Raw genomic sequence first — 55,160 nt, forward strand, 5'->3', positions numbered from 1 at the left:
ATGTCATTGAAGCTCTTTTTTCTCGCTTTGAGAAAGATAGAGATGCGGGTGTAAAAAGTGAATTACCTACTACAGCCTTGTTAGGTGAGATGCAAAATATAACTATACATGCAGGTTCTATTTCTAGATTTTTGTGGCCCTCGCCTACAAAAGATAAAGAAATGTCAGAATCACATAAGATTAGGGGTGAAACCCTCCGTAAAGTCCTTGATGTTAATGACAATAGCCCACTAAAGAATCGAGGGTTGAGAAATGCTATAGAACACTTTGATGAAAGATTAGATAAATATCTTTCATCAGAAATAACAGGAAATATATTTCCTGAGTATGTAGGGCCTCGACCTGAAGATGATGGGGTTCCACGTCATATTTTTAGAGCATACTTCATTGATGATTATACCTTTGTATTATTGAATGAGGAATTCGACTTATTTCCACTTATAGACGAAGTATACAGGGTTGCAAAAATCCTTGAAGGATTCAAAAGTAAAGGTGGTGTGTTTCGATTATAATTTATGATAAAGGCACACAGTAAGATTTATGATGGTGTCTTTTAGATATTAAATAGCAAAGCTTAGCCTTTATTGATAATCTGAAATCCATCCACTAAACAGCTCACTAATCTTGTAAAGGAGAACGTATGTCTCAATCACCTGATGAACTTCTTAAGAAGTTAGAGAAGGAAATTTCTGGCGTATTTTCCAATAATGGGTTTCCGAAAGATTCATTAAAGCAACTACTTGAAAACAGGAGCGTTATTGGAAGTGATGGTACAAAAATCACGCTTACAAGTGATAATAAAATGTCTATTGTTTACCCTGAAAAGAAGAATGAGGACGAGAAAGAGTCTTTCCCAAAAGTGCCTACTAGCGCGGAACTTAAAAGTAGAATTCAAGAAAAAAAAAGGCAGTTGGCTGGAAAAGATGAAGATTCCGGTACTTCGTACACTCCTCCTGGCTCTAAGGGATCTTGATAATCAGGCTCTAGCCTTACCTGTCTATGCTGAACGAGCCGCCTGGCTCGTTTTTTTCATTCTATTTATCTAATAACTATTTTCTTGCTATGCTACGCTCACCTTGTTACGGAGAAAGCATGGCTAAAGCCCATTGCAGTAAAACATTCACTATAGACGGTAGCCGGGTAACGCTGGCCGCTGGCGTCAAGTCTGGTCGTCCCGTAGTGGTGTTAGGCGTGCGATTGGCCACCAGCCACACGTCATCTGATCCGCTCGATTTCGTCACCATTGACTACCCAATGCGATCAACTGACAGCGCAGAGGCGTTTGTGTCTGGCGCAGATGAAGCCACAGCAAAGCGCGGGAAAACTGACGTGCTGGAAAAGTTTGGGGACGTTATAGAGAAAGTAACACATGCATTTGACAGCGATCGCGCAGCCCTGGCGCCGCGCCGAATTAACCCTTTTGAGGCCAATAAATGAAGTATCACATTAACGAAAATCTCAGTATTACAGTAAACGAAAAAGGCCAGGCCACAAAAAGCGATGTGGCCTGCCTGCTGGCCGTTATAACCGGCCTACGCCACGACGCTGAAGGCAGCGCTGGCGCGGCAAATGTCTTTGTTGGTGAAGATGAAACGCGCTATTGGGTGGCCAGGCCTGTTGCGCCAGGCGCTGAGCCTGATTTCTCCGATTATGCATCAATGATGCAGCTGGCACCGCACAACAACCCGGCTTTTTGCCAGGCTCTGGCGCGTAAATTAGGCCTGTTTATCAGCCCTGTACTCATGGACCAGGGGCATCTTGTGGGTGCATGGAAAGTCGAGCACATGGCTCATTACGGCGTCACCAATTTTAAGGAAAACGGCTGGCAGCACGGCACGCATGAGCCGGTACAGGAAACCTCTGCCAATCTGTTTGAAGCGATTTGCCGCGCCGCCATGCGTGTTGCCGGTGTTGGTCGTCGGGCCTATCTCTTTACCCCTGACCCGGACAGCACAGATTCCCAGCTGGTCTTTCTCAGTGACTGGGTACGGGACTGGATAATTCAGAGCACCACTGATGGCGATCGTCTAAAGCCCATTCCCGCCCTGGACGCTTATGCGATTTGCGGTATTGACGAAGACAATGCGATGCGCATTCTTCGCGAACAAACCGAAGAAGCAAAACAGGATGTTGATGCTGAGTCACTGGCGTCAGCTACGGGCATCCCGGCCACTGCTGAGTAAATCGGGCACGGGCTAACAGAGGGGGGAACACTTACCCCCTATTTTACTAATTACTGAATTATTGTTTACACATAACATTATGAATGGACGAACCCCAACAGCTGACGAACGCCGGTTCATGGATAAAATGGGTAAATTACCCTGTATTGCCTGCCTGTTGAATGGCCAGCACACTACTGAGATCAGCCTGCATCACATCGATGGCCGCACTAAGCCCGGCGCGCACTTTAAGATCCTTCCCTTATGCGTTTATCACCACCAGCACTCGGCACCGCACGAAATCCGGTTACGGTATCCGTGGCTTGTACCTGTCCATGCCTGCGGCAAGGTCGGCGGCCGCGCCGTGTTTGAGCAGCATAACAATACGCAGTCTTTTTTGCTGGAACTGTGCCATGCGCTAATCGAGAAAATGGACGCGGGTATGACGCTGACTGAGAATGTCTGATGGCGAGATTTTATTCCGCGCTACTTACTGGCTGGTATTTTTATGACAGGAACCGTTTCACGGCCCTTTTATTAGCGTTATTGGCTCAAATTGCCTTCATCGGCATGTAGCAATGGCGGGAGAAGTTATGACCGAGATAGTCCTGACCGTTGGTGTCTATAACGACAATTCCTATGTAACCAATGGCGTTGATAGTAGCGATCTTAAAAGCCATATTCAGTACAACCTCAATAATCGCCCAGGTCGTGCCTTTTTTGTGGATGGGAAATGTCACAATGAGGGGTATTTAGGTAAGCAGCGCTGCGATGAATGGGAGAAGTGGATAGCCGATAATTTACAGACTCCCGCGACTTGTACGGCCCCTTACATCTGAGCGCTGCTAAGATAAGCTGGCCCGCATCACGCGGGCTAAATCATAAAGCTATAGCTTTCCAGTACTGAAACCGTCATCGGCAAACCAAGCTTTAACAAGTATGCTAAAAATTCCTCTGCACTGATAGCCGGATTTTTAAGTGCCATTCGCTGTTGTTGCACAGCTTTTAATACCAAAGCAAGGTTTAAATCAATCAGGTCCATTATGAATTCATCTGGATGGATTGCTTCGATATTTAGTTTATCCAGGCTTTCACCAGGAAAATCCTTCAAATTAAAAGTCACAATGACTTCTGCATTACTTTTTATTGCAGCTGCGACTACATGCCTGTCATCCTCGTCAGGCAACGATAACCCCGGAATCAACGGTTCAAAGCCACTTACAAGGGCGTCAGGAAGCGCTTTGTCCATTAGCGCTTCTATACGCCTAACCTTTTCCGGGGAAATTTCTGGCACATTCTTAACTAAGTTTCTTTGCCATTCATCATGGATGGTAGCAGTCCATTTTGGCTGGTATAAACCACTTAATCCAAGCCGAACAAGGAGGTCGCGCAGCAAGTTCGGATAGATAACACATGCATCAAGTACAACCGGATAAGGCGAATGGTTCATCAGTAAAGACCAAGTTCTTGGCTTAGATCTGCCAGCTCTTGCATTGCATCATTGCTTTCGCTTTCACGTTCAGCTTTATAGTGCATCAAATCTGCAAATAGCACGCGGCGATGGCGGCCAGTTTTATGAAATGGCAGCTTCCCTTCTTCTAAAAGTTTCACCATATGAGGACGTGATACATTCAGAATATTGGCGGCTTCCTGTGTAGTCAATTCAGCATGTACCGGTACAACCTGCACCGCGTTACCCACGGCTAATTCACCCAGGATTTTCATTAACAGCGTCAGTGATGACGTTGGTAATTCAATCTGATGTGTTTGGTCGTTGGCATCCTGAATCGATATTTTCTGTGTTTCAAATTTCGTAGAGAGAAATGTTGCCAGTTCTCTTTGACCACGCAAGGCAACCTCAATTTCCTTCTGAGCCGGTAGGCTTACATTTTCCAGAATTGAGTTAGTCATAGTTTTCCAATTTCCAAGTTCGTGAGTTTCAGATTTTAAGTTTCAGTTTTCAGATTATGATAATCAGTATCAGATTTTAAGTTTCAGTTTTCAGACTTAGAATTCAATTTGATTTACAGTTTTAAGCACTTAAGTTTGAGTTTTTCAGCATTCAATTTCGGTTGCCATTACCGTTGACGATACCGTCAACACAGCAATAGTAATCGAAACAAACGAAAAGCGCAACATTCGAAACAAACGAAACAGCAACGCGCTTCCCTTCCGTAGTCTTGGTCTTCGCACTAATCATACTAAGTATGATTAAGTTACTGATATAAAGTAAATTTGACAAAATTATGTTTATTTATCTAATATGGTGATGTTGAGGCGGTTTTGGTTGGGGTGTTGCTTTCGACAAGCAACAAATTGACTTCATGTTCAATTTTCAGCACGACGTCCGGGATCACCACAGCGAAGAAAGAAACCGCCTACACGGCGGTTTTTTTCTTTCTGAGGTATACCAATGGTTCAACGAATTCTTATCGCCACACTGTCACAGAGTAAGCCCATGCTGGTGGAATGCGTCTTCAGTGAAGGCGTACTGGTTATGGCCGATCCAGTCACGTATCCACCGTCTCGGGACACCCTTATAACCGAAATGCTCCCCCGCCTCATTAAACGCCGCGCAAGCGGGTTTAAGGTGCTGGTAGATGAAGTATCAGGTGAGTTTTCCAAAATGTCGGGCGCCAGCCAGGTGCGGCTTAATGATGCGCATACTGATGGTCGTCCGGTTATCTCTGTTGCGCTCGACCGCTATCAGGAAATGCGCCGTACCAAAAGCATCATTACGCCACAGACCGGTACAGGATTTGAAATCCCCCAAAGCCTGATCGACACCTCAAGCAACAATAAAGGCGAGACGGTTTATAACATCAACTGGCCTGAAGTGACCGCCAGCCACGTTCTGACGATCCTGAGCGTCTACGCAACGCTGCATAACCGTCCAGGTACGGCTGACTATATCGCCAAACTGACAGCGGCCTTTTCTATGAAAACACCAGCAACGCCTTCGGCAGACTGGCTGATCGAACATCAAAACGCCAAAGAGAAACCACCCGCAACGCTCACGGGCGAGTCGCGGCCAGACGGGTCGATTGTGTTATGAGCACCTATAGCAGACTCGACGACCGGTATATCGATGACGATGTGATCCGCTCGTTTATGCATAACGAGGTTGTTGCCAAGTCCACCAGCCAGGACATCGATCTGAAATCGCACGACATCACGCCCGATGAAGAATTCCGCCCCGACCTCGTGGCTTATCGCATCTGGGGTACGGAGGAATTGCGATGGGCCGTGCGAATTATCGCGGGTACTGAGGCGGAATGGGACCCGTTACCTGTCGGCGCCATTATTTACGCGCCGCCACTCGCCTGGTTACGCGATCGCATCCGGCACTTCGCCAGCGACGGTCAGGTATCTGACACCGTTGATACTGACTGAGGGGCGATAAATGGCTGACTTTCAGAAAGACCAGAGCGGGCGCTATATCACAACCGGGCTGTCTCCCAGGCAGTTTGACCGTGTATTTGACGCCATCCACCAGGACCGTCAGAAACGCAGAAGGCGAAAAGCCCGTCAGCTGACGCCCGCCGTCCTCAAAAATAAGAGCCTGGATGAAATCCTGAAGCTGGGGAAGAAGCAGGTCGGGACATTTTTCACTAAAGACGATCTCAAAGGGTTTGAGCAGAACCGCAAAACAGTCAGGAAACAGTTTACCGGCACGCAACCGGGTATTACACACGCGCAGCTGGTGGCCCACTCCAGAAGCATTGACGTTAAACGTGCCAACAACAAAGTGGACGACGGTTCCGGCATCTCTAACGCCGCGTTCAAAGGAATACGGCAAAACATAGCCCTTATTGACGTTACCGCGTCACAGCGATCCGTTCATAACAATCATCGCGTCGAAATTCGGTTTGAAGAATGGGACCAGGCAATGGATGACGCGGCCGGTAATAACGTTGCCGCCCAGCAGCGCCTGGTTAAAAACATGGTTAAAGGCCGCGTATCGGTTAACTGTGATTGCGGCCGATACCAGTACTGGTATCGCTACATCGCCACAGCGGGCAATTTCACGATCGCCCCGCCGAAAGAATTCGTTTATCCAAAGCTAAAAAACCCCCAGCTGGAGGGCGTTGCATGTAAGCACATTATTCATGCGCTTACCCGTATGCAGGGCGCGGGCTGGCAAAGCCGCGTACTGATGACGCTGCGAAAAAATGCCCAGGGAGAGCACTACGGAGACGATCCCAAAAAAACCACGGAATATTTCTCCGACGAAGAGATTAAACGCCTCAACCGCAACAGAAAAAGCCAGATAGACCAGCGAGCCGCCCGCGCCGAATTTGACCGCTATCAGTCGCGTCTCGATGCGCTGGCCGGAAAGCTGAAGGCGGTGGACAAACAACAGCTGGCCACAACCCGCAAACAGCTCATTAAGGCGCGCACCGTTACACAACGCGAACAGGCCCGCCGTGAAGCCGCACAGAAAAAACTTAGCCAGGCGCGCGCTGAACGCGACGCATTAAAGCAGCAGCTGGCGGACACGCTAAAAATGCAAAAGCAAGTATTCATAGACGCGCAGGTTATGGCCGGTAAAACCCCGGAAGAAGCCCGCCGCGCCTATGCCGATCACGTTAAAAATAAATTAGGTAAATGATATGGGCCGTTTTGACAGCTTTTTCACTGATGACGAGTCGGAATTACCAGAAAATGCACCGATTGAAGTTAGTACCGCAATGGATGATGTCCAGAGCGTAACAGGTGCGCCAGATAAAGCCGCAGCCGCCTTTACTCTTCTGGGTGAGGCTGGCGAACCGGAAAGCGAACAAAGTGCGCCAGAGGGCGATACAGCGAGCACTGACGTTGACCCGACCCGCGCTGCTCTGCCCGCGCAAATTGCCGACCGACCGCAAACGGTAATGAGAGCGCGCTTCTCCGGGCACGCTCTTTTTAACGATCTGGTGCGTCGGGACTGGCAGCGCGCCATTGCCGCCGATCCACTGGCCTATGATGGCCTGCTGTATGTGCCAACCGATGCGAGCGCCGCCGAAACCGCCCCCGATGCCGGTAGCGATGAAGAACCGGCCTTTACTGAAATAAACGCCAACCAGAAAACCCTCAGCTACAGCGATCCCGTGCTGGTGGCCATACTCGACTGCCCGGATGAACGATCGGAGTTTTCCGCAGCAGACAGCGACGGAGAAACCGATGGCGGCGTTGATGACGTGATGATATTGCGCATTGCGCCGCCACTGGCTGTACTCGACGCCGCCAGTGATGATGACGAACACCCTGTATCACGCGCCTTTGTGCCCGTTGGCTCGATCCTCGAATGGAATGAAGCCCTTGCTGACGGTAGCGAGTCACGCAGCTGGTGGTATGTGCATCGTATTTTCACCTATGGAACCGCCTCTGTTGGCTCGTTGTATTACTGCATCCCGGCGCGCAACTTCGATACGGTGATGGGTGACGGGAATGATTAAGCCAAACCAGAGCATTATTGCGAGCCTGAAAGAAGTACAGCTTGAGCCGACCGGCGAATATGAAGTGAGTGGCTTCCACGAGGTGGATGCAGAGGTGGCCAGTTATATAAGCCGTATCTTCGACAATGCGCGTATTAATACGGTAAACGCTGAGAACAAAGCATTTGACCGCTTTACTGAGAGCGCACCCGCGAGGCGCGTCGTTGTCGGGAAATTCGACTCCCTCATAGAGTTATTGCAAATGCTCCGCCGTGCCCGTGGCCGTCTGACCTCCCCAAAAATCAGCACGGATGAATTGCCGGTTATCAACGTCAGCCGGTCGTTCGACGTTGTGTATTCCACCAGCGATCAGAAGCGGGATTCCGCTGCCGGGCGAAAACTGGACATTATCAGTGACGCACACACCGGCACGCCGTTTGCCGCCCTGGATCGATCGCAGGCCGCGTTAACCTATACCGTTGCCGCATTGGCTTTCGAAAAAGAGACGCTGGCGCTAATGCTCAATGCCATCTCGATGCATCTCAGGTTTGCAGTACATCAGTCATTTCGCGTTAACGTGAGCGTGGCCAGAACCCCTGTCGATCTCGATTGCACGTTTACCGACTCCCGCGACCTGATTTGGTCTGATATGTCCGCACCTGTTTCGACTGATCGCCTGTATGCCGCCTCAATAACGCTGACCGTTAACACCGATATTGTCCGCGCGCTTGCAGTACGGTCAGTACAGCACCGCACGCAGATTGTGTCCGCCGCGACTAAGGGGTAAGGGTAATGGCGAAGAATGACACCGGCAGGCAGCAAATGAGCCAGCTGTTTCTCCAGTCGGCCTACGTAATCGTCGACAAAAACCAGATCGAGATCCCGCGCTCTATGATTACTACCGCGTCATACATGGAAGTAATGAACATGAAATCGCCGGTTTTACAGCTGAAAATTCGCGACGTAACGAACCATGTTACGAATGAGATCGGTATAAAGCCCGGATCGCGCGTGGCAGTGACAATGGGCGGCGGCGTCAGTCAAAATGGTGAGGTATGGGCTGAAACGATGGCTGTCGTATCAATGCCATATAGCGGCGACGTGCTGACGATGAACCTTGTCCCGGAAGCGCTTCAGACGCTGTGCCAGCCCGCGCCAAAACCCGCCTTTTTCGTGGAACAGCAACCTCTCACCATTTTGCGGGCGCTGTTGCCTCCCGGTATTCGTCTGGTGCCTGATGCTTTCCCCCGGATGATGACTTATCACCTCAACATGATGCAAAAGCCCACCAGCCTGATAACGGGGATGGCGACCGATAATGGCGCGCGTGCATGGCTGGCGCGCGGCAGCCTGAATTTACGCGTGCTGACGGCGCTAAACAGCCAGAAGCCCGCGTTCATCTATGAGATGAACAACCCGCAGGCCGAACGCACGCTAACCAGAATGAGCGCCATCAATCAGGACGCTACCTTTCTCGACAAAGTGCGCTTCCGCTTTACAGGCTACAGCGAAACAGAGGGCTTTATCTCCGTTGGTAATCCGGCCTATCCCGTGAAGCAGGTATCACATGCCGATCGCGCTTCATTGCGTAACCAGCTTTATACGCTGATCCCGAAACTGGATGCTGAATGTGAAGGCAATGAGGCACTGACGCCTGGCATGATGCTGTCGGTGGTTATCCATCGCTATAACTCAGAAAGCGGGCTTGATGAAAGTCTCCCTAAAAATATGATCGTAATGAGCGTGACACATCACGAAGACCGGCGCGCCTACGTCTGCCGTATGATTTTAGGAGTTGTTGAAAGTGCATAAAATTGACGGCAAACGCCGGGCTGTGGTGATCGCTACGGTCGCCGAAGGCAATAAAATGAAGGCACAGATACGCGTCCTGGGCGAATGGGAAGGCATAGGCGATGACGCGCTCCCGTGGGCCGAATATTTGCTGCCGGTTGACCGCGCCTTTGTGCCAACGAAACCCGGCGATCTTGTATGGGTAGAATTCCCTTATAACGGAGACAGCCGCCGACCCATGATCGTAGGCGCCGCGCAGGATTGGGCTGGTGGCGTGCCAAACGTGGCGCCGGAAGCTTCTGGCGTGGGAGAACAATACAGTCCACCAGCTAAAGAAGGCGCGCCGCCCGCGCCCGCGCTGACGCCCACGGCGGATATGGTCTTAAACCGCGACGGGGTATTGATCATACGTACTGCCGGTGGCGCTTACTCAATGACGCGCACAGCTGATGGCACGACAATCGGCTTTAACGAAGCGGGCGACGTGAACATTTTGAGCGAAGGACAAACCTACGTTAACGCGACCGGCAATGTAACCCTGCTCACCGGGGGCGATGTCAGCATTGAAGCAACGGGGAAAATATCCTTCAAAGCAGCTGAAATCGAGCTTGCCGCTGGCTCAATCAACATGACTCAGGCATAACAATCGCAAAATATAGATATTAATTGCCTTTATATCTATATTTAGCTTGTTAATATAGATATAAACATCTATATTATGTTCATCCAATGAGGATATGTTCTTTAAAAATGTGAGGTCAAGGAATGCCGGAACTGATGTGGCGCAAAGCGGCGCGTAAGCAGCTTCTCGCAATCAGAGACAAAAGCGACAGAGAGGCAATAAATGCAGCGGTGAACGAGCTAAAAAAGTTTCCGCTTCAGCCACCAAATCTGGACGTAAAGCCTCTGACAGCAGGAGAAGCTGATTACCGACTAAGATGGGGAAATTATCGTGTGTTATTCGACTATGTTAAAAACGAAGAACCAAAGATAATCGCCATCCAGCAGGTTGCCAGACGCACCAGCAAGACTTATTAAACGAAGGCCGGTTTACCGGCCTAACCTCACATCCCTCATTCTTACCGGTCTATTTATATGAGAAAAGATATGATTGAGTTCATCACTGACAGCGCCGGAAAACGCAAAGCGGCGATCGTACCCATTGAACTGTTTGAGAAACTGACTGAAAACGCCGATCTGGCTGAGCTATGGGAACCAGTACCGTATAACGCCGGGAAAAACGACGACGCTCTTATCCCCGGTGAAGTGGTCGAAATCACTATTCAGAAAGGCGTTACGCTTCATGCTGCGTGGCGCCTTTTTCGCGGCTTAACGCAAAAGCAGGTAGCTGAAGCGCTGAACATCACACAAGCCTCAGTATCCGCGATGGAAAAAAGCGAAAAGCCACGTAATTTGAATCTGCAAAAGCTCGCAGAACTGTACGACTGCCAGCCTGAGCAATTGACTGATGACTAACTGAAAGGCCGGGAAACCGGCTTTTACTTTGCATGGTCGGTAGGCGACTGATTTACCGACTCACTTAATCCCATGTTCAGACGGTGCAAACCTGAAGGTACGCTTCCCGAACGGGCTGACTTTTATCTGAGTGAAGCCTTCACGGTCTAGCAGTCTTGCCATCACGGCTGACGCTGGCAGGCATGAGGCTTCCAGATTGTGTCCAGGCGCCACCCTTTTCAATTCTTGCAGCATGAATTTTCCCATTCCCTGACCACGGCTGCTTTCTTCAACACCAAACATTCTTATCTCGATATGAGACGCCAACCCGCTTGCATCATTTCTACCTGTCAAAAGCGCAAAACCAATAGTCTTACCTGAGCGTTTGTCATCAAATATGAACAGGAAATCGGCGATCATCACATCCCTTTCATGGGCATTTGTTACCTGCAATAATTCTTTCTCAAATTCCCTTAAAAAGTTGTCACCCTCGAAGTAAAAACACCCGTTGGCCAACCCTTTCTGCACCTCGGAAAGGACAAATTTAACGTCACTTTTCTTGCCCAACCTGCTGTTTATTGAGGTCTTTTTCCAACCAAACATAATTCCGCCCTCCTTATGGTTTAAAGAGCATAAGCATAACTAATCGCCATGTTTGATAAAAGCCAACACATTAGGAATGGTTAATAAAATTCCCCACCAGGCAGTAGCAATTTGATCCTCTATCCCGCCGTCCATCAACAAAAAGCTTTGGTTTCAGTCTATCTAATATATGATTAGTTGAATAGACATAACCCGGAGATCACTCTTTGTTCACGCTCTTCAAAAACGCCTGCGTTTACACCTTAAAGCGCCCCGAAGCGATCGACATGGCCAGGCTCAATGAATTACTCACTGCTTACCCTTTCTCGCCCTGCGCCGCTAACGATATGTCACGCACTGGCTGGCGGCCAATCACAAGGGACAGCGACCGCTTTTACCATGCTGCTGGTAAAAACATTCTGCTGGTGGCTCAAAACCAAAAGAAAATGCTGCCGTCACCGGTAGTGCGGGAAATCCTTAATGCGCGCGTAGAAAAACTTGAGCAGGAGCAATCACGCCGCCTTAAGTCGCCGGAAAAAGCCACTCTCAAAGAGGAAGTGCTGCATTCACTATTGCCGCGTGCATTTACACGAGACAGTTTTACTCAAATCTGGATCGACCTTGAGCGCGGGCGCATCGTGGTTGATACCCTCAGCCCGCGTAATGCAGAAACCGCGCTGGCACTGCTGCGTAAATCTTTAGGAAGCCTGCCGGTTGTTCCGATCATGGCCGCCAGTCCACCCGCGATGGAACTGACAGCCTGGCTTAAGATGCAGCGTGCGCCCGCACCATTCATGCTGGGCGACATCACTACGGCCAAAGTTGAAAGTGTTTTGGAAGCGGGCGCCACAACAACTTTTAAAAAAGAGCCTGTATGCAGTGAAACGCTTGAGACATCTCTGTCAGATGGCCGTATCGCTTCCTCGATCGCCGTGCAGCATGAAAGGAGGTTCAGAACAGATGTAACCCTGAGCGACGACCTGGTGTTTAAGCGCATCGGTTATAGCGATGTATTCGTTGAAGCCAACAATGATATTACGGTTGATGATGATGAAAATGAGGCACAGGCGCTGGCGCGGCAAGACGCCGATTTTATTCTGATGTGCGACACCCTCGGCTCTGTCATCGCTGATACGCTGGCGGCGTTCGGCGGAGAAAGTGAGAGCTGATGCTAACTTATGGCTCTGTTTGCAGCGGCGTCGAGGTGGCAACGCTTGCCTGGGAATCTATGTGCTGGCGTGCGTGCTGGTTTTCTGAGATTAAAAATTCCCTTCCGCCGTTCTGACCCATCACTGGTCAGATGTGCCCAATCTGGGCGATATGACTACGCTACCGGCTCGGGTTCTGGCGGGAGAAGTGCCCGTGCCAGATTTGCTGGTTGGTGGCACGCCGTGCCAGGCCTTTTTCGATCATGGGGATGCAAAGCACATATGAATGCACTAAAAGCAAACTAATCCGATGACATTTAGGTTATGACAAAGATAACCATGACATATAGATAATGACATTTGGGGATTTCAGAGGGAATTTACCCTATGACATTTGGGTATACCTTGATGTCACAGGAGGTTTGACCCGGCCCCCATTGACCAGTACATACCCCGAGGTCAAAAATGCAGCAGAATTGACGCAGTGCAATCAGGTGTTAAGTGCTTTGATCGGCAGCTATGCAATTGGAACGGGCATCAGAAAGGTACGGAATTGTCTAAATTGGTAGGGGTATTTCAATGGGCTTCATCCAGCATTATAAAGTGCCGTACAATGGAGCCAGTATGATCTGCTAATCGCAGTTTTTGTTCTAAAAGGGGATCGCTCAGCGTTTCCCAGTTTTCATACTTATAGTCTGAATGCTCAGATGATGAGTCATTTCCCGAATGAAAACTAAGTAAGCTACCTGTGTCAGTTCTTCTGGCGTACATGCGCGGGCTGTATATGAAACACTGTCAGCAAGTTGGTTGAATAGCGATTCAATCGCCGTATCAGTAATAAGATTAGCGCCGTTAAAATACCGTTTACTGAGCGCGCACAACAGATCGTCGTGGCAGGTAGCATTACCATTGACCGGCATGATCCTTTTATCAGCTTCAATAATTTCTTCGGTCAGATATATGATCATTTCAAGCGCATAGGAACTCAACTGCCCGCCCGTGCCTATTTTCTTTAAAACATCGTCGTAACCTGCCGCAGTCGTAACTGATATACCGGCGGTTGCCCATAAAAACTGGGTCTGATGTGCTGAAACAGAAAATTCGAATTCATTCATAATGTGCATCCAAAAATGGGATCGGTAGATCGTTTGAGTTGGGCAAACGGGAGTATAGCCAAGTTATCTGGCCAGGCGTAAGGTCAGTGCAGACAGGCACTGAAGAGGTAAATGTCACTGGCAGGAATGACCGGTGCTGTAGTGACTGCACCGGTCATTCAGACGAACTTTATGTTTTAACCCACCCAGGTTCGGCCACCGGAGTCCAGCCAGGAAAATAACCGAACTGGATATTCACTGCGCCGGGGGATTCTGGTGAAAGAAGCTGAGCAATGAACCATCACGCACCGGTACTGCTTATAGATGGCCTTCGTCAACTGGGTTCCATCGCCCGGCGGCGACGATATTGAATTGCTTAGGCTGGGCCTGCATGTGCAGGAAACAGAGAAAGCATACGGCTGCCATGCCGGATATTTATCAGGCATCCGGGGTGAACAGTTTTTTAATGAATGTGGTCGCCGTTCTGATGCCTGCGACGGTAATGGTATGCGATACGTTTTCTTCAAGGGTGAGTTCAACCTTGACCCCTGCTGCACATAGTGCCTCAGCCGCTTTTTGACTTTCAGTCCAGCCGATAACCGGATCGGATTTACCATGAATCAGTAATGCCGTAGATCCTGCAATGGGCTGTAATGGTTGCGGGGATGCTAGTCGTCCCGAGAAAGCCACAACGCCCGCAAGCGAATAGTCTCCCCGAACTAACGCATCCATAGTCATTATCGCCCCCTGGGAAAAACCTGCCAGCACAACGCGATCCTTTAAAGGATTAATGCCCAGCTCCCTGAACAGGTCAGTTAACGTTGCATCAAACGCTTCACGGGCCGCTGCTATACGCGCCGGACGGCTCTCTTCAGTAATACCACTCACACTGAACCACTGAAAGCCTGGGCCCATATCAAAGGCAGACGGGCCATCCGGTAAAGCGATGAAGGCATGTGGCATCGCCTGTTGCCAGTGTTCCGCCACCGCTTGCAAATCACTACCCCGGCTGCCTACACCGTGTAACAGGACAATCAGATCCCTGTTCATCATTTTTCCTCTAATACGTAAGCACGCATATCAGGCCCTTCGGGCACGATACCGGCAGGGTTCAGGGCGCGGATTGAATAGTACCCCTGTTTGATATGGTCAATATTCACCGTGCTGCTGATACCGGGTATCGTCAGGACCCGACGGGTATAACGGTCAAGATGAGCGTATTCCCTGAGCTGGCGAAGATTGCACTTGAACAGTCCATAATAAGCCGCGTCAAAACGAATGAGCGTGACAAACAGGCGAATATCAGCTTCGGTAAATGCATCACCACATAAAAAATCACGTCCGTCAGCAAGCCGGAGTTCCAGCTTATCCAGCATACCGAACACATCCCTTACGGCTTCAGCGTAACTGACCTGCGTGGTGGCAAATCCCGCACGGTAGACGCCGTTATTCAGTAAGGGATAAATTTCGGCGTTCAGGCTGTCAATTTCGCTCTGAAGCGAAGCGGGACAGAGGTCAATGTTCGTCCGGGCGAGATCGCCAAACCCGCTGTTAAACATACGTACTATATCGGCAGACTCATTGTTGACGATCGTGTGGGTTTTCTTGTCCCATAACACCGGAACCGTTGCCCGCCCGGTAAACGTGTCATCTGCCCGGGTGTAAAGCTGATGTATCCATTCAGCATTATTCAGCGTATCCCGGTCAGCACCCGGATAGTCGCCAAAATGCCAGCCTTCATCCAGCAGCCAGGGTTCGACAACCGATACGCTGACCACGTCTTCCAGCCCCTTCAGTTTACGGGCAATCAGCGTGCGGGAAGCCCAGGGACAAATCAGCGCCACGTAAAGGTGGTACCGCCCGGGCTCTGCGATGAAGCCGGCGTCACCGGTGATACCTGCAGCGCCGTCTGGCGTTACCCAGTGACGAAAACTTGAGGTCTGACGTACAAAGCCGCCTTTTTCGTCGGTAGCCTGCACCGGGTGCCATTCTGCCGTCCATTTTCCGTTAACCAGCATGGTGCCTTCCTCAACCTTTAAATGAAGTGGGTTTTAACGCGTATTTACCATCACCGGTTAAGGCGAGCACAATCAGGCCAACAATCCAGAACGCAGGAAATTCCCAGCCGCCGTTCGGGTTAGTGAAGAAAAAGCCCGCCGGGCCATGCACCGTGGTGATAGCCCCCAGTAGAACAGGGATCAGCACTACGGCAACCACGCGGGTATACACGCCAAGGATCAGCGCAATGGCACCGACAAGTTCAACGGTCATTGTCAGATAGGCAAGGCTGCCGGGCAGTCCCAGGGAAGCAAAAAATTTCGCGGTGCCCGCTGGCGTAAAAACAAAAAACTTCAGGCCGAAATGCGCCAGAAACAGAATGCCTAAAGCAAGGCGCATGATAAGTGCTGCATAAGGTGTGGTGCGGTGATCGAACATTGTATATTCCTCTCATTAGTTGATGAGAGAAAGGTACTATGTTTCTGATGTGATGATTATCCTGCCAGAAAGAGCATGTTTGTTTCCAAAATGGAAATTATAGCCAGTTTTCTTCCCACTTCGGCTGACCGGCAAATGACTCCGCCAGAAAATCGATGAATGCCCGGGAACGCTGTGCAAGATATTTTGCCGGCGGATAAATAGCATAAAGGCCGAGCGGCGGGGCCTCATAACGGGAAAGTACCGGTACAACCAACCCACTTTTCAGTGCTTCACCAGCCACAAAAGCAGGTAGTCGCGCAATACCAAATCCTTCAAGAGCTGCACGCAGGCAAACTTCCGCGTTGGAGAACTTCATTCGCCCCCGCACTGGCTGTACATGCAGCGCCCGTGTTTCGTCGAGGAATGGCCAGACAAAGGGATCGCGGAAGTTGGTGTCCACGATGCAGTCATGTTGAGAAAGCTGATCCCAGTGTGACGGGCTGCCTTTCTGCTGCAGGTAAGCTTTTGACGCGACCATCACGATGCGTATATTGCAGAGCTTACGTGCTATCAGGTTGCTGTCAGTGAGATTGCCGATACGCAGCGTTAAATCGAATCCCTCATTAACCACATTTACCAGGCGGTCAGCAAAGCTTACATCCAGCTCAATATCAGGATAACGGCGGGCAAAAGCAATCAGATGCCCGGTAAGCTGGGTGGAACCGAAGGTGACCGGGGCCGAGATCCTTAATAAGCCAGAGGGGGTTTTAGAGGCGTTAAGAACGTCATCATTCAGCGCATCATATTCTGCCAGCAAGGGGCGAATACGTTCGTAATAGGCCAGACCAACTTCCGTGGGGTTTAAGGACCGGGTACTGCGGATGAACAGGCTGACGGCCAGTTCATGTTCAAGACGGGTGATCAGTTTGGATGCCTGGCCGTGGCTGGTCGACAGCCTCTGTGCCGCGGCGGTAAAACTGCCTGTTTCCATCACGGCAATAAACATGCGATCGCAGTCGAGTCTTTCCATCTTCCTGTCCACTGAGTGTCAAATTTCTGTCAGCTACCATAGCAAATTAACAGGCAGGCCTTCAAAAAAGAGCCTAACAAATACAGTCTTTATAAAACCTGCCCAGTGCGCCTGTTTTTCTCATTACTTACTTAATTTAAGGTAGTCATATAAATTAATCTGCATTTAATGTTATCTGACAGGCATTATGCATGGCTGGCAAATCACCACTGCGTCCCCCCGAAGAACGCCTGCAAGCCCGGGTCGCTGAATGCCTTTTATCCGGTACATGCCGCGGTGTGGCGGATTAAACGGGCACGTAATTGAACGTAGCAAAGGACACACTACGGCGAATGTTTCATGCAGGCGTGCGTATATTCAGGGACATTCGTAATGCTGACGCGTCTACCGGCGAGCAATGTTTCTCCTGCCCACTCATGCCACTCTCTATTTTAATTCCACATTTCACCTGTTTTTTTTAACAAAATTCTCAGGCGTGATATGTGCCTTTCTGTTGAGCCGTGTGCGCTGCCAGCACGTCCATTAGTGCAGGAGACAGACAGTCATAGGTTTCCAGACCAAGCTTGTTCAGGCTGCTTCTCACCTCATCCATCTGTGATACCGGAGTACCACTCTCAATAACTGAAGAAACAAAGGCTGCGAATGCGGGGGCCGACCAACCTGACTGTTCAGAAAGCTCAGTATGTACGAAATCCAGACCGTGGAAAGCATGGCCTTTATTTTCGATACGACCATACATGTGCACACCACATTCTTTACAGGCGTGACGCTGAATAGTGGCGCTTTCATCAACAATATTGAGTTTTTCCGCATTAGCAACAACACTCACTTTTTCGCGGGGAACTACCGCGATTATCGCGAAAGTTGCACCTTCAGGTTTCCAACATTTGCTGCAACCACAGGCATGATTGTGCATTGTTTGAGCCTGAACGATAACTTCAACTGGATGGCGGGCACAATGACACTTCAATGTTCCGCCCGAAAAGTTTTCGCCCGCTGGTTTGAAACCATTATTTTATTGCAGGGTGCAGGTTGATATTAGCCATGGCAGTTTCCTTATTGATAATATAAAAACGTGCTGCTGAATATAAGCCAGCACGCTTCAGCTCTGGGATAAAAGCGATTAGTAATGAATGACGGTACGGATTGATTTGCCCTCATGCATCAGATCAAAGGCGTCGTTAATCTTTTCCAGCTCCATGGTGTGTGTCACGAAAGGCTCAAGTTCGATGTCGCCTTTCATCGCGTCTTCGACCATGCCAGGCAGCTGAGTTCTACCTTTAACGCCACCAAATGCGGAACCTTTCCACTGACGGCCTGTGACCAGCTGGAATGGACGCGTTGAAATCTCTTTACCTGCGCCTGCCACGCCGATAATCACGGACTGGCCCCAGCCGCGATGAGAGCTTTCCAGCGCAGCCCGCATTACATTGACGTTACCGATACATTCAAAAGAATGGTCAACACCCCATCCGGTCATTTCAATAATCACTTCCTGAATAGGCTTGTCGAAGTTGTTTGGATTCAGGCATTCAGTGGCACCGAATTTCCTGGCCAACTCGAATTTGGCCGGGTTGGTATCAATGGCAATAATGCGACCGGCTTTAGCCTGACGAGCACCCTGCAAGGCAGCCAGGCCGATACCACCTAAACCAAAGATGGCAACTGAATCGCCTTCCTGAACTTTTGCGGTGTTGTGAACCGCGCCGATACCAGTTGTGACACCACAACCAAGCAGGCATACGTGTTGGTGGTTGGCTTCCGGATTAATCTTCGCCAAAGAGACTTCTGCAACAACGGTATATTCACTAAAGGTTGAACAGCCCATGTAGTGGAAAATTGGCTGACCGTTATAGGAAAAACGTGTGGTGCCATCAGGCATCAGACCTTTACCCTGTGTAGCGCGAACGGCGACACAGAGGTTGGTTTTTCCTGATTTACAGAACAAACACTCTCCACATTCAGCAGTGTAAAGAGGGATAACGTGATCGCCAGGCACGACGCTGGTCACCCCTTCCCCGACTTCTACCACCACGCCCGCGCCTTCATGACCCAGTACGGCCGGGAAAATACCTTCCGGATCGTCACCAGACAGCGTAAAGGCATCGGTGTGACAAACGCCGGTATGGGTAATTTTAACTAATACTTCACCAGCGCGAGGTGGCTCAACGTCGATTTCTACGATTTCGAGCGGCTTACCTGGACCAAATGCAACTGCGGCACGTGATTTCATAGGGGTTCCTTTAAAGGTTTAGGCACAGACAGGCTGCTTCTGCATACTGTCCAGGACATTGATTAATTAGCGCAGATACGTCCGTATCAGTGAAACGGCGTCATCAATGGATGCATCTCTCGATTCTGCTGTGGAATTAACGCTTTTAAATTCTTCCCGCAGGTGACTTTCCAATACTCCCGCCATCAGACCGTTTACTGCGCCCCGAATAGCAGAAATTTGTTGAAGCACCGGACTACAGTCATCCCCACGTTCCAGGGCCAATTCCAGTGCTTCCAGTTGACCGCGTACACGCTTGACGCGGGCAAGGACTTTCTTCTTTTCTTCTGGTGTATGTGGCATAGGCGTTCACCTCATGGATAGAGGGGGGAGCATATCTGGATACTGTAGGGGGGTATAGTATATTTACATTTCAATGAGAGAAAAAGTCTACAAGGCACTTGTCTGTAGATTTATTTCTCTTAAGAAACAATCATAGGTCTGTAAAGAAAGATTCATGAAGACAGCGAACACGTTATTCACTATTCAATTTGTATACTTTCCACATTTCGCCAGTTTATTTCCTGCTGATTACTTTTCTTGTGCGCTATTTTGCGTTTCGACTTTACTGTAAAGTAACCCTCTGATTTTCATCCAGGTACTCACGATGACAGCAGTGATTTCGACCGAATCTTTCAGTAGTATTGTCCACTTTGTGACGGCCGCAAATTCAAGCAGCTTTACCGAAGCGGCTGAACAACTTGGCGTATCGAAATCGGCAATTGGCAAGAGTATTCAGAGACTTGAGCATAATCTCGGCATTTCATTGTTTCATCGCACAACGCGTAAAATCAGCCTGACTACCGAAGGTGAAGCGTATCTGGCAAGTTGCCAAAGTGCGCTCGAAACCCTGCAAATGGCAGAGTTGGCGCTGCGCTCAAAGCTTACAGAACCTACTGGCACAGTAAGAATAGATCTGCCCGCTGCATTTGGCCGCTCGGTGATGATGCCGGTGCTTATGGGCATGACAAAACGCTATCCGCATCTGAAGCTGACCATCATTTTTAACGACCGTATCATTGATCCGCTGGATATTGGTTTTGACCTTGCTATCCGCTTTGGTCCGGTTAAAGACACCACCGACCTTATCGCGCGTAAGCTGAACGACCAGCATCTGATTATCTGCGCGTCACCCGCCTATATTTCGACGTACGGTAAGCCTGAAACGCTGACCGAACTGGCCGCGCACCGCTGTATTCTTGCCTGGCGCGGTGGCGCACCGCTTAGCTGGCTAATCCGTGACGAGAGCGGCAAGGACATCAGACTTAAACCCACGCCTTTTCATCAAATCAGTGATGGCGATGCCATGATCGATGCCTGTATTGCCGGAGCCGGTTTAATTCAGTTTCCTGAAGCGCTTTTGCGACCACATATACAAGCTGGCAAGCTGGTGCCATTGCTTGCTTCCTGCAATCCAGCGCCCACCGAGCTGAATGTGATATGGCCCCGCGCCCGACACTTGCTACCCGGCGTACGTTTTATCATTGATGAGTTGATCGAATTAGCGGCACAGAAAGCATTTGAATGATTGTAGATATTATTTCCACACTCTGTCCCCTTAGAGCCTGTTTATCCATCTCAGCTATCAGCGTAGGATTTCTTCATCGTCAGGATGTCTGACAATTCATCCACTCATGAAGGGGTTCTACCATGCCAGTCGTTAATATTCAGATGTTCGATGGTCGTGATGATGCTAAACCTGCTATCGCTAAAGCAGTAACTGAAGCTATCGCAACCCACGCCAAAGTTGACCCACAGTATGTCTATGTCATTTTCAACGACGTAACCACCGACAACTGGGCAATCTCAGGTGAAATTTTTTCTGAGACACTGAAAAAATCGGGCTGATATTGAGCGCGTCTTAGTCACAGCCGCCGTTATGCTCCCGCGCATAACGGCAAATTCCTCTTGTGGTGAATGTCTTCCTCTCTTCTTTGCACGTTTGCCTGCGCCCATAGTTCTGGAGATTATTATGAAAAATGAAATCACCTGTGTTTTTAACCTGGCCGTTAATGACGGACAATTCCCTGCATTTAAAGAATTAGTCTCACGCGTGGTGGAAGCCACCAGTAAGGAACCTGGCACGCTCAGCTATGTCTACAGCGTCAGTGAAGATCAGCAAACGGCACACATCGTCGAGCGTTACCGGCAGGAAGATGTGGTGAGCCATGTTGACCATACGTTTGCCCCTTTTGCCGAAACCTTTCTCTCTTTGGTCACAATTACCGGTCTGACAGTTTATGGCGAACCCGATGCTGAAATCCGCAAGCGATTAGATCCGTTTGGTGCCGTGTATATGAAACCTTTTGATGGGTTTACACGTTAGTTTTTCACATTAAAGACGATGAAAGATTCCGCTATGAAACTTTATGTATACGATCATTGCCCATTCTGCGTACGTTCACGCATGATTTTTGGCTTGAAAGATGTTGCGTGTGAAATCATTACCTTGTCAAACGATGATGAAGAAACGCCAACGCGTCTCATAGGCAAAAAAATGCTTCCCATCCTCATCACTGAACGCAATGAAGCCATTGGTGAAAGCCTGGATATCGTCAAATACATTGATGAGACTTATGGTTCTTCTGTCCTGGGAGTGCCTGACAATTCAGCAATCGAAGCCTGGATGGAAGAAGCAACAAAACTGATTTATCCGCTGGCGATCCCGCGCTGGGCAAACTCGGATTTCGAAGAATTCCGACCGGATGCGGCGAGACAATATTTCGTCAACAAGAAAGAAGCCGTTTTCGGTCCCTTCCCGCGCTTGCTGGAACAAAGCGGAATCATGGTTAATGAAATCAATGCACAACTTGAAGTTCTTGAGTTGTTGTTCGCACAGCAAGAGAGAGATACCCAACATTTCTCGCTCACAGATATCCGTCTTTTCCCGCTACTGCGCTCATTATCCATCGTAAAAGGGATTCAGTGGCCCCCACAGATTGATGCATGGCGAAGAGAGATGGCTTTAAGATCTCAAGTCAATCTCAATGATAATATTGCAATTTAAGTCTGCCATCTCTTCCCCACAGGCATTTATGCTCCCAATCTAAGCAGGAAGGAGTACTTTAATGAATAAAACTTTTACCACTCTTATAGCACTTTGCATGTCTTCAATTTCAGTGCAGGCGGCCGAAATTCAGCCTAATCAACCTTTGCACTGGTTCGGACAACAGTCTGATAGCTATCAAAGCTCTACTCCTTACGGCAACAATACTAAAGCTGGTCATTATGTGCAGTCTGGCGATGCTGAAATATATTATGAGGTCTATGGTTCCGGTGAACCCGTGGTGCTTTTGCACGGGGGGGTAGTTGGTTCTATGGCAGAAATGGGCCAGTTTGCTGACAAACTTAAAAGTGACCATCTCGTCATTCTGGTGAATACGCGTGGACATGGTAAATCGGACATCGGGACAGTACTGCCAGGTTACAAGCAAAAGGCTAAAGATCTGCATAATGTACTATCCGCGTTAAAAATTTCAAAAACTGACATTATTGGTTTTAGTGATGGCGCTTACACGGGATATCAATTTGCAGCGGATTACCCATTGCAGATCAATAAGCTGGTCGCAATTGGTGCAGGCGAATGGAAAAAAGGCTTTGTACAGGGCGGGCGTAAGGATCGAAGTGAACCCTTACAGTCGATCATTGACCTTGATCCGCGATACTGGGCAGAACAGGCGGACATCCGCCCACAGCCTGATAAAATGAAAGAATGGTTTAAACAAGCTAATCAGGAATACGATCAGACCGCTCTCGGAAAATCGTTATTTGCAGCAATCAATGCCCCTGTACTTGTTATGGCAGGTGAAAAGGATGTTAATGCACCACTGGACACAGTGATCGCTGCCTATAAAATGTTGCCAAATGCGCGACTGGCCATCATTCCTGATGCCCCACATCCTGCTTTTGCAGTGAACTTCGATGCGGTATGGGCAAGTGTTAAGCCGTTTTTGTTGAGTAAATAAGGCATACGATATATTTTTCAATCGTAACACTGCTGAAATCATGTATTGAAAAGCCTGCACAAGTGGGCTTTTTTCATAACTGAATACTATAGTGGTAGATCAAAAGATGTAAATAACTACATTTCGCAAACTATTCCCTGAAAGAATTTATTTTGTATACTTTAATTAAGATTTTACCCTCTTACTTTCTGATTACATAGCGTAATCTTTTTTTATTTTTCGTCGTAAGTAAGGTATTTTATTTCCAAGCGAACCCATTGTAACCAAACACGATATAACCCATAACTTTACAATTGAGTAATCATAAGATACTGATTTTTTTTATTTTAAATCATGAAATTATTTTATAGCTTATGACAATTATCAATGTGGTAACTTTCCAACAAGCCGAAATAAATAACTTTAACTATAGCACTTCATCCTTATTTTCCGAGGTGTTGTGAATGCTAGATTATTTTTATCAACTTTATAGAAGGTTATCATTGACTACTTATGAGTCCCCGGCATTGAGTGCACTTGATGCTTTCCCCCTCTCAATGGAGCATAAAATTGTTAACCCGCGAAAATATCCTCAGTGGCAAATATGTCAGTACACATCAGCGATTATTCCCTGAGGGGATGTTGTGGAGCATGGATCAAATCTATCTTTCGATGCAGTCAGTCTTAATGAATCGCGTAGCGGAAAAGCCAGTGTGGGTGTTTGCCTATGGTTCTTTAATGTGGAATCCGTTGATTGCCATTGAAGAAATGCAGCGCGCGCAGTTGATAGGCTGGCAACGCCGATTCTGTATTCGCCTGACCTCGGGCAGGGCGACTCCAGAGCATCCTGGTCGTATGCTTTCACTGGATGTGGGGGGCTGCACAGACGGCATAGCCTTCAGATTGGCGGACACCGACCTTGAGCACGAATTGTCCATAATATGGATACGCGAGATGATCACCGGCCTCTATCGACCGGTGTGGTCAGAAGTGATTTTGGCGGATGGTACCCAAGTTGATGCGCTGGCTTTTGTATCAGAGATTAATCACCCATTTTATGAGCCAGATAGTTCCCCATATACCGTAGCAGAATTGGCATCCTCCGCCACTGGCTATATCGGCACCAATGCGGAATACATTACCCAACTGGCGACAACTCTTGGTGCCTGGGGGATTCAGGATGAATATATTGATGAGCTTATCGTTGAGCTTGAAGAACGCGCCGTTGTGAGAAGGAAAGCTTAATTCACGATTTGCCGGAACCCAGCCGCGAAACGATAAAATCAATAAAAGCCTTAATCTTGGGCAATTGTTGACGACTGGATGGCCATAATATACAGACCTTGCGGTGATCATGGATATTATCGTTCAGCACGGACTGAAGACTCCCGGATGAAATTGAATTTTCAACCATGAAATCGGGTAGCAGCGCTATACCGATCCCCGCTTCCGCCATAGCAAAGAGTGAGTCAATGGTGTTGGCGATGGCGGATTGCGGCAGTTCAGGATGCAGACTCACCCCGTTTTCAACCAATGGCCAGACGTCTAATTTGCCGCTGGTAGGGAAGCGATAACGTAAGCAGGCATGCGATTTTAAATCGTCTGGCGCCAAGGGCATGCCATTTCGGGATAAATAATCCGGCGAGGCGACAAGCCGGTGTTTATATCCCGTTAGTTGGCGAATAGTCAGCCTGGAATCATTGATCATGCCTATGCGAAGAACCGCATCAAAACCTTCATCAATCACGTTAACCAATCGATCGCTGAAATCCAGTTCCAGTTCAATCTGCGGGTAGCGCAGCTGGAATTCGACCAGATAAGGCATCAGATGGCTCCCTAATTGAGGCAAAGCCACGCGGAGCTTGCCCTGCGGAACGACTTTAGCCTGAACCAGCTCTGCGCGAGCCACGTCAAAGTCCGCCAGGATTTTTTGGCAACGGTCCTGAAAGAGTTGGCCTTCCGCGGTTAGCGTGATCGCCCGGGTTGAACGATGAAATAAACGCACCCCTAACTCCTCCTCCAGCCGCACAACGGCTTTGCCAACGGCCGAGGAGGAAGTTCCCAGCCTGCGTCCCGCCTCGGTAAAACTTCTGGTCTCAGCTGCGTGCACAAAAGCGCCCAGCGCGCCAAAGTAGTCCATTGCCATACTCCCCCTCAATTACATCCTAATATTCCGATATGTTGAGAATATAAGCCTATTTTTCTTTGGTGAGAAGAGATTTAAAATTTTAGCCTTAAAGAGAAATAAGGCATTAAGGCCGATTTTTCCTCATTTTTACCGGAGAATATGATGTCTGAGTTTTCAAATTACCCGCCAATGCCAGCCGATTTAGCAAAGCATCCAGGTTATTCCCGAGTCTTCAAACCCGGCCATCTAACCTTCGGTTTTATTGCACCTCTTGAAAGTTACCCGAACAGCGTAGGTCCCACTTTGGCAGACCACGCGAAGATGGCGCGCAAAGTCGATGAGGCTGGTTTTTCTGCAATCTGGCTTCGCGATGTACCTTTCTACGATCCTAATTTTGGGGATGTCGGTCAGGTACTGGATCCTCTCGCCTATGCAGGTTATCTGGCGGCAATCACGCGCGATATCGCCATAGGCACCGCAGGTATTGTCCTGCCACTGCGCGATCCGCTGATTGTGGCGAAACAGGCTTCGACCGTTGATCAGCTTCTGGGTGGCCGACTCTTATTGGGGCTGGCGACCGGTGACAGGCCAGTGGAATATCCGGCATTTGGTTTGGAGTTTGAAAATCGTAGCGAGCGTTTCCGGGATGCGCACGCCATTATTCGTGCCGTCACAGAAAAGAGCTGGCCGGTTCATCAATCCCGTTTCTACGGAAATCTGCAAGGCAATATTGATTTGATACCCAAACCTGCGGGTAAAAGACTGCCGATGCTGGTGATAGGACACGCGGGACAAACAACTGAATGGACCGCGCAAAATACCGATGGGATTTTGTCTTATATCGCAGATCCCCAGCGCATTCCGGCCATCATTGACAGGTGGAGAAGCGCCTCCCATGCCGACACTTTTAAACCCTACGGCTATGGCACGATGTTTGACCTTGACCGTGACCCTGACATGCCGCTGCGGCCGGGACGCGTATTGCATGCGGGGCGAAATGCACTGCGGGAACTTTGGTTGCGTCAGCAAGAGCAGGGCGTCTCACACGTCGCGCTTCATTTCAAAACCCAGCGTCGTCCGGCCTCAGAAGTGATCGACGAACTCGGCGAACACCTGTTGCCCTTCTTCCCGAGCCATATTGCAGGAGATCAATAATGGAACATCCCCTGCACCACATGGACTTTATTTTCCAGACCAAGCTGAGCACCTATCCTCTTGATGTTCAGTGCGAGATGCTGGTCGAAACTGGCTATCAGGGGCTGACGGTCTCGGCCTGGAGTAAAGAGTTGTCGGCCTTATCTAAAGTAAAGTCACAATGGGGTCTCGACGTTGGCGCTATTTATATGATTTATCGCCCGGGTCTCGAGTCTTTTGTAACCGACATCGTTCAGTCGGTTGAGGGCACGCAATGCATTGAGTTGGCACTGCATTCTGGTGAGAGCGTTAAGGATGCAGACAAAAGAATGCTTGAACGGCTTTTACCGATTTGTGAGCAGCGGAACATTGATATCGCGTTGTATCCGCATGTGCGCTATGGCATGCAGACTACGTCGGAGGCCATCTCTCTGTGTGAAGAGTTTGATCATCCTAATCTGGGCATTGTTTTTAACGGTTACCACTGGTATGCGAACCAGGAGAGGGAACTAGAACAACGACTTGATGCGGTCATGCCCTGGCTTCGACAAGTTAATCTGGCCGGAACACGACTTTCACCACTGGGTTGGGGCGGGGTGGCTACCATTGAACCCTTAGACGAAGGCGAAATGGATAACTTTGTATTACTGGGCGCGCTCGAACGACGTGAGTATCACGGACGCTATGGCGTAATGGGCTGGGAGAGCATGGGGGGTGACGTATATGGAAATCTACAGCGTTCACAAGCGGCATTCCGTTCAATGGAAAAGCGTCTCGCAGCGCATCCCGACTGGTCAGTAATGACGCCATCCTCTTATTAATTACCCTGGAGTTTATATGATCCATCCTGTTCACGCGCTGGACTCATTTTTTTACTCATCAATGGGCGTATATGAATTTCATTCCCAGTGTGAAATGCTCGCCGAATTGGGTTATGACGGGATTACCGTATCAGCATGGGGGGGTACGCCGTATACCGATTTGGCCTTATTACCGATGGTTAAAGAGCAACACGGTTTAGAGATTGCAGGTCTGTATCTGGTGCTTCATGAGGGGCGTAATGATACGGTGCTGCGGCGCATCATTGAGACGGTGGAAGGGGTTGAACTGATAGAGCTTGCTGTTCAAACTACACTCAACGGCATGGGCGCGATCAAGAGCTTTATCCAGTCCATTTTGCCCATTGCCGAGCGACGCGGCTTGCGAATTGCGCTGTACCCGCATTTAAGGCACGTAACGCAGACCACGTCACAGGTTATTGAACTCTGCGAGGACTTTAACCATCCCCGTCTGGGCGCGTCCTTTAATGGCTATCACTGGTTTGCCAGCGAGGAAGGCCAGCTTGAACAGCGGCTTGATGCCATCAAACCCTGGTTAATGCAGGTTGTGCTTTCCGGGAGTGCAATGTCTCCGTTGGGCTGGGGGGGAGTGGCGACAATGGAGCCCCCGGACCGCGGTGAACTGGATAATAGTGCCATAATCGCTGCACTCAACCGCTTAGGTTATGGTGGCAGTATCGGCTTACTGGGATGGGACTACGGAGGGGATATCTACCGTAAGCTGGAGCGAAGCATAAAGGCAATTCATGAGATTGACGATCGTCTGGCAAAGCATCCAGCATGGGCCAGGTCCCTCATTGGTTAGAAACACAATGCGATCAAAAAAGCATGCCACAAAGGCATGCTTTGAATGAATCCTTGATCAAGAGGTATAAGGTTCTGATAGCTCCTGCCCTTCCACTCCTGCATAAGTAATGATCACTTGGACCGGTTCGTCAGTAGTAAAACCGCGATGTACATCATCAACAGATTCGTTAAATGCTTCACCCGCAGTAAATTTTCGGCTTTCGCCCGTTTCTTTATCTTCAATAGTTAATGACCCAGAAATAATATAGGCAACATTAGGCATCGGGTGAGTGTGCCAGGGCAAAGTGGTATTCGCCTCAAAGTGCATTTTCATAACGGTTAAATGCGGTTTACCCTCTGGGTATTTTTCGTAAGCTTTACCGTTCCATGCGCTACCACTACTTACCAGTTCTTCTGATTTTACACCTTCTGATTCAAACTCAGACGTTTGGTCAGTATGTTCTTTAGAATGAGTAGCCATAAATCGCTCCATATTTGTGTTGAACTTAATTACATATTACAAAAAACTTATTTCCGGCATGCTGATGGAATGCTTCAAAATAACAAATACGCCTCATAACACTCTGTCAGGCATTAACTTTCACTTTATTCTGGCCTAATACCAGTGCATTAATAACTATGCACATAAATAAGCAAAATGCAGATAACCACATTCCATATGCCATGCCGGTTGAAAATGAACGTAGGTCACTGTGGGCAATCATCGCACCAAACAGGCCCACTCCTATAACGCCACCAATTTGTCTTGCAGATGCCATCAGACCGGAAGCCATTCCCGCGTCGTCCTGAGATACCGAAGAGAGCATAGAATTGGTAATCGAAGGTACAGACATTGCGCTGCCAATACCGACCATCATGAGAGTGCCGTTCAGGAACCACAGAGAGCTGGTCTCTGTTAACTGTGAAAGCAAAATAAATCCGATTATCTGAACACTGAATCCGGTAGTAATGATCCGGATATCACTGACTTTTTTTGCAACTCGTGTGGAAACCATTGTGGAAATGGTCAGCACAGCCGTTAATGGAATAAAAGATAGTCCCGTCCTCATTGCATCGTAATGAAGAATGCTCTGGAAATAGATGCTCAGGTCAAAAACCGTGCCATAAAAAGTGAGATTGATTACCGCACCACAGAGCGCTGTGGTGGCTAAAATTTTATTTTTAGCCAGGCGCGGGGGCAGCATAGGGAACGCAACGCGCCTTTGAACCAAGATAAATAGGACTAAAAATATCGCCGCAACGGCCATCATGGCTACAGGTCCCCGGGTCCATCCCTCAGAGCTTGACTGAGTTAACCCATAAGTTAATGCCGCAATGCTTATTGCAATCGTTCCCTGGCCTAATCCATCGACTTTTTTATCTACCCGTGGCGATGGCGGAGCTGATCGCAAAATCAGGAAAATCGCGAGTAAGCCCAGTGGCACATTAATGAGGAAAACGCTGCGCCATCCGAAATACTGAATTAAAACGCCTCCCAAAACTGGACCCGCAGCTAAGGCTATCCCTCCACAGGCCCCCCAGGTTGCTACCGCGGTTCTTCTCATGGCCGGGTCGGTAAATGACAGTCTGATCAGTGTCAGTGAAGTAGGCACAAGCAGGGCTGCCCCCATACCCTGGACTCCTCTCAGAGCAATGAGTGCAGACAGGCTATTGGCAAGGCCACACCCGATAGAACCCACCGTAAATAAGGCGAATCCCCAGGTAAAAATGTTTCGCGCCCCGAACTTATCCCCAAAAGCCCCACCAATAATCAGCAACGCTGCGAATACCAATGCGTAGCTGTTAATCACCCACTGAAGACCAGTAAGGTTGGTACTGAAGGCATTTTTAAGTGAGCCTAAACCAACATTGACTACGCTCACATCCAGTTGAACCACGAGGAAACCCATACAGGTGGCGAGCTGTATGGCTATCAACGAAGGAGTATACTTTGACATTCTGTCTTTCCGGTCACTAAAAACTAATGCCATGATAGGGCTTGCCAGGATATGTATAAATACTAAAATATGCACAACATCCATGCAAAAGTGCATACATAATGAATTGGGAAAATCTTCGTTTTTTTGTTGCCATAGCCAGATCGGGTACGCTATCAGGGGCCGCTAAGGAGCTGGATGTTGACCAGGCAACGGTGAGCCGACGTCTGATGTCACTGGAGGCTGAACTTGGGTCGAAGCTTATCGAGCGACTTCCGCGTGAGGCAAGGTTGACGGCACAGGGGCAGATTATTCTTGCAGAAGCCATTGAGATAGAATCCAGTACGTTTAAAATAAAACGTATGTCAGTTGCAAATAAAGAAAAAAGAGAAAAGGTAACTATTTCGGCACCACCTATTCTTGCCAGACATTTCTTTGCTACTAACATGTTAAAATTATCTCAGGAATTGCCTCAAATCCTTATATCGATACTGAGTGATGTCCATTTTGTTTCTCTGTCCAGACTCGAGGCCGATCTTGCCGTCAGATTATCTCCAGGAATTAAAGACACGGATATAATCAAAAAAATTGGAAAAATGGATTTCGCTCTGTATACCGCAAGTAATTACTGCCATCTTAAATCACCAGAATTATGGGAGTTCATAGCCTATCCTGAACGCGTTACCAACTTTGAACATAAGCAATGGTTGGATAAAATAATTGGTGATAAACGTGTTTTATGTGAGATGACCGATCTCAGTCATCAGTATGAAACTGTTTGTTCCGGCGTAGGTGTTGCAGGTTTGCCATGTTTCCTTGCAGATAAAGATAAGCGTCTGGTTAAGCTCGAGGTTGACGAGTCAATGCTTAGTCTTGATATTTGGATAGCCAAGCACCCGGACCGTCGTAATGATCCTTTAGTTGTGCATGCTTCAAATGCTATCGCTATCATTTTGAAAGAAGTTGGTTTGGGATTATAGTGATATCACGTTCTTTTCTCACATATAAACTGCGTTCCGTTTAAATGTGCCAGGGGTCTGAGGTCCAACCATCCGAAAACGTTCGGTAATAAGGCATCCTCACTATTGGTTATGACGGCCATATTGTCTGGCTGCTGCTACCAGCTAATCTACCATGCCTTTCGCAACAGTATTATCAGTTGATAATAAATTGTTCAGGAGAAGCGCACTCTCCCGCGCATAACGCGCCAGGCTTTGTTCATACAGTCCAATCTTACTGCCAAATGCAGCATAAACACTTGGCGGCTTGATATTCAGCGCCTCAGTCAGGTCAGCAATGCTGACAGCGTGATAGCCATGTTCATGAAAAAGTGCCTGTGCAGTTGCTACTCCTGCTTTGCGATCAAAGATAGGTCGTCGCAGCCTGTGCTATTGTTTTACCTTACCTCACAAACCAATTTATATAGTAATCGCTAAACTAATTGTCACAAAGTGCTAAGCATATATTATTGATATAAAACAGCTTGTTAAATTAACCTTAAGTTTTACTTGTGAGACCTTAACTTTACATGTAGTGATCACTATAAATTTAGCTCACAGAATCAGGAGAATACACAGTGACTCACTCTTTTCAGAACAAAATCGCGGTTGTGACCGGTGCATCATCTGGCATTGGTCTTGGGATCGCACAGGAATTAGCAGCACTCGGTGCAACTGTGATCATTACCGGGCGGGATAAGAATAAACTTGAATCTGCACTCAGTACTCTTGGACCGGATGCGAGTCAGTTTCAGGTGGATGTATCCAGCCTGTCCGAACTGGATGATTTTTATCAGCAAATATTGTCCCGGTTTGGTCGCATTGACATTCTGATAGCAAATGCCGGTATGGGCGAATTTGAACCCCTCGGGCAGATTACCCCGGAGAAGTTCGATCTTCAGTTCACAACGAACGTCAGGGGTATCACGTTTACCGTTCAGAAAGCATTACCACTGATGAAACCAGGCAGCAGCATAGTTATTACAGGCTCAACGGCCTCCATTAATCCGGGTCAGGGTCTCAGTATTTATGGTGGCACTAAGGCCGCTTTACGCGCAATGGTACGCAGCTGGATTCTGGATATAAAAGGTGCCGGCGTTCGCATTAATATTCTCAGCCCCGGACCGGTGGATACTCAATCCTTACACGATTTCCTTCCCGATCCCGTTGACGCCATCCTGCAGTCTTTGCGTGACCGCAGCCCGATTGGCCGCATCGGCCAGACAGATGAAATAGCAAAAGCTGTTGTCTTCCTCGCCAGTGATTATGCCAGTTATATCAACGGCGCGGAAATTTTTGCCGATGGCGGCGCATCTCAGATCTGACTGTTGTTACTGGAGAAGGAATATTTTGGGGCAACATGACAGTCCTCCTTGCTGCGGGAACCGGTTCTGCTGCCACGATTTGGTCCGGCACAGATGCTTCCTGTCGGCAGTGGACCTGTTGCGCTGATTCTCAACGGTAATATTTAACGTGGTTCGCCTGGTTTGTACGTGGCGGATCCATTTCAACCCTGACCTGAAGATTTCAAATTATGATTAATTCCTTTCGCGCAGAAAATGAACAACATTATTTCGATGAGCTAGAAATTCAGCGGTTACTCGCTACCTATTCCCACAACCTGGATGACGGGAAATTTGCTGAGAATGCTGGGTTGTTTAAACATGCTGAATTTATTGTTCTTAGTGATACGGCTCATGGTAGTGAAGAGGTTGAGCAGTTTCTTAACCGTGGCGTTCAGCGTCATAAAGACGGAGCTCCCCGGACGTGGCATAACGTTTCTAATGTGCTGATAGATGTTTCACCTTCCGGTAATTCAGCTACCTGCGTCAGCTATTTCACCGTGCATCAGGAACTGGAAGGGTTTCCTTTGCAGCCCGTATGCACAGGCCGATATTACGACAGTTTTGAAAAACACGACAGCCAGTGGCGGTTTACATCGCGCAACGTGGTTCCCCGGTTGATGGATGCGCTTCAGTTTCATGTGGGCACGCCTATCGACAGTTCGCAGACTGAGAGAGCGTAGTAGACTTCACTTTTTTATACCCGTCAGCCATCAATGCCAGAACGGCAAGCCATATCGGGACATACGTTAACAGTGATGACAGAGACAGTTTTTCTCCCGGCAGAAAAAGTGATACCAGAAATAACAACAGGGGTTCGACATATGACAGCATGCCAAACAGCGTAAACGAGAGACTGCTGCTGGTAAGCAGAAAGCAGAGTAAGGCAGAACAGCTCAGTAAGCCCAGCCCTGTGACAGTGCGCCACCCACCGGTGGGTAACCATTCATTTCCGCTTCCCTGATAAATCAGAAGAACAACTGCCGGTATCACGAGAAATAAATTCTCTGCTATCACGCTGAAAAAAGCGTCGCTTTTAAGCTGACGTTTAATTATGAAATAGGGCGGATACCCCAACATAACCACGAGGGCCACCAGAGGAAGTGAACGGACCATGAACACTTCAGCCGTAACGCCGCATGCCGCAAGCAATACAGCAATTTTCTGCCATCCCGACATCATTTCGCCGTACAGGGCTCTGCCGGTTATTACCATAACCAGAGGAAGCAGAAAGTAGCCGAGTGCCAGTGACCGGCTTTGACCGTTGACGGGAGCCCAGCAGAAAATGATTATCTGCAGGGCAAGAAGCGCAGCGCAGACACACATGGCAGCGAGCAGCCGGGCACTTTTAACCACTGACAAAAAATAGCGCCAGAAAGGCTTCATTTTCTTTCGAAAAGCCAGCGCCAGTATCAGCAACAATGCGGTGGTTACTGCACGCCATCCGGCTATCTGCCATCCGTTCAGCGGATACAAAAAAACACTGTAATAACAGAGCACAGAAAACAGTATTGAGGACAGTAATGACAGCGTGATGCCTTTGCGTGCAGACATATTCCCCCCCTGGCCGTGTATCAAAATCAAAGCAGTGACATAATGCGAAGCACCGTCCAGCTCATGGCTGAACGGTGCAGCTTATTAACAGAGCCAGGGAAGCTGGAGCCACGTACCCGGAATACTCAGCGCAAACTCACTACCAAAAACGATCGCAGGCGTCTGAAAACCGGGGAAACTGTCACCGTTCAGGACACGCTTTGCAGCCTCTGTGGCCGCAAGCGGCGTATAGGAATATCCGTTAACCGTCCCGATTACAGCCCGGCGGACCCTCCCGTCAGCCCCGGTAACTTCAGCAACAGCGCGTGCGAGATTTGCATCGCGTTCATCCTGCCCGGGCCCTTCAGGAAGCAGGGATAAATCACCCTGCGGAAAGGCATCCCCTGTGACATGCACAAACATCTCAATATCCGGAATACCGGTTGAATGCCATGCCGTCACCAGATCGCCAAAGGAAAGCGGCGCACAGGCCACAGGGCCTTCACCAAAATCAAACCATCCGGGCTGCTCATCCTCTTTCGTTATCAGAATACCGTTAACACGTTCCAGCAGGCCGGCTGCGATTATTTCGCCTGCGCTGACGGCAGCCCCCCGGGACATCGTTCCGGCCACCTGTAATGCTATACGCAACCGTCGTGGTTCCGGTACATGCCGTGCAAGGCGAACGGCCAGGCAGTCGGTTGGCACCACGTCCCAGCCCACGCCCGGCAGTAGCATACTCCCGGCCCGCGCCGCTCTTTCTCCCAGTGACTCAGCCAGCCGGTAAACGTTAATTTCCGCTGTGATATCGAGGTAATGAATACCCTGGTCTATACAGGCTTTCATCAGCGGTTCTGCCGTAGCGGCAAACGGCCCGGCACAGTTCAGCACAACGCTGACGCCTGCCAGCTGCAGCGCAGTTTCAGCAGCGTCCTCCAGGCCGAATACCCGCATACTGACGTCAAGTTCACCGGCAAGTGCGGCCAGCCGCTGCCTGTTTCTGCCGGCAATAATAGTATTCAGGCCGGCACTTTTAGCCTGCGCGGCGGTCATGCGTCCCGTGTAACCGGTGGCACCATAAATCAGTAATGTTTTCATGGTTGAGGGTGCTGCCATTGTTTATAAACAAATTCCAGACTGTAGCCATCGGGGTCGAAAACGCCGGCGGCGTAGTAGCGGGGATCGTAGTGAAGCCGGGCACCGGGTGCGCCATTGTCAGACGCGCCGGCACGCATGGCTGAAGCATAGGCTTCATTCACCATTGTCTGATTTCGCGCGACAAACCCGACATGTACAGCAGCTGGTGCAACAGTTCCTTCGCGTAGCCAGAAAAAGATCCGGCCCTGAGCACCGAACCCTTTCAAATCCGGGTGGCCAGGCGGCCCCTCTTTTCCGTCATAATCATGACGAACCGTGATGCCGAGAGGGGCAAGCGCTTCCGTATAGAAACGGACAGAACGGTCTGTATCGTTGACCGTTAAAAACAGATGATCGAGCATAAATCCTCCGGAAGGATTCAGATTTGGTAGCCGCCGGCAACCTCGATGGATTGTGCGTTAATCCAGATGCTGTCATCAGAGACCAGGCCTGCGATAACCCGGCCGACATCATCCGGCTCCCCCACGCGTTCCAGCGCGGTCTGTGAGGCGAGCAGAGCCTCAAATTCATCATTCAGTCCTCCACCAAGCGACGTACGGATTGCACCCGGAGAGACTGCGTTTGCCCGGATGCGCCGCGGCCCGAACTCTTTGGCCATATAGCGGGTCAGTACTTCAAGGCCGCCTTTAAAGGCAGCGTAGGGCGCAACACCTGCCGTAGCCACGCGCGTGGTGGCGCTGGTAACGTTGATGATGTGTCCTCCATCACAAATCAGAGGCAGCAGCTTTTGGGTCAGGAAAAAAGGACCCTTCAGGTGTACGGCAAAAAGACTGTCGAACTCACTCTCCGTCACCGTTTCAATCGGGTTGAAGAGCCCAAACCCGGCGTTATTGACCAGCACGTCAATCTGCTCACGTTCCCAGGTGACACTGACTATGTCCAGTAAGGCGTCGCGGAAAGTGCCGAAGGTTTCGGTGCGGGCCACATCCAGATGCAGCGCAATGGCACGGCCGCCTGACGCTTCAATCTCCTTCACAACACTCAGGGCAGATTCAGGATGGCTGTTATAAGTCACAATCACCCCTATCCCTTTAGCCGCGCACTGCTGCGCCACGCTGGTGCCGATCCCGCCACTGCCGCCGGTAATCAGTACAATTTTCATGATTTCATCCTTTCTGTCTGCGATAGAAAAAGGATAAAACTTCCCGGACAGGTCAGCCTCTGCGTTACTGCTCGATTCTTGCCTTTTTCTGCTTTATGCTCGCTTTAATCACCATACTGAGGAGTCTGACTTTGACACTGGAACCCCTGCTGGACGAGCTGCGTCTTCTGGCTGCTCATGCCCGAAACTGGCGAACCGAAACCGGTATTCCCCGTGTGGCAATGGTGCAGGGTGACGTTCCCGCGCATACACTGGCTGCGGTCTATGAGCCGATGGTTAATCTCATACTGCGAGGCAGTAAATCCATGACGGTAGGTGACCGGGTATTCAACTACAATCCTGCTTCTTACTTTGTCATGTCAGTAGATTTGCCAGCCGTAGGCGAAGTCCATCCAGAGGCCACCGGTGAGCCGTATCTCGCGGTCAGCCTGACCCTGACGCCGGAACAGATTGCGACACTGCTGGCTGATTTACCCCCCGTGAAGGAGGATCCACAGTCGGGTGCTTTTTCCGTTGCTGCCGTCACGCCCGAACTGCTGGATGCCTGGGTAAGAATGCTTTGCCTGATGAAAAGTCCTGAAGATATCCCTGCTCTCGCACCGGTATATGAACGTGAAATCCTTTATCATGTTCTGAAAGGCCCACATGGCTGGATGCTGAGGGATATTGCTTCACCGGGAACCATGCTGGCGCGAATAGGTAATGCGATTCGCTGGATAAGACATAATTTTGCTGATGAATTTGTGGTTGAATCACTGGCCGGACAGGAAGCCATGAGCGTATCGGCCTTTCATCGTCATTTTAAGTCCGTGACAAACATGAGTCCGGTTCAGTATCAGAAGCGCGTCCGTCTTCTTCATGCCAGAACCAAATTACTGGCGCGTCAGCAGAGCGTCACGTCTGTTGCCATGGAAGTGGGTTATCGCAGCGTGCCCCAGTTCAATCGTGAGTACGCCCGTTTCTTTGGCCGCCCTCCTTTAAAAGACGCTGCAAGTCTCCGGAACGACGCTGATAATGCAGAAAGCCCGCTGAATCATCACGTTTGATACGGCAGTAAATTTTGCTGTCGCAACGAGGCAATAACTCACCTCACGATATTTCACTCCGTGGGTAGCTGTCAGGCAACCAAGCAGGCCGCAACTCAGACGTGGTTCATCTTCGTAAAGTGACGGCCGGCACTCTTACTCATCCTTTCTGACAGACGACTTCGATGTTATTACCGTCAGGATCCAGGACATAAGCGGCGTAGTAGTGAGAGTGGTAATGATTGCGAATTCCCGGTGCGCCATTGTCTTCACCCCCTGCCTGTACAGCAGCACGCCAGAATTCGTCGACTGAGGCTCGTTCAGTAGCAGCAAAAGCCAGATGTGTTGAAGCGCCTGTTATGTCTTTATCATGAAGCCAGAGCCTCGGATATCCCTCCGGGCCCAACCCGTATCGGGCACCGCCTGTCAAAGTACGCTCCGGTGGCACAGAAATCATCAGGCTGAACCCCAGCGGAGCGAAGGCTGCTTCATAGAATTTAAGCGATACCTGAGCATTTTTCACAGCGATTTCAACATGGTCTATAACAGACATAACTTTTACCTCCTGCTTAAATATTTTCTGGCCTAAGGAGAGCGCTGAATGCCTGACCGGCCAGCTGAGCCACGGCAGTTAACCTGGCTTTTGACAGTCCCGTTACTGCGGCTGCAGAAAAGCCCCGCAGCGTTGTCACGACATAATCAGAAAGCTCGCGGTCCCGTGCAGGTTCATACTGCCAGATATAATTTCTGATGAACTGAATTCCTGCCTCGCCATAGCGGCTTGCCAGCTCCCGGGCCTGCGGATCGTCGGCACGCATACCTTCAGCCACAAGACAGCCTCGCTGGACCGGGGATCGGGCGTATAAACGTGCAGCAGTCATAAAAAGATCTGCAACCGCCTCATCCAGCGGCCTGTCCGGAGTCAGAATTTTGTCAGCCGGCAGGTTTCCTTCTGCAACATAGAGATCCAGGCAGCGTTCAAACAGCCCTGCTTTACTACCGTAAGCGGCGTAAAGGCTGGGAGGATTTATGTTCAGCGTCTTTGTCAGTTCCGTGATACCTACAGCATCATAACCATGCTGATGAAACAGCGCTTTAGCCGTCTGCACGCCGGACTCTCTGTCAAATATCCGCCTGGGTGCTTTTATTGTTTTTTCGGTATCGCTCATAGGTTTTTTCCGTTGCATCAGAATTATTTCTGAATGCCATCTTAAAACTTTTTTGTAGTGATCGCTACAATAAGTTAGTGACAGCCTGTTCAAGGTTGAATATAGTGACCACTACATAAAAACGCAAGGTGCAATTATGAATCAGTCATTTAAGAGAAAGGTCGCCGTTATCACTGGTGGCGGAAGCGGTATTGGTCTGGCTATAGCGAAAAATCTGAGCGACGAAGGCGCAGATGTCATTATCACTGGCCGGAATGCACAAACCCTTCAGGAGGCGGTAAAGGCCCTGGAAAAAAATGTAAAAGGTATTGTGGCTGACGTCAGCAGCAAGGTTAGTCTTGATGCGCTTTATGAACAGGTTAAAACGGAATTCGGCCACATTGATATTCTTGTCGCTAATGCCGGCGGTGGGGTCCATGCTCCGCTTGGTGAAATCACTGAAAAACAGATCCACGATCAGTTTGCCACAAATGTTAAAGGTGTTGTGTTGACTGTTCAGCAGGCCATGCCCCTGCTTGGAAAGGGTTCAAGCGTGATTATCATTGGTTCGACGGCGTCAGCAGACCCGGGACCCACCATGAGTATTTATGGTGCGACCAAAGCCGCAGTCAGAAACATGGTGAGAAGCTGGATTACAGAGCTGCACGGGTCGGGTATACGCATAAACATTGTCAGTCCGGGTCCTGTGAATACAGCGTCTCTCAGAGCCGCATTTGGCGATAATGCCGAAGAGGGGATCGCCTTCCTCACCGCTAAAAGTCCGTTGGGACGTATCGGAGAGCCGGAAGAAATAGCTTCTGTTGTTTCATTCCTGGCCAGTGATGCCTCAAGTTATGTGAATGGTATAGAGCTATTCGCAGACGGGGGCGCCTCTCAGACCTGACAGATGACAGGTACGTTCATTTAATACAGAATTACTCTCGCTCACCCGTTTGTGTTTGCCCAGAACGCATATGTCCGCTTATGGCACAAAGCGGACATACGCAGAAAAGCAACTCATGAACGAGCATCAGCGTCTTCCATTATCGCTTTCGCTCTTAAAATGGTCTGCCGTGTGGTGTCAAATTCGCGGGCGATCGCGCTGATACTCTTCCCTTCACTAAGACGCAAGAACACCGCTTTCTTTTGTTCGTCATCCAGAGCTGGCGGGCGGCCGAAACGCTTTCCGGATGCCTTAGCCCGCGCAATACCAGCATGTGTACGTTCAAGTAGCAGATCGCGCTCAAATTCAGCAACCGCCGAGATTACCTGCATTGTCATCTTTCCGGCCGGACTGGTGAGGTCTACCCCTCCCAGCGCCAGGCAGTGTACCCGTATTTCTGACGCAGAAAGTAGCTCAACGGTTTTTCTGATATCCATGGCGTTTCGCCCGAGGCGATCCAGCTTCGTTACGATTAAAACGTCCCCGTTTTCCATTCGATCAAGGAGACGCATAAATCCAGGGCGTTCAGCAGCCGCGACTGAACCACTTATGTACTCTTCAATCAGTCGCTGGGGTCTGATGGCAAAGCCGGCCGCTTCGATTTCACGACGCTGGTTTTCAGTGTTCTGTTCGAGGGTCGATACCCTGCAGTAGGCAAAAACTCGTGACATGTAGTTATTTTATGTACGAAATAGGTGTACTTATTATAACGCATGTCCGAAATTAAAAACGCTAACTTTCGGACAGGCTATATTCTACATGTACGAAACCGGTCGGTTTAGTACATGACATTAGGGCATACATAAATGTCATAGGGGCATTTTGCTTTCAACTTATGAACTTTGAAGAAGTCAAGAAGAAAAATTCTGCTGGCACAGATTCTGATTCGGGGAAACCGTCTCCTGACGTTGTTTTACCGAATGGCCGGGCGGGGCGGGAGCAGAACATCTCCACGGAAAGAAGGTGTAACGCGCCGCCCGGCGCTACATCTAGTATGCCTGGCAGCTGACGTAGCCACAACATATAGCGTTATCCACAGAAACGGTGGATAAGTGCGTCAATTCGGTCTTATGCGGGTTTTACCGAATGGCGGGAAAAGGATGATCAGACTGTGTAAATTATTACTTTCAGCTTACGTGAAGCCCAGTGAAGCCCAGTGAACCGGGATGATTGACGTGTTCGTCAAATGTGAGTAATATTACTTTTGAGCGAGAAGCCGACTGCATCAGGGTGCAATAGTCGGTGGAAGGACCCCATAGAATCCCTGAATTCTGTGCTAGGGTGAGACCTCACACCTCCCGCCTGAAGGTGTAAAATAAACAGGCCCAGATTCCACAGGCCGCCATTGAAAAATGGCGGCTTTTTTAATGCCTTTTATAACGCAAATCGCCCTGGCGGTGTTTATTAAGGCTTCTCGCGTCAGTGTGCATGAAATTCCAGAGAATTTTTCCTTCCCACGGTGCCACGACAACCAGCATCTGCTGTTTTTGTCGGTATGCACCTATAAAAAGAAAGCGCACCTGATTATCGTCATACAGGGTTTCCCATACTTCATAAGGATTCGCCAGCGTATCCAACGCAAGCAATACGTAGCGTTCTCGTGCATCAAGCCGCTTTTCAACGATATGTTCCAGCTTGTCTCTGAGAATATTGAGCGTACCGATGATAGTCTGTTTAGGAACGATCAACATTTCCGGTTCAGTGAAGCCCATATGTAATTCCAGCAAAGCTATTGCGGCTTCAAGACTATCTCCGGCTTCAATCTCTGGTGTTGGATCTAACCTAAACTCGCTTTCCAGCTCCCGCAGATCGGGAAGCCCTAATTCCTTAAAAGTAACTAAACCTTTGATTGCACGCGCCACGCTGCACTTATCCTTTACCGGCTTATACGATGCGGGCTATTTTACCACGTTCTGCTACGTTCGGTTTTATGGGCGTTTTACCGAACGGCGGCAGAAGGGCGTAAAAAAACCGCCTCGCGGCGGTTACCGGTTGTTGCTTCAATTGGCTGCTTTTAGCTCTTTCAGGAGTTCGTACTGCCAGTTACTCGTTGAGATAGTAATCAGCCCAGAGAGATCACCAGGTATTTCAACACCTTCACTTTTAAGGGCTGCCACGCGTTCTCTGCCGAGCTTACAGATTAAATATCCATGCTCAAAAACAACGTTCTGACGCGCACGGAATTTCAAATCAACCTCTTTAGAAGATTTACCTTGATCACATGCTGTATATAAAATTACGGCGAACGAAACATCTGCAATATTCTCTTCAAGCTTTTCAATGATGGTTGAACCCTTATTTGCCTGAAGGTGAAGTATTATTGGATTATAGCCTTCCTGACTCAGAAAAACATATACTTCGTTTTTTAACAGCTCATCATGACCATGAACTATAAAAACCTTCTTTTTACTTTCCACGCCTGGGCTTCCGGAATTAGAAATACCCATCTTTACCTCTTTCTGACGAACATTGTCACTTGTCAGTTGCTTAGATGTAAGAGAGAAACCACCTTGGTATTCATGAGATGATTTATGATAATTTTCAGTACCTTGCGATAAAGATAATGTTTCTGAGTCGAACTTAGCAGCTTTATAAGCATCAGCCATTGCGTTAGATGTTACGGGATGTTTATAGGTTTGCAGAATGGATTCCATTACTGATTGGAGATAAATTCTTCTCCTGCCCCAACTACCCGCCCCCCCCTTAGCATGTAAGTCAACATGAGATTTTAAAACAGGAATATTTGTAGCGGCTGAAATCCAATTAGGGAGGGTTAAATCGTTATCAAGACTCAAGACTTGTTGCCGGGCAAATTGATAGGTTAGAACGTGCTTTTGATAATCTGAAGAATCTTCAGTCACAATTGCAATACAAAGACTAAAATAATGACTTAATATTTCCGCAACTTGTTCTTTTGATTTATGCATGGACACGTTTTACTCTGTGTGTTGGCCTTAGGTAGATGATGTTAATCATATCATTTTGTGGAATTTTTCAAATTACTAAAAGCAGGTGTGGGATGAACATCTCGCTTCGCAGACTGAAGTCACCGCCGAGCCGGTGGCCGAGCTGCCCGTTGAAGTGGCTGAGGAAGTTGAGGCCGTATCGGCTGCGCTGGCCGAACGTATCAGCCAGTTAGCCGCCGAGCTGAATGACAAGGCCGTCAGAGCCGCCGAGCGCCGGGTTGCCGAGGTGACCCGCGCGGCGGGTGAGCAGACGGCACAGGCCGAGCGCGAGCTGGCCGACGCCGCGCAGACCGGGACGATCTGGAAGAAAAGCTGGACGGCGTTGGCGCCGAACTGCGGAAAGCCCTGGAGCTGCTTGATGCTAGCCGTGAACGCGAACAGGAGAACCTGATCAGCCTGACTGAAGTGCGTGAACGTCTGATCGCATCGGAAAAGCAGTATCAGGAAGCAGAAAAAGCCGCGAAACAGGCCGGTGAACAACACCGCCAGCAGGTCGAAGATTTACAGAGCCGTCTGGCGAACGCTGAAAAGGCGCTGGCCGAGTCCGGCACTCAGCACGCCGCCGAGCTTCGTGACTTAAAAGCACAGCACGCCGCTGAGGTTAAAGAGCTTAAAAGCGGCCACAGCCGCACCGAATCTGACTTACAGAAGCGCCTCAATGCGGCCGAGAGCCGACTGGCCGAAGCCGGTACGCGCCATGCGGCTGAATTGCAGGAGATCAGGACGCAGCACGCCGGGGAAATGAAAAACCGCGAGGCTGCACTGGAGCTGACGCAGAAAGAGGCCAGCGAGGCGCGGGAAGCAAGAGCGGCCATGACGGGGGAGCTTACGGCGCTGAAAGCCCATAACGAGCAACTGGCAGCGTTACTGGCCGGGAAAGATAAACCGGCAGCGGTAAAAGCGAAAAAGTAGCAGGGTCTGGGGTCGGTAGTATGGGCGTTTTACAGAACGGCGGTAGAAGGGCGTAAAAAAGCCGCCCGGCGGCTTAACGGCAGGTGCGTTGGCTCCTAAAAGGAAGGTATTTATATGAAGACCGAGCCGGCATTATAATCAATCATCAATATGGCCTCTTTGACGCCCTTAAGGGCTGAATGAACTTGAATAAAGGCAGGGTTAACCACTCCGCCTTTTTCGTTGTTACGCTGTGGGACAACATTCAGCTCTTAGTTAAAGTTTGCACTATTAAGGCTAAATACATTCATCAGTATGATGTAACTAATAACATAAGATACACTGCTATAATATAGCAGTGTTAAACTTATGGTTTAAAATTTGGCTGATGAAACATATTTAAGGCATTGCGCCTAGTTTCTTCGGATTCTGCATCGAATTGTGGCTTGTGAGGCGGAGCAGAATCCTTAGTGACCCCTTCATTTTTTAGATTTGTTACATGAACAAGAATAGACTCTAGCAATGTCTGCATCAATTCATTCCGTTCTAAAGAGCTAGCTCCCAAGGCATCCGGTTTGACACTGCTAATAACCTGCATGATCTCGGCCATAGTGGTGTTTTCGTCAAGCAAAGCCGTTAATAGGTGGGGTATACGCTCATCTTGCCTAAATAATGCAAACCCTGCGATTGTAGCCGCTCTTAATAAGCGGCTCTTTTCTGACTTTTCAAGGGAACTAAGCTTATCACAGAGCAATTTATCCCCTTTGAAGTCTTCGGGATGTACATAGTAAGTAAGCTTCCGTCTGGTATCCATTGAAATTACCCGATTTGATAGATGCCATTTACTAAGGCAAATTGGGGTTCTTCAGCAATAAAGAATCTATCTTTCTGCACTGTTGTATGATTCTGAATAGCATCCGCAACTATCGCTGCTCCTCCTCCGATCACCATGACATGGGTATAACCGTGAAAATCGTCAATTGCTTGCAGAACTCTTTTAGTTAGGCTTGCTTCTGATTCTTTAAGAGCATTTTCCACCGTGGAAATATGTGACTCATCATTTATTCTATTTTTCAGATACTTACCATCGTTTCTGTGAATGATCACATCATCCGCTAGGTAGCTGCTGCCTTGAGTTTTAGCGATTGAAAGAGCATCTTTGACTGCATCCGTCATAATGCTGACCCCAACCTTAGGATCACCATGAATTTTTGATATACCGCTCATTTTCCCACGAACTTGTGAGATATCAAGCGTAGTTCCGCCTAAATCGACAATAAGAAGGGATTGCGTCGGATCGAGTTTTTTAACAACTTCAAAACCGGCCGGAATTGATTCAGGAAGAACTGTAACGTTTTTAATAGTAAATGTTTCTGCCCCTTTTAAAGAAACAGGGCGCATAACGTTACTAATTTTTTTCTTTATATTCTCTTCAATAATTTGATTATCTTTATCGTAATACTCGGCTAAAGGCAGTGTAACCACTAATTCTACTTCTTGTGGTTGAACCCCAGTCATTAAGAGTGCATGGTGTATAGCGATAACGTTTATATCGCCATATTGATAGGCAACATTTGTAGTGGTTAGCGCATCAGGGCTGATTGGATCAAAGGTATAGTTTTCACCATTTAGTGAGTAGTTATAAATTTGCTGATTTCCGAACTGAACTGACCAGCCGCGTTTAAAACTATTCGGGCTTATTACATTTTTTCTCTTACCATCAACTTCATAAGCAACTTTGACGTTTGTGGAGCCATCATCAACAAAAATTTTCATACCTTCTCCGTTTACATAGCTTCAAGAGCAATTTGAGAAATCATGTTAAAACTCTCACTTTCAGTCTCAAAATGAGAGCAAAAATAAAAAACCACCTTTGAAGTGTACTTTAGTTGACTCCAACGGTCAACTAAAGACTACTTTTAAATGGATTTCAGGCTCAAGTTGAGAATAAACCCCCTTTCATGTAGAGGATAGTTACAAGCCATGCCAATTAGTTCTCAAATCGAGCCTGAAAGGAGTATGAGAAACGAGCGCATCCTGAGGTTGTTTTTTTCAGGAGAAGACATAACACCTGGTAACGTTAAGTAATTAGTGAGAACTTATTATCAAAATTACCCTAGTGAACGCAGAGCTAGCGGACATCCAGATTTTACTTCGCTTTGGGTAATTCATCGAGACAGGTTGTATAACGGGGGGAGAGCATTTCGCGCTTCATCTGCCAAGGATTATTTACCCCTTGGCCTGCAAACCAAACCTTACCTAACCCTGATTGATTAATGGTATCTAAGGTTTTCATTAATGTGTCGGCGTTCGCGCGCGGCAGCTGTTCGCTGAACATATCTAACTGGGCCACATTGGATTGGTAAAAATCACTGAGCATGATTCCAGCTTTTGCAAATCTATAACCTTCACACCAGATAGTATCAAGCCCCCTCATAGCAAGGGAAACGATATCGCGTGTATCACTGGTTGGATAATGACAGGTAAATGACGCTGAGTTGGCATATTGAGGCTCGTTACTGTACCGGCCTGTAGCTATGAAAACGCCTATGTGTTTGCATTTTGAATTCTGTTCTCTAAGCTTTTCAGCTGCCCTTGTTGCATACATCACAACTGCATGCTGCATGTCCTCAAGCGCGACAATACGCTGGCCAAATGACTTGGAGCATACAATTTGTTGCTTGGGGGGAGGAGCATCTTCCAGAGCTATACAGGGCTCTCCGTTTAGCTCACGTACGGTCCTTTCTAAGATCACGCCAAAGTGCTTTCGTATCATTGCAACGTTTGCATCAGCGAGGTGAAGAGCTTTAGTTATTCCGATTTCTGAGAGTTTTTTTTCAAGCCGGCTTCCAATCCCCCACACCTCGCTGACAGGGAGTAAAGCCATCAACTTGCGCTGGCGCTCGAGATTGGACAAATCGACAATACCACCTGTTTTACTCCACTTTTTAGCCGCATGATTTGCCAACTTAGCCAAGGTTTTAGAAGGGCCGAATCCAACACCAATCGTTAAGTGTGTATCCCTTTTGACACGCTCTCTCATTTGAACACCAAAATCGTGCAATGACATATAGCTGGCAATACCAGATACATCGAGAAAGCTTTCATCAATAGAATAGATCTCTTGCCCTGGCGCCATCTCACCAAGAATAGCCATCATACGTTGGCTCATGTCACCATTTATGTGGAATGCAATTTAAACAAAAAAAATGAGCAACTATTCCTCATGGACTGAAATCCAGAGCCCCACTTATTCAGCCTTAAATTGCTGCAGTTTACCTCCGCTCAGAGCATAAAGAAGTGAACTGGTAAGACATAGCCGGAAAATCGATTTCCCTGAGAGGGGGTTATCTGCCACGCTTCTTCTGAAGCCCTTAAGCGGGCAATGAGTCTTATCCCTTACCACCCCCTATGCAGGAAAAATGATGATAAAAAAATACAGGATCCCGGGACTGACCGCGGTGGCGCTTCTTCTCATCAGCACCCTCGCCGGTGCCGCAGAGGCGCGCTGGACGTTTGACGGCGATATCCACAACAATTCTCTTGCTGTCAGTCCCGATGAAAAAACGGCGGTGGCCTCCTACAGTGAGCGCCCTGACGTGGTGGTTTACGACCTGGTTAACGGCAAAGTCAGAAAGGTGCTGAAGGGATACGTCACGCCCCGCAATGCGCTTTTCTCCCCCGACGGGAAGGCTGTATATCTTTCAGACAGCAGCCTCGGCGTGGTCAGAAAAATCAGCACCGGGACGCTTGACGTGGAGACCACGCTGCCGCTGGGGGCCGGGGCATTCGGTACAGCCATCAGCCGTGACGGTCAGCGTCTGTATGTGAATAACGAAGCCGCCAGCACACTCTCGGTGTATGACCTGACCCACAACCGGCCCGTTTCGGTTGTGACGGGTTTTGCTCAGCCCCGTCAGGGCATCAAAATCAGCCCGGACGGCAAAACCGTCTACGTCACCAACTTTAAGGGCGATAAAATCACCCTCGTTGACGCCGTAACGGGTGAGATTCGCGGCGAGATAACCGGCTTCAGCAAGCTGCGCGCCATTTCTGTCAGCGCCGACGGCCGCACGCTTTACGCGGCTAACAGCGGGAGCAACACCATCGCAGTGGTTGACACGCAGAAGCGCGCCATTACGGCAACCATTCCCGTGGGGCAGGACCCTTACGGTGCCGCCCTGACACCGGATAACCGCTATGTTTACAGCGGCAACCTGGGTGACAACAGCCTCTCCGTTATTGATACCGCCGCCGGTAAGGTGGTCGCCACTGTTACCGGACTGGATGCGCCCCGTCAGGCCATCGTTTTCAGTAAAGACAGTGCCCGCGCGTGGGTGCTGAATAAAGACCTCAGTATTTCGGTGGTTGACCTGAAACAGAACCGCGTCACGGCCACGATTAAAAGCCCGCCGAAGGCCTGATTCAGTCCCTCCCTCACTCCGGTGCAGTAACAGTCTTTCGCAGGGTGAGGGAGGATAAACCACTTTTACAGATTTATTTTAGCTGAATAACCTGTTTTAAAGATTTACGTCTGCATGCCTATACTGTTTCTGTTTACACAGGAGATCCCGGCATGAACGATAAAATATTTACCCTGCATAACGGAGCACGCCCGCTGAGCGCGCTGAGCAGCCCGAAAGAGGCCATACGTCAGTTCACGCCAAACTGGTTCGCCGCCACCATGGGAACCGGTATCCTGTCGCTGTCTCTGGCGCAGTTCCCCTGGCCGGTTCCGGGATTGCGCCTCGTCGCGGAAGGGCTGTGGATGTTTAACATCCTGCTGTTCAGCGTTTTTGCCGTGATGTATCTGGCCCGCTGGGTCATGTACTTCGGTGAGGCAAAGCGCATCTTCGGCCATTCAACCGTGTCCATGTTCTTCGGCACCATCCCGATGGGCATGGCGACCATCATCAACGGCCTGCTGGCGTTCGGTCTTCCCCGGTGGGGCGCAGACGTCATTCCGGTGGCGCACGCCCTGTGGTGGCTGGACGTGGCGATGTCGCTGCTGTGCGGCGTGTGTATTCCTTACATGATGTTTACCCGGCAGCAGCACAGCATTGACCAGATGACGGCCGTCTGGTTACTGCCGGTTGTGGCTGCCGAGGTCGCGGCGGTCAGCGGCGGCCTGCTGGCGCCGCACATTGCCGACACCCACGCGCAGCTCGGCATCATTATTACCAGCTACGTGCTGTGGGCTTACTCCGTACCGGTGGCGCTGAGCATCCTTGCCATCCTGCTGCTGCGTATGGCCCTGCACAAGCTGCCGCACGAAAGCATGGCAGCCTCAAGCTGGCTGGCCCTGGGGCCGATTGGCACCGGTTCGCTCGGTATGCTGGTCATCGGCGGCGATGCGCCCGGGGTGTTTGCCGCGGCGGGCATGCCGGAAATCGCTCACATCGCGCAGGGCGTGGGGTTCGTTGCCGGCATTCTCTTCTGGGGCTGCGGCCTGTGGTGGATGCTGCTGGCCACGCTGATAACCGTGCGATACTTTCGTGAAGGCATTCCGTTCAACCTGGGATGGTGGGGCTTTACCTTCCCGCTGGGCGTGTACACCGTCGCCACGCTGAAGCTGTCCACCCTCGTTGACCTGGCGTTCTTTAAAGGCTTCGGCGCGCTTCTTGTCGTCATGCTGGCCGCCATGTGGCTGCTTGTCGCTGTGAAGACGGTGCGCGGGGCATGGAGCGGGAAACTCTTTGTTTCCCCCTGCCTGGCAGGCCTGGACCGGAAGTCGTGAGTGAAACCTGCACGTCGCTGCTGGACCCCTTTCTGCGCGAGGAGCGCCTCGCGGCGATTACCGCGCCGCACGTAGCCGCGCTGAATCGCTGGGTCAGCGGGCAGCGTCAGGCCGGCGTGGAACTGCCGTGGTTTGATCCGGCCGACGGCGGGACCGGGGCCGGACTGCTTGTCCTGCTGCAGTCGCCGGCGCGCAGCAGCCCGTCACCCCGGTTCGTTTCGCGAGATAACCCGGGGCCGGCCCAGCAGAATCTGGGGCGGTTTCTGGCGGAGGCCGGTATTGCGCGCCGGGACAGCGTGCTGTGGAATACGGTGCCCTGGGTCAGTGACGGGCCGCAGAAACGGCCCTCAGCGGCGGACATCCGCAGCGGCTGCGCCTGGCTTGAGGGCGTGCTGGCGTATCTGCCCGCGCTGCGCGTGGTGGTGCTGGCCGGTGCCGTAGCGGCGCAGGCCCGCGGGACGGTCAGCTGCCTTCGCCCCGGCGTCACGGTGCTGACTATGCCTCACCCCAGCCCGCTGTCGCTTTGCACAAGCCCGGCAGTGCCGGAAAACATCCGCCAGGTGCTCCGCGAGGCACGCACTGCGCTGGCGGGCTGAGAGCGCCGCCGGAATAATACTGACAGGTTTTGCAACCGGCTCTATACTCACAGTACAGGGTGATGGCGTTCCACCCTTCCCAACCGCTCCGTTCAGGAGCTGATGACGCCTGATGTGACTCTTGATTTTCAGGAGGTGCGTCAGGCCGTCCTTACTTTCCTCCCGGCCTGCGTACTTCCCTCTATGGGGAGAGACCTGTGATACACGTTTTTGGCCACATTAATCCTGACAGCGACGCCATCTGCACGACCGTCGTCACCGCACACTGGCTGACCGGGCGCGGAATGGATGCCCGCGCATGGCGTCTCGGCGAGGCTAACCGGGAAACCCGCTTTATCTTTGACGCCGCCGGCCTCACGCTGCCGCCGCTGCTCGCTTTTCCGCTAAAGGATGAACGGGTCTGGCTGGTCGATTTCACCGAACCGGCACAGGGGCCTGACGACCTGCTCCGGAGCAACGTCGTGGGCATCACTGACCACCACCGGCTGGGCGGGCTGATAACGCAACTGCCGCCGGAGGTACATATTCGCCCGGTTGGCAGCAGCGCCACGCTGCTCTGGCTGCTGATGGACGCAGAAGCGCGCCGCATGCTGCCCCCGACGCTCGCCGTGCTTCTGCTGGGCGCACTCCTGAGTGATACCGTGAATCTTCGCTCGCCGACCACCACCGAAGACGATATCCGTTCGGCGACCGAACTGGGCGCACTGTCTGGCGTAAACCGCAGAGCCTTCGCCCGTGACCTCCTCACCGCAAAAACAGACGTCAGCGGCCTCAGCGCACAGCAGCTGCTGGACAGGGACCTCAAGGCCTTCGTCATTGCCGGCACCGACGTGCGCATAGCCCAGATTGAGGTCAGCTCACCGTCACAGGTTGCCCCCGTGATGAACGACCTGCTCGCAGCACTGGCGTATCTGGCAGACCAGTCGGGAGCTGGCCTGGCGGTGCTGATGCTGACCGACATTCGTACCGGGTTCTCAACGCTTTACTTCGCCGGGCGGGAGAGCGTTAACGTCGCCTCCTGCTCCGTACCGGGCATGCTCAGCCGCAAAAAGCAGCTTCTGCCGTGGCTTGAGTCCCGCCTTAACCAGAACGGAGGTTCATTATGACCTGCTACACCCACGCACTGATACTTGTGAACGATAAAAACGACGGCACTCTTCTGCTGAAACGGGCGGTCGCGCTGGCGCAGCCGCTCGGCATGAAAATCACCCTGGCGCACATCAGCGACGACTACCGGGAGATGAACTACGTGTCTGACAGCCTGATGGACGACGTCGTGTCGGAGGAGGTGCTGAAAGGCAAAGCGTTTATGAGTGAGCTGGCGGCCTCCGTGCCTGAGACGGTAGACACGCGGGAGCTGGTGACCATGCGCCGCGTTGAGGACGTGGAGAAGTGCATCGCGGAGCTGGGCGTGGACCTCGTGCTTGCCGGGCACCGAAACCGCTTTATGGGAATGCTCACCTCCCGCTCGGCGGACTACATCAACCACCTTACGGTGGATGTGCTTATCACTCACCTGACTGACTGAACCGGGAGAAACACCATGCGCTTTACACTGGATAACGTAACCGCCCGTGAAATTCTTGACTCGCGCGGCAACCCCACCGTTGAAGTTGAAGCCCGGACTACGGACGGGATGATGGCGCGCGCCTCGGTGCCTTCCGGGGCCAGTACCGGCTCGCGCGAGGCCGCAGAGCGCCGCGACGGTGACGCACACCGTTTTGGCGGTAAAGGCGTGCTGGATGCCGTCAGGGCGGTTAATACGGAAATCTGCCAGGCCGTGCGCGGCAGCGACGTGCGCGAACAGCGTCAGCTGGACAACATCATGCTGGCGCTGGACGGCACGGAGAACAAGAGTCGCCTGGGTGCCAATGCCATTCTGGGCGTGTCGCTGGCGGTGGCCCGGCTGGCGGCACAGGCCTCCCACGAGCCGCTGTGGCGCTACCTGGGTGGCCTGCAGGCGAACCTGCTGCCCGTGCCGTGCATGAACATTATCAACGGCGGCGTGCACGCCCGCGGTCAGGGCGCGGACTTTCAGGAGTTCATGATAGCCCCGCACGGCGCACCCACGCTGCGCGAGGCCGTACGTCAGGGCAGCGAGGTCTACCAGGCGCTGCGCCAGATCCTGCTGGACAACAACCTGTCGGCGGCAGTGGGCGACGAAGGCGGTTTTGCGCCCGCCGTGTCGTCAAACCGCGACCCGCTGGCGTTTATCGTACAGGCCATTGAGAAAGCCGGATACCGGCCCGGAGAAGACATCAGCATCTGCATGGACCCTGCCTCAAGTGAGTTTTTCGCAGACGGCAAATATCATCTGCGCACCGAGGGCAGCGCGCTGAGCGCGGCGGAAATGACGGCATACTACGGCGAGCTGATGGACCAGTTTCCCGTCATCCTGCTGGAAGACGGCCTGGCCGAGGACGACTGGGCGGGCTGGAAGCATTTGCACCGGCAGCTTGCGGGCAGGGCCGAACTGGTTGGTGACGACCTGTTTGTCACCAACGTGAAGTATATCCAGCGCGGCATTGACGAAAACCTCGCCAGCGCCGCACTGATTAAACTCAATCAGATAGGCTCGCTCAGCGAAACGCTGGACGCCGTGGCGCTCTGCCAGCGGCACGGCTGGGGCGCGTTCATGTCCCACCGCAGCGGGGAAACCACGGACACGTTCCTTGCCGACCTGACGGTGGCCCTGCGCGCGGGACACCTGAAAACCGGCGCGCCGTGCCGCGGCGAACGCGTGGAAAAGTACAACCAGCTGATGCGCATTGAGCAGGCGCTGGGTGACGATGCGCACTACGCGGGGCTTCATGCGTTTGTGCGCCGCACGTAGCACATCCGCCGGACGGTCCCCGTCCGGCACAGAAGGAATGCCTGTGGCCTCTGCAACGCTGATCCTTTTGCGTCACGGCGAAAGCCAGTGGAACCGGGAAAACCGTTTTACCGGATGGACAGACGTGCCGCTGACGGTCAGGGGGCGGCAGGAGGCCGACCGGGCCGGTGACGCGTTGCGGGCAGCGGGCCTGATGCCCGACCGGGTCTTCACCTCGGTGATGACACGCTGCGTTCACACGGTCTGGCGGGTGCTGGACCGTCTTGACCGCAGCTGGACGCCCGTGGAAAAGAGCTGGCGACTGAATGAGCGCCACTACGGGGCGCTGCAGGGGCTGAACAAGGACGACGCTGCCCGGATAATGGGGGAAGAGACTGTCCGGCTCTGGCGCAAAAGCTTCAGCGGCATTCCGCCCGCGGACGCGGAGGCTCCGGCGCAGCTGCGTCGGGATCTGCGCTACCGCCGCGTTGCGCTGGCCGACCTGCCTGCAACGGAAAGCCTGGAAATGACGCTGCGCCGCGTCATGCCGTACTGGCAGCATGCTGTGGTACCGCAGTTACGCTGCGGAAGTTCCGTTCTGGTTGTGGCGCACGGCAACACGCTGCGCGCCCTGACCGCCTTCCTGGACGGCATGCCTTACGACAGCGTGGCACAGCTGCACATCCCGACCGGCGTGCCGGTCGTATATCAGATGGATGCGGCCGCCCAGGTCGTGTCCCGTGATGTTCTGAATATTAAAAAAAAGGAGTGAACGTGAATCAGCTTTTTGCCGTCATCACCGGCGGTGCTTTAGGGTGTGTTATCCGCTGGCAGCTGGGCGCGCGCCTGAATGCGCTTTTTCCGGACCTGCCGCCGGGGACGCTGCTGGTCAACCTGCTGGGTGGATTTATCATCGGGGCGGCCCTGGCGTATTTTCTGCGCCATCCCGGCCTCGATCCGGCCTGGCGGCTGCTCATTACCACCGGGCTGTGTGGAGGAATGACGACCTTCTCCACATTTTCAGCTGAGGTTTTTGCCCTGCTGCAGTCAGGCAGCTATGCCTGGGCAGCCGCCTCGGTGCTGATACACGTGCTGGGTTCGCTGGCCATGACGGCGGCCGGATTTTATATCATGACGCTGTGTGGTTAACCCGGACCGTACGGCCTTTAATCCAGGCGAGACCTCAGTGCAGCGACCGCTGCACTGAGGTCAGACAGTTCAGTATATTGTTCAGAAGCGCTCTCTGCGGGCCTGACCCGACAGGGTTTACGCCTGTAATGCTTCTCGTAAATCCGGGGCACTGTCGTGACAGAGTTTCAGGTCTGTCTGTTCTGGTAAAGGTCCCAGCGATTGCCATAGATGTCCTCAAACACGACAACCATTCCGTATTCTTCCTCCCGCGGCTCCTGACAGAAGTGGACGCCTTTTGCCTTCATAGCATTGTAGTCGCGCCAGAAGTTGTCGGTCTGCAGGAACAGAAAAACCCGTCCGCCGCACTGATTGCCGATAAAGCCTTCCTGCCGATCGTTCGACGCGCGGGCAAGAAGAATAGCACAGTCGCTGTCAGGGTCCGGCGTCACCACGACCCAGCGCTTACCCGGCTGCGGCGTGTCCTCAATCAGGGTAAAGCCCAGCTTATCGGTGTAATACTCAATTGCACGATCGTAGTCATCGACCACAACAGCCACATACCCCATACATCGCTTCTGTTTTCTCATCTGCTGCTCCATCAGTTACGGCATCACGCCCGCTATAATCAGATTTATATCAGATACGACGTTCGGTCGTCTGTACTGACTCTGCGCTGACACCCTCAGGCCGGACATTGTAAGCATCTGATCCGTCAGGATTGTGGATCCAGTCTTGTAAGAACCCGCTCAACCTTTTCAGCATCCTGCTCCAGTATGGATCTCTCATCGGGAGTGAGCGGAACCTCTTCGAGGTAACGCCGGATGGATGCTTTACTCTCCATTATCAGCCCGCGCGCGCTGTCTTTAAGCAGGTTAAAATCGCAGCCGATGCAGGCCATCCGGTGCTGACAGCTGCTCCAGAAAGGGTTCGTGCAGTATGAGTCACCCAGATCATAGTACGTCGCGGGTCCGGTCAGACTGGCGGCTTCCGGATCGTGGTCAATCAGCACGCTTATCATATGAGAGACCCTGTCGGCTTTGACGAACGAAGCGGCCAGCTGAGTCGGACGTATACGAATATAATGCAGGGTTGACTGTGGGGATGAATGGCCGGACCACTGCATCAGCTCATGTAAAGACATCCCCCCGGCAACACTGGCCAGTGCTGTAACGGCAGAAGCACGGCCGCGGTGGCTGGTAATGGGACCGCGTGAATCTTCCACAGACATACCCGCTCTGGCGCAGAGAAGCGGAATGACAGTGAGATTTATTATGTTTCTTCCCACCGGTTTACCCCGGTTCTGAAACAGATAACGAACTTTTTCACCGGTGCGTTCATCCGTAAATGCTGCCTGCTCCTGAGGACGCTCACTGAGCCAGATATCGACATATTTTTTCACAACAGACGAGACTGGCTTAACAAAAGCTTTAGACGTTTTGCCGGCTGGTACGCTGAGATAGCACAGAGTACCGGCCGGGACAGGGCTGCTGTTTTCCTGCAGAATGTCATCCACCTGTGGGGTAACGCAGTTCATTGTCAGGCGCAACAGCTCGTTCTGTCGCAGCCCGGCATGCGTCCAGATAACCGCCATAGCCTGAAGCATAGACAGGGGATAATGAATTTCGCTCAGCAAATCTTCC

General features: G+C 50.6%; 68 protein-coding genes, 2 pseudogenes and 1 riboswitch (1 of these 71 running past the window's edge). Of the genes and pseudogenes, 41 read left to right on the top strand and 29 right to left on the bottom strand.

The features are described from left to right. From AB6T85_RS19905 to AB6T85_RS19930, 6 genes are all read left to right on the top strand, one after another. A partial coding sequence (locus AB6T85_RS19905; RefSeq protein ID WP_369896426.1) for a hypothetical protein occupies positions 1-512 on the top strand: 512 nt, incomplete at its 5' end. 128 nt (positions 513-640) lie between these two features. Continuing rightward, positions 641-973 carry a hypothetical protein gene (locus AB6T85_RS19910; protein WP_369896427.1) on the top strand — a complete coding sequence of 111 codons (333 nt, stop codon included), beginning with the start codon at positions 641-643 and terminating at the stop codon, positions 971-973. A 119-nt stretch (positions 974-1,092) separates the two neighbouring features. Then, positions 1,093-1,437 carry a hypothetical protein gene (locus tag AB6T85_RS19915; protein WP_369896428.1) on the top strand — a complete coding sequence of 115 codons (345 nt, stop codon included), beginning with the start codon at positions 1,093-1,095 and terminating at the stop codon, positions 1,435-1,437. Beyond that, positions 1,434-2,183, top strand: a complete 750-nt coding sequence (locus tag AB6T85_RS19920; protein WP_369896429.1) for a hypothetical protein — start codon at positions 1,434-1,436, stop codon at positions 2,181-2,183. The genes AB6T85_RS19915 and AB6T85_RS19920 overlap by 4 nt, the downstream gene beginning before the upstream one ends. A 127-nt stretch (positions 2,184-2,310) precedes the next feature. After that, positions 2,311-2,628: a Ref family recombination enhancement nuclease gene (locus tag AB6T85_RS19925; RefSeq protein WP_369896430.1), complete on the top strand. Its 318-nt coding sequence runs from the start codon at positions 2,311-2,313 to the stop codon at positions 2,626-2,628. Between the two features lie 127 nt (positions 2,629-2,755). After that, the gene (locus AB6T85_RS19930; RefSeq protein ID WP_369896431.1) at positions 2,756-3,001 is read left to right on the top strand and encodes a hypothetical protein; all 246 of its coding nucleotides are present in this window, start codon (positions 2,756-2,758) and stop codon (positions 2,999-3,001) included. A 35-nt stretch (positions 3,002-3,036) separates the two neighbouring features. Here AB6T85_RS19930 and AB6T85_RS19935 read toward each other — a convergent pair whose 3' ends face one another. Both AB6T85_RS19935 and AB6T85_RS19940 read right to left on the bottom strand, forming a co-directional pair. Beyond that, a complete protein-coding gene (locus AB6T85_RS19935; protein WP_369896432.1) occupies positions 3,037-3,612 on the bottom strand; it encodes a PIN domain-containing protein in 576 nt (191 codons plus the stop codon). Further along, the gene (locus AB6T85_RS19940; RefSeq protein ID WP_369896433.1) at positions 3,612-4,073 is read right to left on the bottom strand and encodes a helix-turn-helix domain-containing protein; all 462 of its coding nucleotides are present in this window, start codon (positions 4,071-4,073) and stop codon (positions 3,612-3,614) included. Before AB6T85_RS19940 ends, AB6T85_RS19935 begins: the two co-directional genes overlap by 1 nt. Positions 4,074-4,575: 502 nt before the next feature. Here AB6T85_RS19940 and AB6T85_RS19945 point away from each other — a divergent pair. From AB6T85_RS19945 to AB6T85_RS19985, 9 genes are all read left to right on the top strand, one after another. Then, a complete protein-coding gene (locus AB6T85_RS19945; RefSeq protein ID WP_369896434.1) occupies positions 4,576-5,217 on the top strand; it encodes a hypothetical protein in 642 nt (213 codons plus the stop codon). Further along, a complete protein-coding gene (locus AB6T85_RS19950) occupies positions 5,214-5,555 on the top strand; it encodes a baseplate protein (protein WP_369896435.1) in 342 nt (113 codons plus the stop codon). Before AB6T85_RS19945 ends, AB6T85_RS19950 begins: the two co-directional genes overlap by 4 nt. A gap of 10 nt (positions 5,556-5,565) precedes the next feature. After that, positions 5,566-6,774, top strand: coding sequence for an efflux RND transporter periplasmic adaptor subunit (locus AB6T85_RS19955; RefSeq protein ID WP_369896436.1), 1,209 nt, complete (start codon positions 5,566-5,568; stop codon positions 6,772-6,774). Position 6,775: 1 nt separating this feature from the next. Further along, positions 6,776-7,600 (top strand): phage tail protein, encoded by an 825-nt coding sequence (locus AB6T85_RS19960; RefSeq protein ID WP_369896437.1) that lies wholly within the window; start codon positions 6,776-6,778, stop codon positions 7,598-7,600. Further along, positions 7,593-8,366 (top strand): hypothetical protein, encoded by a 774-nt coding sequence (locus AB6T85_RS19965; RefSeq protein ID WP_369896438.1) that lies wholly within the window; start codon positions 7,593-7,595, stop codon positions 8,364-8,366. Before AB6T85_RS19960 ends, AB6T85_RS19965 begins: the two co-directional genes overlap by 8 nt. Positions 8,367-8,371: 5 nt before the next feature. Further along, positions 8,372-9,391, top strand: coding sequence for a tail length tape measure protein (locus AB6T85_RS19970; RefSeq protein ID WP_369896439.1), 1,020 nt, complete (start codon positions 8,372-8,374; stop codon positions 9,389-9,391). After that, a complete protein-coding gene (locus AB6T85_RS19975; RefSeq protein WP_369896440.1) occupies positions 9,384-10,013 on the top strand; it encodes a baseplate protein in 630 nt (209 codons plus the stop codon). Before AB6T85_RS19970 ends, AB6T85_RS19975 begins: the two co-directional genes overlap by 8 nt. Before the next feature lie 122 nt (positions 10,014-10,135). Next, positions 10,136-10,408, top strand: a complete 273-nt coding sequence (locus AB6T85_RS19980; protein WP_369896441.1) for a type II toxin-antitoxin system RelE family toxin — start codon at positions 10,136-10,138, stop codon at positions 10,406-10,408. Positions 10,409-10,477: 69 nt separating this feature from the next. Continuing rightward, positions 10,478-10,846 (top strand): helix-turn-helix domain-containing protein, encoded by a 369-nt coding sequence (locus AB6T85_RS19985; RefSeq protein WP_369896442.1) that lies wholly within the window; start codon positions 10,478-10,480, stop codon positions 10,844-10,846. A 60-nt stretch (positions 10,847-10,906) separates the two neighbouring features. Here AB6T85_RS19985 and AB6T85_RS19990 read toward each other — a convergent pair whose 3' ends face one another. Continuing rightward, positions 10,907-11,428, bottom strand: a complete 522-nt coding sequence (locus tag AB6T85_RS19990) for a GNAT family N-acetyltransferase (RefSeq protein ID WP_369896443.1) — start codon at positions 11,426-11,428, stop codon at positions 10,907-10,909. Positions 11,429-11,634: 206 nt separating this feature from the next. On the opposite strand from AB6T85_RS19990, the gene AB6T85_RS19995 reads away from it, so the two are divergent. Then, positions 11,635-12,576 carry a recombination-associated protein RdgC gene (locus tag AB6T85_RS19995; RefSeq protein WP_369896444.1) on the top strand — a complete coding sequence of 314 codons (942 nt, stop codon included), beginning with the start codon at positions 11,635-11,637 and terminating at the stop codon, positions 12,574-12,576. Beyond that, positions 12,576-12,811 (top strand): annotated as a pseudogene (locus AB6T85_RS20000) (DNA cytosine methyltransferase); the annotation flags it as partial. The gene AB6T85_RS19995 and the pseudogene AB6T85_RS20000, both read left to right, overlap by 1 nt. Positions 12,812-13,220: 409 nt before the next feature. On the opposite strand, the gene AB6T85_RS20005 reads toward AB6T85_RS20000, so the two are convergent. The 8 genes from AB6T85_RS20005 to frmR all read right to left on the bottom strand — a co-directional run bounded on the left by AB6T85_RS20005 (position 13,221) and on the right by frmR (position 19,672). Then, positions 13,221-13,670 (bottom strand): hypothetical protein, encoded by a 450-nt coding sequence (locus tag AB6T85_RS20005; protein ID WP_369896445.1) that lies wholly within the window; start codon positions 13,668-13,670, stop codon positions 13,221-13,223. A 417-nt stretch (positions 13,671-14,087) separates the two neighbouring features. Then, a complete protein-coding gene (locus tag AB6T85_RS20010) occupies positions 14,088-14,699 on the bottom strand; it encodes an alpha/beta hydrolase (protein ID WP_369896446.1) in 612 nt (203 codons plus the stop codon). Then, complete coding sequence (locus AB6T85_RS20015) at positions 14,699-15,667, bottom strand: glutathione S-transferase family protein (protein ID WP_369896447.1); 969 nt, start codon at positions 15,665-15,667, stop codon at positions 14,699-14,701. Before AB6T85_RS20015 ends, AB6T85_RS20010 begins: the two co-directional genes overlap by 1 nt. A 10-nt stretch (positions 15,668-15,677) precedes the next feature. After that, the gene (locus tag AB6T85_RS20020; protein WP_369896448.1) at positions 15,678-16,085 is read right to left on the bottom strand and encodes a DoxX family protein; all 408 of its coding nucleotides are present in this window, start codon (positions 16,083-16,085) and stop codon (positions 15,678-15,680) included. 97 nt (positions 16,086-16,182) lie between these two features. Next, entirely contained in the window at positions 16,183-17,097 is a 915-nt protein-coding gene (locus tag AB6T85_RS20025) for a LysR family transcriptional regulator (protein ID WP_369896449.1), read from the bottom strand. A gap of 469 nt (positions 17,098-17,566) precedes the next feature. Continuing rightward, a complete protein-coding gene (gene gfa, locus AB6T85_RS20030; RefSeq protein WP_369896450.1) occupies positions 17,567-18,067 on the bottom strand; it encodes an S-(hydroxymethyl)glutathione synthase in 501 nt (166 codons plus the stop codon). Positions 18,068-18,220: 153 nt separating this feature from the next. Next, entirely contained in the window at positions 18,221-19,330 is a 1,110-nt protein-coding gene (locus AB6T85_RS20035) for an S-(hydroxymethyl)glutathione dehydrogenase/class III alcohol dehydrogenase (RefSeq protein WP_369896451.1), read from the bottom strand. A 66-nt stretch (positions 19,331-19,396) separates the two neighbouring features. Beyond that, positions 19,397-19,672 (bottom strand): formaldehyde-responsive transcriptional repressor FrmR, encoded by a 276-nt coding sequence (gene frmR, locus AB6T85_RS20040; RefSeq protein WP_369896452.1) that lies wholly within the window; start codon positions 19,670-19,672, stop codon positions 19,397-19,399. A 304-nt stretch (positions 19,673-19,976) separates the two neighbouring features. Between frmR and AB6T85_RS20045 the strand changes: the two genes are divergently transcribed. The 6 genes from AB6T85_RS20045 (at position 19,977) to AB6T85_RS20070 (ending at position 24,558) form a co-directional block, all read left to right on the top strand. Continuing rightward, a complete protein-coding gene (locus AB6T85_RS20045) occupies positions 19,977-20,897 on the top strand; it encodes a LysR family transcriptional regulator (RefSeq protein ID WP_369896453.1) in 921 nt (306 codons plus the stop codon). Between the two features lie 122 nt (positions 20,898-21,019). After that, positions 21,020-21,217, top strand: a complete 198-nt coding sequence (locus AB6T85_RS20050; protein ID WP_369896454.1) for a tautomerase family protein — start codon at positions 21,020-21,022, stop codon at positions 21,215-21,217. A 124-nt stretch (positions 21,218-21,341) separates the two neighbouring features. After that, positions 21,342-21,695, top strand: a complete 354-nt coding sequence (locus AB6T85_RS20055) for a putative quinol monooxygenase (RefSeq protein WP_306213367.1) — start codon at positions 21,342-21,344, stop codon at positions 21,693-21,695. Between the two features lie 33 nt (positions 21,696-21,728). Beyond that, positions 21,729-22,376, top strand: coding sequence for a glutaredoxin 2 (gene grxB / locus AB6T85_RS20060; RefSeq protein WP_369896455.1), 648 nt, complete (start codon positions 21,729-21,731; stop codon positions 22,374-22,376). Between the two features lie 61 nt (positions 22,377-22,437). Further along, the gene (locus AB6T85_RS20065; RefSeq protein WP_369896456.1) at positions 22,438-23,334 is read left to right on the top strand and encodes an alpha/beta fold hydrolase; all 897 of its coding nucleotides are present in this window, start codon (positions 22,438-22,440) and stop codon (positions 23,332-23,334) included. A 549-nt stretch (positions 23,335-23,883) separates the two neighbouring features. Continuing rightward, positions 23,884-24,558 carry a gamma-glutamylcyclotransferase gene (locus AB6T85_RS20070; RefSeq protein WP_369896457.1) on the top strand — a complete coding sequence of 225 codons (675 nt, stop codon included), beginning with the start codon at positions 23,884-23,886 and terminating at the stop codon, positions 24,556-24,558. Between the two features lies 1 nt (position 24,559). Here the strand turns inward: AB6T85_RS20070 and AB6T85_RS20075 are convergent, their stop codons facing one another. After that, positions 24,560-25,453 carry a LysR family transcriptional regulator gene (locus AB6T85_RS20075; RefSeq protein ID WP_369896552.1) on the bottom strand — a complete coding sequence of 298 codons (894 nt, stop codon included), beginning with the start codon at positions 25,451-25,453 and terminating at the stop codon, positions 24,560-24,562. Between the two features lie 150 nt (positions 25,454-25,603). On the opposite strand from AB6T85_RS20075, the gene AB6T85_RS20080 reads away from it, so the two are divergent. The 3 genes from AB6T85_RS20080 to AB6T85_RS20090 are packed head-to-tail and all read left to right on the top strand — an operon-like array spanning position 25,604 to position 28,219. Next, entirely contained in the window at positions 25,604-26,596 is a 993-nt protein-coding gene (locus tag AB6T85_RS20080; RefSeq protein ID WP_369896458.1) for a TIGR03571 family LLM class oxidoreductase, read from the top strand. Next, positions 26,596-27,396 (top strand): TIM barrel protein, encoded by an 801-nt coding sequence (locus AB6T85_RS20085; RefSeq protein WP_369896459.1) that lies wholly within the window; start codon positions 26,596-26,598, stop codon positions 27,394-27,396. The genes AB6T85_RS20080 and AB6T85_RS20085 overlap by 1 nt, the downstream gene beginning before the upstream one ends. Before the next feature lie 16 nt (positions 27,397-27,412). Further along, complete coding sequence (locus tag AB6T85_RS20090) at positions 27,413-28,219, top strand: sugar phosphate isomerase/epimerase family protein (protein WP_369896460.1); 807 nt, start codon at positions 27,413-27,415, stop codon at positions 28,217-28,219. Positions 28,220-28,276: 57 nt separating this feature from the next. Here AB6T85_RS20090 and AB6T85_RS20095 read toward each other — a convergent pair whose 3' ends face one another. Then, a complete protein-coding gene (locus AB6T85_RS20095) occupies positions 28,277-28,681 on the bottom strand; it encodes a cupin domain-containing protein (RefSeq protein ID WP_369896461.1) in 405 nt (134 codons plus the stop codon). A gap of 106 nt (positions 28,682-28,787) precedes the next feature. After that, the gene (locus AB6T85_RS20100) at positions 28,788-30,158 is read right to left on the bottom strand and encodes an MFS transporter (protein WP_369896462.1); all 1,371 of its coding nucleotides are present in this window, start codon (positions 30,156-30,158) and stop codon (positions 28,788-28,790) included. 101 nt (positions 30,159-30,259) lie between these two features. Here AB6T85_RS20100 and AB6T85_RS20105 point away from each other — a divergent pair, with 101 nt between their 5' ends. Further along, positions 30,260-31,117 (top strand): LysR family transcriptional regulator, encoded by an 858-nt coding sequence (locus AB6T85_RS20105; RefSeq protein ID WP_369896463.1) that lies wholly within the window; start codon positions 30,260-30,262, stop codon positions 31,115-31,117. Positions 31,118-31,261: 144 nt separating this feature from the next. Here the strand turns inward: AB6T85_RS20105 and AB6T85_RS20110 are convergent, their stop codons facing one another. Beyond that, a complete protein-coding gene (locus tag AB6T85_RS20110; protein WP_369896553.1) occupies positions 31,262-31,519 on the bottom strand; it encodes a TetR/AcrR family transcriptional regulator in 258 nt (85 codons plus the stop codon). Positions 31,520-31,713: 194 nt separating this feature from the next. On the opposite strand from AB6T85_RS20110, the gene AB6T85_RS20115 reads away from it, so the two are divergent. Further along, the gene (locus AB6T85_RS20115) at positions 31,714-32,460 is read left to right on the top strand and encodes an SDR family NAD(P)-dependent oxidoreductase (protein ID WP_369896464.1); all 747 of its coding nucleotides are present in this window, start codon (positions 31,714-31,716) and stop codon (positions 32,458-32,460) included. A 209-nt stretch (positions 32,461-32,669) separates the two neighbouring features. Then, positions 32,670-33,161: a nuclear transport factor 2 family protein gene (locus AB6T85_RS20120; RefSeq protein ID WP_369896465.1), complete on the top strand. Its 492-nt coding sequence runs from the start codon at positions 32,670-32,672 to the stop codon at positions 33,159-33,161. Here AB6T85_RS20120 and rarD read toward each other — a convergent pair. From rarD to AB6T85_RS20140, 4 genes are all read right to left on the bottom strand, one after another. Continuing rightward, positions 33,130-34,032: an EamA family transporter RarD gene (gene rarD / locus AB6T85_RS20125; RefSeq protein WP_369896466.1), complete on the bottom strand. Its 903-nt coding sequence runs from the start codon at positions 34,030-34,032 to the stop codon at positions 33,130-33,132. The genes AB6T85_RS20120 and rarD overlap by 32 nt on opposite strands. Before the next feature lie 84 nt (positions 34,033-34,116). Continuing rightward, the gene (locus tag AB6T85_RS20130; protein WP_369896467.1) at positions 34,117-35,109 is read right to left on the bottom strand and encodes a saccharopine dehydrogenase family protein; all 993 of its coding nucleotides are present in this window, start codon (positions 35,107-35,109) and stop codon (positions 34,117-34,119) included. Further along, positions 35,106-35,510 carry a VOC family protein gene (locus tag AB6T85_RS20135; protein WP_369896468.1) on the bottom strand — a complete coding sequence of 135 codons (405 nt, stop codon included), beginning with the start codon at positions 35,508-35,510 and terminating at the stop codon, positions 35,106-35,108. The genes AB6T85_RS20130 and AB6T85_RS20135 overlap by 4 nt, the downstream gene beginning before the upstream one ends. Before the next feature lie 17 nt (positions 35,511-35,527). Beyond that, positions 35,528-36,271 (bottom strand): SDR family NAD(P)-dependent oxidoreductase, encoded by a 744-nt coding sequence (locus AB6T85_RS20140; RefSeq protein ID WP_369896469.1) that lies wholly within the window; start codon positions 36,269-36,271, stop codon positions 35,528-35,530. Between the two features lie 95 nt (positions 36,272-36,366). Between AB6T85_RS20140 and AB6T85_RS20145 the strand changes: the two genes are divergently transcribed. Next, positions 36,367-37,317 (top strand): AraC family transcriptional regulator, encoded by a 951-nt coding sequence (locus AB6T85_RS20145; RefSeq protein WP_369896470.1) that lies wholly within the window; start codon positions 36,367-36,369, stop codon positions 37,315-37,317. 139 nt (positions 37,318-37,456) lie between these two features. On the opposite strand, the gene AB6T85_RS20150 is transcribed toward AB6T85_RS20145, so the two are convergent. Both AB6T85_RS20150 and AB6T85_RS20155 read right to left on the bottom strand, forming a co-directional pair. Beyond that, complete coding sequence (locus AB6T85_RS20150; protein WP_369896471.1) at positions 37,457-37,849, bottom strand: VOC family protein; 393 nt, start codon at positions 37,847-37,849, stop codon at positions 37,457-37,459. 16 nt (positions 37,850-37,865) lie between these two features. Further along, the gene (locus tag AB6T85_RS20155; RefSeq protein ID WP_369896472.1) at positions 37,866-38,465 is read right to left on the bottom strand and encodes a TetR/AcrR family transcriptional regulator; all 600 of its coding nucleotides are present in this window, start codon (positions 38,463-38,465) and stop codon (positions 37,866-37,868) included. Between the two features lie 136 nt (positions 38,466-38,601). Here AB6T85_RS20155 and AB6T85_RS20160 point away from each other — a divergent pair, with 136 nt between their 5' ends. Further along, on the top strand, positions 38,602-39,348 hold the full coding sequence (locus AB6T85_RS20160) for an SDR family NAD(P)-dependent oxidoreductase (protein WP_369896473.1): 747 nt from the start codon (positions 38,602-38,604) through the stop codon (positions 39,346-39,348). Positions 39,349-39,461: 113 nt separating this feature from the next. On the opposite strand, the gene AB6T85_RS20165 is transcribed toward AB6T85_RS20160, so the two are convergent. The 3 genes from AB6T85_RS20165 to AB6T85_RS20175 all read right to left on the bottom strand — a co-directional run bounded on the left by AB6T85_RS20165 (position 39,462) and on the right by AB6T85_RS20175 (position 42,314). Beyond that, positions 39,462-40,058: a recombinase family protein gene (locus AB6T85_RS20165; protein ID WP_369896474.1), complete on the bottom strand. Its 597-nt coding sequence runs from the start codon at positions 40,056-40,058 to the stop codon at positions 39,462-39,464. 693 nt (positions 40,059-40,751) lie between these two features. Continuing rightward, positions 40,752-41,249, bottom strand: a complete 498-nt coding sequence (locus AB6T85_RS20170) for a PBECR2 nuclease fold domain-containing protein (RefSeq protein WP_369896475.1) — start codon at positions 41,247-41,249, stop codon at positions 40,752-40,754. A gap of 138 nt (positions 41,250-41,387) precedes the next feature. Continuing rightward, positions 41,388-42,314 carry a TIR domain-containing protein gene (locus AB6T85_RS20175; protein ID WP_369896554.1) on the bottom strand — a complete coding sequence of 309 codons (927 nt, stop codon included), beginning with the start codon at positions 42,312-42,314 and terminating at the stop codon, positions 41,388-41,390. A gap of 79 nt (positions 42,315-42,393) precedes the next feature. Here AB6T85_RS20175 and AB6T85_RS20180 point away from each other — a divergent pair. Together AB6T85_RS20180 and AB6T85_RS20185 are read left to right on the top strand one after the other, a co-directional pair. Beyond that, positions 42,394-42,675: pseudogene (locus AB6T85_RS20180) on the top strand (DNA-binding protein); the annotation flags it as partial. 83 nt (positions 42,676-42,758) lie between these two features. Then, on the top strand, positions 42,759-43,265 hold the full coding sequence (locus tag AB6T85_RS20185; RefSeq protein WP_369896563.1) for a hypothetical protein: 507 nt from the start codon (positions 42,759-42,761) through the stop codon (positions 43,263-43,265). A gap of 346 nt (positions 43,266-43,611) precedes the next feature. Here the strand turns inward: AB6T85_RS20185 and AB6T85_RS20190 are convergent, their stop codons facing one another. From AB6T85_RS20190 to umuC, 3 genes are all read right to left on the bottom strand, one after another. Beyond that, entirely contained in the window at positions 43,612-44,058 is a 447-nt protein-coding gene (locus AB6T85_RS20190) for a plasmid partitioning/stability family protein (RefSeq protein ID WP_369896476.1), read from the bottom strand. A 5-nt stretch (positions 44,059-44,063) separates the two neighbouring features. Next, on the bottom strand, positions 44,064-45,020 hold the full coding sequence (gene parM / locus AB6T85_RS20195) for a plasmid segregation protein ParM domain-containing protein (protein WP_369896477.1): 957 nt from the start codon (positions 45,018-45,020) through the stop codon (positions 44,064-44,066). Between the two features lie 373 nt (positions 45,021-45,393). Continuing rightward, positions 45,394-46,416, bottom strand: a complete 1,023-nt coding sequence (gene umuC, locus AB6T85_RS20200) for a translesion error-prone DNA polymerase V subunit UmuC (RefSeq protein ID WP_369896478.1) — start codon at positions 46,414-46,416, stop codon at positions 45,394-45,396. Between the two features lie 253 nt (positions 46,417-46,669). Here umuC and AB6T85_RS20205 point away from each other — a divergent pair, with 253 nt between their 5' ends. The 8 genes from AB6T85_RS20205 (at position 46,670) to crcB (ending at position 53,538) form a co-directional block, all read left to right on the top strand. Beyond that, positions 46,670-47,668 (top strand): YncE family protein, encoded by a 999-nt coding sequence (locus tag AB6T85_RS20205; protein WP_085016771.1) that lies wholly within the window; start codon positions 46,670-46,672, stop codon positions 47,666-47,668. Positions 47,669-47,820: 152 nt separating this feature from the next. Further along, entirely contained in the window at positions 47,821-48,981 is a 1,161-nt protein-coding gene (locus AB6T85_RS20210; protein WP_085016770.1) for a TDT family transporter, read from the top strand. Beyond that, the gene (locus AB6T85_RS20215) at positions 48,978-49,577 is read left to right on the top strand and encodes a uracil-DNA glycosylase family protein (protein WP_085016769.1); all 600 of its coding nucleotides are present in this window, start codon (positions 48,978-48,980) and stop codon (positions 49,575-49,577) included. The genes AB6T85_RS20210 and AB6T85_RS20215 overlap by 4 nt, the downstream gene beginning before the upstream one ends. 49 nt (positions 49,578-49,626) lie before the next feature. Further along, a riboswitch (Fluoride riboswitch) is annotated at positions 49,627-49,696 on the top strand. Between the two features lie 78 nt (positions 49,697-49,774). After that, entirely contained in the window at positions 49,775-50,683 is a 909-nt protein-coding gene (locus AB6T85_RS20220; RefSeq protein WP_085016768.1) for a DHHA2 domain-containing protein, read from the top strand. Continuing rightward, positions 50,680-51,105, top strand: a complete 426-nt coding sequence (locus AB6T85_RS20225) for a universal stress protein (protein ID WP_085016767.1) — start codon at positions 50,680-50,682, stop codon at positions 51,103-51,105. The genes AB6T85_RS20220 and AB6T85_RS20225 overlap by 4 nt, the downstream gene beginning before the upstream one ends. Before the next feature lie 15 nt (positions 51,106-51,120). Next, positions 51,121-52,410: a phosphopyruvate hydratase gene (gene eno / locus AB6T85_RS20230; protein ID WP_085016766.1), complete on the top strand. Its 1,290-nt coding sequence runs from the start codon at positions 51,121-51,123 to the stop codon at positions 52,408-52,410. A gap of 43 nt (positions 52,411-52,453) precedes the next feature. Next, positions 52,454-53,161, top strand: coding sequence for a 2,3-bisphosphoglycerate-dependent phosphoglycerate mutase (locus AB6T85_RS20235; protein ID WP_085016765.1), 708 nt, complete (start codon positions 52,454-52,456; stop codon positions 53,159-53,161). A 2-nt stretch (positions 53,162-53,163) separates the two neighbouring features. After that, positions 53,164-53,538: a fluoride efflux transporter CrcB gene (crcB, locus tag AB6T85_RS20240; RefSeq protein WP_010260804.1), complete on the top strand. Its 375-nt coding sequence runs from the start codon at positions 53,164-53,166 to the stop codon at positions 53,536-53,538. Positions 53,539-53,705: 167 nt separating this feature from the next. Here the strand turns inward: crcB and AB6T85_RS20245 are convergent, their stop codons facing one another. Further along, positions 53,706-54,107 (bottom strand): VOC family protein, encoded by a 402-nt coding sequence (locus AB6T85_RS20245; RefSeq protein WP_085016764.1) that lies wholly within the window; start codon positions 54,105-54,107, stop codon positions 53,706-53,708. A gap of 125 nt (positions 54,108-54,232) precedes the next feature. Continuing rightward, positions 54,233-55,160: the end of a tyrosine-type recombinase/integrase gene (locus AB6T85_RS20250; protein WP_110412210.1), read on the bottom strand. The gene runs 1,190 nt beyond the window's last position; 928 of the gene's 2,118 nt are visible here — the last part of the coding sequence; the start codon falls outside the window, past its right edge; the stop codon is at positions 54,233-54,235.

The organism is Erwinia aeris (assembly GCF_041224955.1).
Classification (GTDB): domain Bacteria; phylum Pseudomonadota; class Gammaproteobacteria; order Enterobacterales; family Enterobacteriaceae; genus Erwinia; species Erwinia aeris.

Coding starts and splice junctions, on each gene's coding strand:
- AB6T85_RS19910 (WP_369896427.1), top strand. CDS start 641: ATGTCTCAATCACCTGATGAACTTCTTAAGAAGTTAGAGAAGGAAATT.
- AB6T85_RS19915 (WP_369896428.1), top strand. CDS start 1,093: ATGGCTAAAGCCCATTGCAGTAAAACATTCACTATAGACGGTAGCCGG.
- AB6T85_RS19920 (WP_369896429.1), top strand. CDS start 1,434: ATGAAGTATCACATTAACGAAAATCTCAGTATTACAGTAAACGAAAAA.
- AB6T85_RS19925 (WP_369896430.1), top strand. CDS start 2,311: ATGGGTAAATTACCCTGTATTGCCTGCCTGTTGAATGGCCAGCACACT.
- AB6T85_RS19930 (WP_369896431.1), top strand. CDS start 2,756: ATGACCGAGATAGTCCTGACCGTTGGTGTCTATAACGACAATTCCTAT.
- AB6T85_RS19935 (WP_369896432.1), bottom strand. CDS start 3,612: ATGAACCATTCGCCTTATCCGGTTGTACTTGATGCATGTGTTATCTAT.
- AB6T85_RS19940 (WP_369896433.1), bottom strand. CDS start 4,073: ATGACTAACTCAATTCTGGAAAATGTAAGCCTACCGGCTCAGAAGGAA.
- AB6T85_RS19945 (WP_369896434.1), top strand. CDS start 4,576: ATGGTTCAACGAATTCTTATCGCCACACTGTCACAGAGTAAGCCCATG.
- AB6T85_RS19950 (WP_369896435.1), top strand. CDS start 5,214: ATGAGCACCTATAGCAGACTCGACGACCGGTATATCGATGACGATGTG.
- AB6T85_RS19955 (WP_369896436.1), top strand. CDS start 5,566: ATGGCTGACTTTCAGAAAGACCAGAGCGGGCGCTATATCACAACCGGG.
- AB6T85_RS19960 (WP_369896437.1), top strand. CDS start 6,776: ATGGGCCGTTTTGACAGCTTTTTCACTGATGACGAGTCGGAATTACCA.
- AB6T85_RS19965 (WP_369896438.1), top strand. CDS start 7,593: ATGATTAAGCCAAACCAGAGCATTATTGCGAGCCTGAAAGAAGTACAG.
- AB6T85_RS19970 (WP_369896439.1), top strand. CDS start 8,372: ATGGCGAAGAATGACACCGGCAGGCAGCAAATGAGCCAGCTGTTTCTC.
- AB6T85_RS19980 (WP_369896441.1), top strand. CDS start 10,136: ATGCCGGAACTGATGTGGCGCAAAGCGGCGCGTAAGCAGCTTCTCGCA.
- AB6T85_RS19985 (WP_369896442.1), top strand. CDS start 10,478: ATGATTGAGTTCATCACTGACAGCGCCGGAAAACGCAAAGCGGCGATC.
- AB6T85_RS19990 (WP_369896443.1), bottom strand. CDS start 11,428: ATGTTTGGTTGGAAAAAGACCTCAATAAACAGCAGGTTGGGCAAGAAA.
- AB6T85_RS20005 (WP_369896445.1), bottom strand. CDS start 13,670: ATGAATGAATTCGAATTTTCTGTTTCAGCACATCAGACCCAGTTTTTA.
- AB6T85_RS20010 (WP_369896446.1), bottom strand. CDS start 14,699: ATGAACAGGGATCTGATTGTCCTGTTACACGGTGTAGGCAGCCGGGGT.
- AB6T85_RS20015 (WP_369896447.1), bottom strand. CDS start 15,667: ATGCTGGTTAACGGAAAATGGACGGCAGAATGGCACCCGGTGCAGGCT.
- AB6T85_RS20020 (WP_369896448.1), bottom strand. CDS start 16,085: ATGTTCGATCACCGCACCACACCTTATGCAGCACTTATCATGCGCCTT.
- AB6T85_RS20025 (WP_369896449.1), bottom strand. CDS start 17,097: ATGGAAAGACTCGACTGCGATCGCATGTTTATTGCCGTGATGGAAACA.
- AB6T85_RS20035 (WP_369896451.1), bottom strand. CDS start 19,330: ATGAAATCACGTGCCGCAGTTGCATTTGGTCCAGGTAAGCCGCTCGAA.
- frmR (WP_369896452.1), bottom strand. CDS start 19,672: ATGCCACATACACCAGAAGAAAAGAAGAAAGTCCTTGCCCGCGTCAAG.
- AB6T85_RS20045 (WP_369896453.1), top strand. CDS start 19,977: ATGACAGCAGTGATTTCGACCGAATCTTTCAGTAGTATTGTCCACTTT.
- AB6T85_RS20050 (WP_369896454.1), top strand. CDS start 21,020: ATGCCAGTCGTTAATATTCAGATGTTCGATGGTCGTGATGATGCTAAA.
- AB6T85_RS20055 (WP_306213367.1), top strand. CDS start 21,342: ATGAAAAATGAAATCACCTGTGTTTTTAACCTGGCCGTTAATGACGGA.
- grxB (WP_369896455.1), top strand. CDS start 21,729: ATGAAACTTTATGTATACGATCATTGCCCATTCTGCGTACGTTCACGC.
- AB6T85_RS20065 (WP_369896456.1), top strand. CDS start 22,438: ATGAATAAAACTTTTACCACTCTTATAGCACTTTGCATGTCTTCAATT.
- AB6T85_RS20075 (WP_369896552.1), bottom strand. CDS start 25,453: ATGGACTACTTTGGCGCGCTGGGCGCTTTTGTGCACGCAGCTGAGACC.
- AB6T85_RS20080 (WP_369896458.1), top strand. CDS start 25,604: ATGTCTGAGTTTTCAAATTACCCGCCAATGCCAGCCGATTTAGCAAAG.
- AB6T85_RS20085 (WP_369896459.1), top strand. CDS start 26,596: ATGGAACATCCCCTGCACCACATGGACTTTATTTTCCAGACCAAGCTG.
- AB6T85_RS20090 (WP_369896460.1), top strand. CDS start 27,413: ATGATCCATCCTGTTCACGCGCTGGACTCATTTTTTTACTCATCAATG.
- AB6T85_RS20095 (WP_369896461.1), bottom strand. CDS start 28,681: ATGGCTACTCATTCTAAAGAACATACTGACCAAACGTCTGAGTTTGAA.
- AB6T85_RS20100 (WP_369896462.1), bottom strand. CDS start 30,158: ATGTCAAAGTATACTCCTTCGTTGATAGCCATACAGCTCGCCACCTGT.
- AB6T85_RS20105 (WP_369896463.1), top strand. CDS start 30,260: ATGAATTGGGAAAATCTTCGTTTTTTTGTTGCCATAGCCAGATCGGGT.
- AB6T85_RS20120 (WP_369896465.1), top strand. CDS start 32,670: ATGATTAATTCCTTTCGCGCAGAAAATGAACAACATTATTTCGATGAG.
- rarD (WP_369896466.1), bottom strand. CDS start 34,032: ATGTCTGCACGCAAAGGCATCACGCTGTCATTACTGTCCTCAATACTG.
- AB6T85_RS20130 (WP_369896467.1), bottom strand. CDS start 35,109: ATGAAAACATTACTGATTTATGGTGCCACCGGTTACACGGGACGCATG.
- AB6T85_RS20135 (WP_369896468.1), bottom strand. CDS start 35,510: ATGCTCGATCATCTGTTTTTAACGGTCAACGATACAGACCGTTCTGTC.
- AB6T85_RS20140 (WP_369896469.1), bottom strand. CDS start 36,271: ATGAAAATTGTACTGATTACCGGCGGCAGTGGCGGGATCGGCACCAGC.
- AB6T85_RS20145 (WP_369896470.1), top strand. CDS start 36,367: ATGCTCGCTTTAATCACCATACTGAGGAGTCTGACTTTGACACTGGAA.
- AB6T85_RS20150 (WP_369896471.1), bottom strand. CDS start 37,849: ATGTCTGTTATAGACCATGTTGAAATCGCTGTGAAAAATGCTCAGGTA.
- AB6T85_RS20155 (WP_369896472.1), bottom strand. CDS start 38,465: ATGAGCGATACCGAAAAAACAATAAAAGCACCCAGGCGGATATTTGAC.
- AB6T85_RS20160 (WP_369896473.1), top strand. CDS start 38,602: ATGAATCAGTCATTTAAGAGAAAGGTCGCCGTTATCACTGGTGGCGGA.
- AB6T85_RS20165 (WP_369896474.1), bottom strand. CDS start 40,058: ATGTCACGAGTTTTTGCCTACTGCAGGGTATCGACCCTCGAACAGAAC.
- AB6T85_RS20175 (WP_369896554.1), bottom strand. CDS start 42,314: ATGCATAAATCAAAAGAACAAGTTGCGGAAATATTAAGTCATTATTTT.
- AB6T85_RS20190 (WP_369896476.1), bottom strand. CDS start 44,058: ATGGATACCAGACGGAAGCTTACTTACTATGTACATCCCGAAGACTTC.
- parM (WP_369896477.1), bottom strand. CDS start 45,020: ATGAAAATTTTTGTTGATGATGGCTCCACAAACGTCAAAGTTGCTTAT.
- umuC (WP_369896478.1), bottom strand. CDS start 46,416: ATGAGCCAACGTATGATGGCTATTCTTGGTGAGATGGCGCCAGGGCAA.
- AB6T85_RS20205 (WP_085016771.1), top strand. CDS start 46,670: ATGATAAAAAAATACAGGATCCCGGGACTGACCGCGGTGGCGCTTCTT.
- AB6T85_RS20210 (WP_085016770.1), top strand. CDS start 47,821: ATGAACGATAAAATATTTACCCTGCATAACGGAGCACGCCCGCTGAGC.
- AB6T85_RS20225 (WP_085016767.1), top strand. CDS start 50,680: ATGACCTGCTACACCCACGCACTGATACTTGTGAACGATAAAAACGAC.
- eno (WP_085016766.1), top strand. CDS start 51,121: ATGCGCTTTACACTGGATAACGTAACCGCCCGTGAAATTCTTGACTCG.
- AB6T85_RS20245 (WP_085016764.1), bottom strand. CDS start 54,107: ATGAGAAAACAGAAGCGATGTATGGGGTATGTGGCTGTTGTGGTCGAT.